At 66.4% G+C, this 56,365-nt stretch carries 53 protein-coding genes and 1 tRNA gene (2 of these 54 running past the window's edge); 18 read left to right on the top strand and 36 right to left on the bottom strand.

Features of this window, described 5'->3' with window-relative positions:
• The 23 genes from K4G53_RS16975 to argS form a co-directional block, all read right to left on the bottom strand.
• A protein-coding gene (locus K4G53_RS16975; protein ID WP_018760117.1) for a F0F1 ATP synthase subunit epsilon crosses the window boundary here: on the bottom strand, positions 1-216 show its 5' portion. The gene continues 69 nt to the left of window position 1, outside the view; 216 of the gene's 285 nt are visible here — the first part of the coding sequence; the start codon lies at positions 214-216; its stop codon lies off the left edge, out of view.
• Between the two features lies 1 nt (position 217).
• The gene (gene atpD / locus K4G53_RS16970; RefSeq protein ID WP_221386788.1) at positions 218-1,672 is read right to left on the bottom strand and encodes a F0F1 ATP synthase subunit beta; all 1,455 of its coding nucleotides are present in this window, start codon (positions 1,670-1,672) and stop codon (positions 218-220) included.
• A gap of 83 nt (positions 1,673-1,755) precedes the next feature.
• Entirely contained in the window at positions 1,756-2,643 is an 888-nt protein-coding gene (locus K4G53_RS16965; protein WP_221386787.1) for a F0F1 ATP synthase subunit gamma, read from the bottom strand.
• A gap of 73 nt (positions 2,644-2,716) precedes the next feature.
• Positions 2,717-4,354, bottom strand: coding sequence for a F0F1 ATP synthase subunit alpha (atpA, locus tag K4G53_RS16960; protein WP_221386786.1), 1,638 nt, complete (start codon positions 4,352-4,354; stop codon positions 2,717-2,719).
• A 78-nt stretch (positions 4,355-4,432) separates the two neighbouring features.
• Positions 4,433-5,260, bottom strand: a complete 828-nt coding sequence (locus K4G53_RS16955) for a F0F1 ATP synthase subunit delta (RefSeq protein WP_221386785.1) — start codon at positions 5,258-5,260, stop codon at positions 4,433-4,435.
• Positions 5,260-5,811 carry a F0F1 ATP synthase subunit B gene (locus K4G53_RS16950; RefSeq protein WP_221386784.1) on the bottom strand — a complete coding sequence of 184 codons (552 nt, stop codon included), beginning with the start codon at positions 5,809-5,811 and terminating at the stop codon, positions 5,260-5,262. The genes K4G53_RS16955 and K4G53_RS16950 overlap by 1 nt, the downstream gene beginning before the upstream one ends.
• A gap of 51 nt (positions 5,812-5,862) precedes the next feature.
• Complete coding sequence (gene atpE, locus K4G53_RS16945) at positions 5,863-6,066, bottom strand: ATP synthase F0 subunit C (protein ID WP_009356484.1); 204 nt, start codon at positions 6,064-6,066, stop codon at positions 5,863-5,865.
• Positions 6,067-6,175: 109 nt separating this feature from the next.
• Positions 6,176-6,976 carry a F0F1 ATP synthase subunit A gene (atpB, locus tag K4G53_RS16940; protein WP_221386783.1) on the bottom strand — a complete coding sequence of 267 codons (801 nt, stop codon included), beginning with the start codon at positions 6,974-6,976 and terminating at the stop codon, positions 6,176-6,178.
• 81 nt (positions 6,977-7,057) lie between these two features.
• On the bottom strand, positions 7,058-7,396 hold the full coding sequence (locus tag K4G53_RS16935) for an AtpZ/AtpI family protein (RefSeq protein ID WP_221386782.1): 339 nt from the start codon (positions 7,394-7,396) through the stop codon (positions 7,058-7,060).
• Positions 7,389-7,871 carry a hypothetical protein gene (locus K4G53_RS16930; protein WP_221386781.1) on the bottom strand — a complete coding sequence of 161 codons (483 nt, stop codon included), beginning with the start codon at positions 7,869-7,871 and terminating at the stop codon, positions 7,389-7,391. The genes K4G53_RS16935 and K4G53_RS16930 overlap by 8 nt, the downstream gene beginning before the upstream one ends.
• Positions 7,872-7,970: 99 nt before the next feature.
• Complete coding sequence (locus K4G53_RS16925) at positions 7,971-8,996, bottom strand: glycosyltransferase family 4 protein (protein ID WP_221386780.1); 1,026 nt, start codon at positions 8,994-8,996, stop codon at positions 7,971-7,973.
• Positions 8,993-10,858, bottom strand: a complete 1,866-nt coding sequence (locus K4G53_RS16920) for a nucleoside-diphosphate sugar epimerase/dehydratase (RefSeq protein ID WP_221386779.1) — start codon at positions 10,856-10,858, stop codon at positions 8,993-8,995. The genes K4G53_RS16925 and K4G53_RS16920 overlap by 4 nt, the downstream gene beginning before the upstream one ends.
• A gap of 99 nt (positions 10,859-10,957) precedes the next feature.
• Positions 10,958-11,920, bottom strand: coding sequence for a glycosyltransferase (locus tag K4G53_RS16915; protein WP_221386778.1), 963 nt, complete (start codon positions 11,918-11,920; stop codon positions 10,958-10,960).
• 6 nt (positions 11,921-11,926) lie between these two features.
• Complete coding sequence (locus tag K4G53_RS16910; RefSeq protein WP_221386777.1) at positions 11,927-12,838, bottom strand: glycosyltransferase; 912 nt, start codon at positions 12,836-12,838, stop codon at positions 11,927-11,929.
• Position 12,839: 1 nt separating this feature from the next.
• Positions 12,840-13,595, bottom strand: coding sequence for an L-threonylcarbamoyladenylate synthase (locus K4G53_RS16905; RefSeq protein ID WP_308287908.1), 756 nt, complete (start codon positions 13,593-13,595; stop codon positions 12,840-12,842).
• A 12-nt stretch (positions 13,596-13,607) separates the two neighbouring features.
• Positions 13,608-14,477: a peptide chain release factor N(5)-glutamine methyltransferase gene (gene prmC / locus K4G53_RS16900; protein ID WP_221386776.1), complete on the bottom strand. Its 870-nt coding sequence runs from the start codon at positions 14,475-14,477 to the stop codon at positions 13,608-13,610.
• A gap of 10 nt (positions 14,478-14,487) precedes the next feature.
• Entirely contained in the window at positions 14,488-15,561 is a 1,074-nt protein-coding gene (gene prfA, locus K4G53_RS16895; RefSeq protein ID WP_221386775.1) for a peptide chain release factor 1, read from the bottom strand.
• 138 nt (positions 15,562-15,699) lie between these two features.
• On the bottom strand, positions 15,700-17,835 hold the full coding sequence (gene rho / locus K4G53_RS16890; RefSeq protein WP_221386774.1) for a transcription termination factor Rho: 2,136 nt from the start codon (positions 17,833-17,835) through the stop codon (positions 15,700-15,702).
• A gap of 293 nt (positions 17,836-18,128) precedes the next feature.
• Complete coding sequence (gene thrB / locus K4G53_RS16885) at positions 18,129-19,103, bottom strand: homoserine kinase (RefSeq protein WP_221386773.1); 975 nt, start codon at positions 19,101-19,103, stop codon at positions 18,129-18,131.
• A gap of 2 nt (positions 19,104-19,105) precedes the next feature.
• Entirely contained in the window at positions 19,106-20,212 is a 1,107-nt protein-coding gene (thrC, locus tag K4G53_RS16880; RefSeq protein ID WP_221386772.1) for a threonine synthase, read from the bottom strand.
• A complete protein-coding gene (locus K4G53_RS16875) occupies positions 20,213-21,529 on the bottom strand; it encodes a homoserine dehydrogenase (protein WP_221386771.1) in 1,317 nt (438 codons plus the stop codon). It lies immediately after the preceding gene.
• Positions 21,530-23,005 (bottom strand): diaminopimelate decarboxylase, encoded by a 1,476-nt coding sequence (gene lysA / locus K4G53_RS16870; RefSeq protein WP_221386770.1) that lies wholly within the window; start codon positions 23,003-23,005, stop codon positions 21,530-21,532. It lies immediately after the preceding gene.
• A 4-nt stretch (positions 23,006-23,009) separates the two neighbouring features.
• A complete protein-coding gene (gene argS, locus K4G53_RS16865) occupies positions 23,010-24,674 on the bottom strand; it encodes an arginine--tRNA ligase (RefSeq protein WP_221386769.1) in 1,665 nt (554 codons plus the stop codon).
• 185 nt (positions 24,675-24,859) lie between these two features.
• Here argS and K4G53_RS16860 point away from each other — a divergent pair, with 185 nt between their 5' ends.
• From K4G53_RS16860 to K4G53_RS16845, 4 genes are all read left to right on the top strand, one after another.
• A complete protein-coding gene (locus K4G53_RS16860) occupies positions 24,860-25,336 on the top strand; it encodes an FMN-binding protein (RefSeq protein ID WP_221386768.1) in 477 nt (158 codons plus the stop codon).
• A 3-nt stretch (positions 25,337-25,339) separates the two neighbouring features.
• Positions 25,340-26,209, top strand: a complete 870-nt coding sequence (locus K4G53_RS16855; RefSeq protein ID WP_221386767.1) for an FAD:protein FMN transferase — start codon at positions 25,340-25,342, stop codon at positions 26,207-26,209.
• Positions 26,206-27,756 (top strand): oxidoreductase, encoded by a 1,551-nt coding sequence (locus tag K4G53_RS16850; protein WP_221386766.1) that lies wholly within the window; start codon positions 26,206-26,208, stop codon positions 27,754-27,756. The genes K4G53_RS16855 and K4G53_RS16850 overlap by 4 nt, the downstream gene beginning before the upstream one ends.
• A 49-nt stretch (positions 27,757-27,805) precedes the next feature.
• Positions 27,806-27,881: transfer RNA gene (locus tag K4G53_RS16845), tRNA-Arg, on the top strand.
• Positions 27,882-27,967: 86 nt separating this feature from the next.
• On the opposite strand, the gene K4G53_RS16840 is transcribed toward K4G53_RS16845, so the two are convergent.
• The gene (locus K4G53_RS16840; RefSeq protein WP_221386765.1) at positions 27,968-28,918 is read right to left on the bottom strand and encodes a cation diffusion facilitator family transporter; all 951 of its coding nucleotides are present in this window, start codon (positions 28,916-28,918) and stop codon (positions 27,968-27,970) included.
• A gap of 127 nt (positions 28,919-29,045) precedes the next feature.
• Here K4G53_RS16840 and K4G53_RS16835 point away from each other — a divergent pair, with 127 nt between their 5' ends.
• A complete protein-coding gene (locus K4G53_RS16835; RefSeq protein WP_221386764.1) occupies positions 29,046-30,098 on the top strand; it encodes a M4 family metallopeptidase in 1,053 nt (350 codons plus the stop codon).
• 59 nt (positions 30,099-30,157) lie between these two features.
• Positions 30,158-30,490: a protealysin inhibitor emfourin gene (locus K4G53_RS16830; protein ID WP_221386763.1), complete on the top strand. Its 333-nt coding sequence runs from the start codon at positions 30,158-30,160 to the stop codon at positions 30,488-30,490.
• Between the two features lies 1 nt (position 30,491).
• Here the strand turns inward: K4G53_RS16830 and K4G53_RS16825 are convergent, their stop codons facing one another.
• Positions 30,492-31,460 (bottom strand): GlxA family transcriptional regulator, encoded by a 969-nt coding sequence (locus K4G53_RS16825; RefSeq protein WP_221386762.1) that lies wholly within the window; start codon positions 31,458-31,460, stop codon positions 30,492-30,494.
• A gap of 82 nt (positions 31,461-31,542) precedes the next feature.
• Here K4G53_RS16825 and K4G53_RS16820 point away from each other — a divergent pair, with 82 nt between their 5' ends.
• From K4G53_RS16820 to K4G53_RS16810, 3 genes are all read left to right on the top strand, one after another.
• Complete coding sequence (locus K4G53_RS16820) at positions 31,543-31,707, top strand: hypothetical protein (RefSeq protein WP_221386761.1); 165 nt, start codon at positions 31,543-31,545, stop codon at positions 31,705-31,707.
• Positions 31,708-31,776: 69 nt separating this feature from the next.
• Complete coding sequence (hrpA, locus tag K4G53_RS16815) at positions 31,777-35,736, top strand: ATP-dependent RNA helicase HrpA (protein WP_221386760.1); 3,960 nt, start codon at positions 31,777-31,779, stop codon at positions 35,734-35,736.
• 29 nt (positions 35,737-35,765) lie between these two features.
• Complete coding sequence (locus K4G53_RS16810; protein ID WP_221386759.1) at positions 35,766-36,749, top strand: beta-ketoacyl-ACP synthase III; 984 nt, start codon at positions 35,766-35,768, stop codon at positions 36,747-36,749.
• A gap of 56 nt (positions 36,750-36,805) precedes the next feature.
• Here the strand turns inward: K4G53_RS16810 and K4G53_RS16805 are convergent, their stop codons facing one another.
• Genes K4G53_RS16805 through K4G53_RS16795 form a run of 3 tightly spaced genes read right to left on the bottom strand, consistent with a single transcriptional unit; the run spans position 36,806 to position 39,305 of the window.
• Entirely contained in the window at positions 36,806-37,234 is a 429-nt protein-coding gene (locus K4G53_RS16805) for an HIT family protein (RefSeq protein ID WP_221386758.1), read from the bottom strand.
• Positions 37,231-38,397 carry an NAD(P)-dependent alcohol dehydrogenase gene (locus tag K4G53_RS16800; RefSeq protein ID WP_260323642.1) on the bottom strand — a complete coding sequence of 389 codons (1,167 nt, stop codon included), beginning with the start codon at positions 38,395-38,397 and terminating at the stop codon, positions 37,231-37,233. The genes K4G53_RS16805 and K4G53_RS16800 overlap by 4 nt, the downstream gene beginning before the upstream one ends.
• Positions 38,394-39,305 carry a sulfurtransferase gene (locus K4G53_RS16795; protein WP_221386757.1) on the bottom strand — a complete coding sequence of 304 codons (912 nt, stop codon included), beginning with the start codon at positions 39,303-39,305 and terminating at the stop codon, positions 38,394-38,396. Before K4G53_RS16795 ends, K4G53_RS16800 begins: the two co-directional genes overlap by 4 nt.
• A 112-nt stretch (positions 39,306-39,417) precedes the next feature.
• Between K4G53_RS16795 and K4G53_RS16790 the strand changes: the two genes are divergently transcribed.
• Complete coding sequence (locus tag K4G53_RS16790; RefSeq protein WP_221386966.1) at positions 39,418-40,551, top strand: PLP-dependent cysteine synthase family protein; 1,134 nt, start codon at positions 39,418-39,420, stop codon at positions 40,549-40,551.
• Between the two features lie 22 nt (positions 40,552-40,573).
• Here the strand turns inward: K4G53_RS16790 and K4G53_RS16785 are convergent, their stop codons facing one another.
• Complete coding sequence (locus K4G53_RS16785; RefSeq protein WP_221386756.1) at positions 40,574-41,230, bottom strand: MBL fold metallo-hydrolase; 657 nt, start codon at positions 41,228-41,230, stop codon at positions 40,574-40,576.
• 96 nt (positions 41,231-41,326) lie between these two features.
• Between K4G53_RS16785 and K4G53_RS16780 the strand changes: the two genes are divergently transcribed.
• Entirely contained in the window at positions 41,327-41,788 is a 462-nt protein-coding gene (locus K4G53_RS16780) for a Fur family transcriptional regulator (RefSeq protein ID WP_221386965.1), read from the top strand.
• Here the strand turns inward: K4G53_RS16780 and K4G53_RS16775 are convergent.
• The 5 genes from K4G53_RS16775 to K4G53_RS16755 form a co-directional block, all read right to left on the bottom strand.
• Positions 41,766-42,650: a metal ABC transporter permease gene (locus K4G53_RS16775; protein WP_221386755.1), complete on the bottom strand. Its 885-nt coding sequence runs from the start codon at positions 42,648-42,650 to the stop codon at positions 41,766-41,768. The two genes, K4G53_RS16780 and K4G53_RS16775, sit on opposite strands and share 23 nt — an antisense overlap.
• Entirely contained in the window at positions 42,650-43,465 is an 816-nt protein-coding gene (locus K4G53_RS16770; RefSeq protein WP_221386754.1) for a metal ABC transporter ATP-binding protein, read from the bottom strand. The genes K4G53_RS16775 and K4G53_RS16770 overlap by 1 nt, the downstream gene beginning before the upstream one ends.
• Entirely contained in the window at positions 43,462-44,427 is a 966-nt protein-coding gene (locus tag K4G53_RS16765) for a metal ABC transporter solute-binding protein, Zn/Mn family (protein ID WP_221386753.1), read from the bottom strand. Before K4G53_RS16765 ends, K4G53_RS16770 begins: the two co-directional genes overlap by 4 nt.
• Before the next feature lie 115 nt (positions 44,428-44,542).
• Positions 44,543-45,613 (bottom strand): hemolysin family protein, encoded by a 1,071-nt coding sequence (locus tag K4G53_RS16760; RefSeq protein WP_221386752.1) that lies wholly within the window; start codon positions 45,611-45,613, stop codon positions 44,543-44,545.
• Complete coding sequence (locus tag K4G53_RS16755) at positions 45,610-46,944, bottom strand: hemolysin family protein (protein WP_221386751.1); 1,335 nt, start codon at positions 46,942-46,944, stop codon at positions 45,610-45,612. Before K4G53_RS16755 ends, K4G53_RS16760 begins: the two co-directional genes overlap by 4 nt.
• Before the next feature lie 546 nt (positions 46,945-47,490).
• Between K4G53_RS16755 and K4G53_RS16750 the strand changes: the two genes are divergently transcribed.
• The 5 genes from K4G53_RS16750 (at position 47,491) to K4G53_RS21565 (ending at position 53,771) form a co-directional block, all read left to right on the top strand.
• Positions 47,491-51,303 (top strand): multifunctional oxoglutarate decarboxylase/oxoglutarate dehydrogenase thiamine pyrophosphate-binding subunit/dihydrolipoyllysine-residue succinyltransferase subunit, encoded by a 3,813-nt coding sequence (locus tag K4G53_RS16750; protein ID WP_221386750.1) that lies wholly within the window; start codon positions 47,491-47,493, stop codon positions 51,301-51,303.
• 153 nt (positions 51,304-51,456) lie between these two features.
• Positions 51,457-52,056 (top strand): GDSL-type esterase/lipase family protein, encoded by a 600-nt coding sequence (locus K4G53_RS16745; RefSeq protein WP_221386749.1) that lies wholly within the window; start codon positions 51,457-51,459, stop codon positions 52,054-52,056.
• An 81-nt stretch (positions 52,057-52,137) separates the two neighbouring features.
• On the top strand, positions 52,138-52,965 hold the full coding sequence (locus K4G53_RS16740) for a DUF4097 family beta strand repeat-containing protein (RefSeq protein WP_221386748.1): 828 nt from the start codon (positions 52,138-52,140) through the stop codon (positions 52,963-52,965).
• Entirely contained in the window at positions 52,965-53,576 is a 612-nt protein-coding gene (locus K4G53_RS16735) for a PadR family transcriptional regulator (RefSeq protein ID WP_221386747.1), read from the top strand. The genes K4G53_RS16740 and K4G53_RS16735 overlap by 1 nt, the downstream gene beginning before the upstream one ends.
• Before the next feature lie 120 nt (positions 53,577-53,696).
• Positions 53,697-53,771 carry a 50S ribosomal protein bL37 gene (locus K4G53_RS21565; RefSeq protein ID WP_369299106.1) on the top strand — a complete coding sequence of 25 codons (75 nt, stop codon included), beginning with the start codon at positions 53,697-53,699 and terminating at the stop codon, positions 53,769-53,771.
• A gap of 113 nt (positions 53,772-53,884) precedes the next feature.
• Here the strand turns inward: K4G53_RS21565 and rsrA are convergent, their stop codons facing one another.
• Positions 53,885-54,145: a mycothiol system anti-sigma-R factor gene (gene rsrA / locus K4G53_RS16730; protein ID WP_221386746.1), complete on the bottom strand. Its 261-nt coding sequence runs from the start codon at positions 54,143-54,145 to the stop codon at positions 53,885-53,887.
• A complete protein-coding gene (locus K4G53_RS16725) occupies positions 54,142-54,912 on the bottom strand; it encodes a sigma-70 family RNA polymerase sigma factor (protein WP_221386745.1) in 771 nt (256 codons plus the stop codon). Before K4G53_RS16725 ends, rsrA begins: the two co-directional genes overlap by 4 nt.
• A gap of 302 nt (positions 54,913-55,214) precedes the next feature.
• On the opposite strand from K4G53_RS16725, the gene K4G53_RS16720 reads away from it, so the two are divergent.
• Both K4G53_RS16720 and aroA read left to right on the top strand, forming a co-directional pair.
• Positions 55,215-55,763, top strand: a complete 549-nt coding sequence (locus K4G53_RS16720) for a DoxX family protein (protein ID WP_221386744.1) — start codon at positions 55,215-55,217, stop codon at positions 55,761-55,763.
• A gap of 6 nt (positions 55,764-55,769) precedes the next feature.
• On the top strand, positions 55,770-56,365 hold the 5' portion of the coding sequence (aroA, locus tag K4G53_RS16715; RefSeq protein ID WP_221386743.1) for a 3-phosphoshikimate 1-carboxyvinyltransferase. Its footprint extends 784 nt past the window's final position; 596 of the gene's 1,380 nt are visible here — the first part of the coding sequence; the start codon lies at positions 55,770-55,772; its stop codon lies off the right edge, out of view.

The raw sequence follows: 56,365 nt of genomic DNA, 5'->3' as shown, positions 1-56,365 counted from the left end.
GTCGACGGAGAAGAATCCGCCGTCGACATCTACCGCAATACGGTCCCCGGAAACCGGCTGGATTGCCAGCTCACCTTCGGCCAGGATCGCCAGCAGGGGCGAGTGGCCGGGCAGGATTCCGATTTCACCATCGCTGGTGCGGGCCTTGACCATCTTGGCCGCTCCGGACCACACGAAGTGGTCCGCTGCGACAATCTCAACCTCAAGCTCAGCCATATTACTTGGTCTGTTCCTGGATCTTGGCCCACTGGCGCTCAACGTCATCGAGGCCACCGACGTTGAAGAACGCCTGCTCCGCGATGTGGTCGAGGTCGCCGTCGCAGATCGCGGCGAAGCCTTCGACGGTGTCCTTGATGGAGACCGTGGAGCCTTCGACACCGGTGAACTGCTTCGCGGTGTAGGTGTTCTGCGACAGGAACTGCTGGATGCGGCGTGCACGCGACACGACGATCTTGTCCTCTTCGGAGAGTTCATCGACACCGAGGATGGCGATGATGTCCTGGAGTTCCTTGTTCTTCTGCAGGATCTGCTTCACACGGACGGCCGTGTTGTAGTGGTCCTTGCCGATGTACTGGGGGTCCAGGATGCGCGAGGTGGACGTCAGCGGGTCAACGGCCGGGTACAGACCACGGGAGGCGATTTCACGGGACAGTTCCGTGGTCGCGTCCAGGTGTGCGAAGGTCGTGGCCGGAGCCGGGTCGGTGTAGTCGTCAGCGGGGACGTAGATGGCCTGCATCGAGGTGATGGAGTGGCCCTTGGTCGACGTGATGCGCTCCTGCAGGAGGCCCATCTCGTCAGCCAGGTTGGGCTGGTAGCCCACGGCGGACGGCATGCGGCCCAGCAGGGTGGAAACCTCGGAACCTGCCTGGGTGAAGCGGAAGATGTTGTCGATGAAGAGCAGCACGTCCTGGTTCTGGACATCGCGGAAGTATTCCGCCATGGTCAGCGCGGACAGGGCCACCCGCAGACGCGTTCCCGGCGGCTCATCCATCTGGCCGAAGACAAGGGCGGTGTCCTTGAGGACGCCTGCCTCTTCCATTTCAACCCAGAGGTCGTTGCCCTCACGGGTACGCTCGCCGACACCGGCGAAGACGGAAGTACCACCGAAGTTGCGGGCAACACGGGTGATCATTTCCTGGATCAGAACGGTCTTGCCCACGCCGGCGCCGCCGAACAGGCCGATCTTTCCACCCTTGATGTAGGGGGTGAGGAGGTCGATGACCTTGATGCCCGTCTCGAGCATTTCGGTGGAGCCTTCGAGCGAAGCGAAGCTCGGTGCCTTGCGGTGGATGGGCCAGCGTTCGCTGATCTCCAGTTCCGACTCGGCAACGTCGAGGGGCTGGCCCAGGACGTTGAAGATGTGGCCCTTGACGCCGTCGCCGACAGGCACGGAGATCGGGGCACCGCTGTCCACTACGGACGTGCCGCGGACGAGTCCGTCGGTGGCCTGCAGGGAGATGGCGCGGACGAGGTTGTCACCCAGGTGCTGGGAGGTCTCGAACGTGATGGTCTTGGTCTCACCGTTGAGAGTGATCTCGGTGGTGAGTGCGTTGTAGATGGACGGGATTGCGTCAGCCGGGAATTCGACGTCGACAACCGGGCCGATTACGCGCGCAATGCGGCCGGTAGCACCGGACGTTGCGGCTACGTGTTCGGTAGCAGTGGCAGTCATCTCTCTCACTTCACTCAGTAGATGGCGTGGGGTTAAGTTTATCTGTGGTGGTGCAGGTCCAGCGGAACCGAGGGCGGCAGACGTTACGACGCGAGGGCGTCGGCGCCGGCAACAATCTCGGAGAGTTCCTGCGTGATTTCGGCCTGGCGGGCCGTGTTGCGCAGACGCGTGTACTTCTTGATCAGGTCCGTTGCGTTGTCGCCTGCCGACTTCATCGCCCGCTGGCGGGCAGCCAGCTCGGATGCGGCGGCCTGCAGCATTGCTGCAAACAGGCGTGCCTCGATGTAGCGCGGCAGCAGCGCGTCAAGGACCTGCTCGGTTTCCGGCTCGAACTCGTAGAGCGGCAGCAGATCCGATTCGGAAGCCTGCTCTTCCACTACTTCCAGCGGCAGGAGGCGGATGACCGTGGGCTCCTGGGTAACCATCGACTTGAAGCGGGTGTAGACAACGTGGATTTCGTCCACGCCGCCGTCTTCGAAGTCAGCCGCAAAGTCGTTCAGCAGCGCTTCGCCGATTTCGCGGGCGGTGCCGAACTCGGGGGCATCGGTTCCTCCGGTCCAGACCCGCGCATACTCGCGGCTCCGGAAATCGAAGTAGGCCTGGGCCTTGCGGCCCACGAGGTAGGTCTTGACTTCCTTGCCTTCGGCGTGGAGCAGCTCGTTGAGACCTTCCGCCTGCTTGAGGACGCTGGCCGAGTAGGAACCGGCCAGGCCGCGGTCCGAGGTGATTACCAGGACGGCGGCGCGGCGGATCTGCGCGGGCTCAGTGGTCAGCGGGTGGTCGATTTCGCTTTGGCTGGCGACAGCAGAAACGGCGCGCGTGATCGCGTTCGCGTAAGGCAGTGAAGCTGCTACGCGCGCACGGGCCTTCCCGATGCGCGAGGTAGCGATCAGTTCCATCGCCTTGAAGATCTTGCGCATCGACGTGGTCGAGCTGATCTTCTGGCGGTAGACCCGGATCTGGGCTCCCATACTTATCCTTTCCTAACATTCCGTCGCCGGGTGTGCCGGGCCTTGCGGCCCGGCACACCCGGACGATGCGGAACTAGCGCTTCTGCTTGACGATCTTTTCCTGGTCAACGTCGCCCTCGGAGATAGCTTCATGCTCCTCGTGGCCGGCGCCTACCAGCTGGTTGTCGCCCTCGCCGAAGAAGCCCTTCTTGAAGTCGACGATCGAGGACTTCAGAGCGGCAACGGTGTCGTCGTCCAGCACGTTGGTCTGGGCCAGCGTGGTGAGGATCGAGGACTTGTGGCGCAGGTGCTCCAGGAACTCAGCCTCGAAGCGGCTGATGTCCTCGACAGGAACGTCGTCCAGGTAGCCGTTGGTGCCGGCCCAGATGGACACAACCTGGTCCTCGACCGGGAACGGCGAGTACTGGCCCTGCTTGAGCAGTTCCATCAGGCGGGCGCCACGGGTCAGCTGCTGGCGGGATGCGGCGTCCAGGTCGGACGCGAACATGGCGAACGCCTGCATGTCGCGGTACTGGGCCAGGTCCAGCTTCAAGGTACCGGAGACCTTCTTCATGGACTTCACCTGGGCGGCACCACCCACGCGGGACACGGACACACCCACGTCAACAGCGGGACGCTGGTTGGCGTTGAAGAGGTCCGACTGCAGGAAGATCTGGCCGTCGGTGATGGAGATGACGTTGGTCGGGATGTAGGCGGACACGTCGTTCGCCTTGGTCTCGATCAGCGGCAGGCCCGTCATGGAACCGGCACCGAGGTCATCGGAAAGCTTGGCGCAACGCTCCAGCAGGCGGGAGTGCAGGTAGAAGACGTCGCCCGGGTAGGCTTCGCGTCCCGGCGGGCGGCGGAGCAGCAGCGACACTGCGCGGTAGGCCTCTGCCTGCTTGGACAGGTCATCGAACACGATCAGGACGTGCTTGCCGCCGTACATCCAGTGCTGGCCGATGGCCGAACCGGCGTACGGTGCCAGGTACTTGAAGCCTGCGGGGTCGGAAGCGGGAGACGCCACGATGGTGGTGTATTCCAGCGCGCCGTTGTCCTCGAGGGTCTGGCGGATGGCGGCAATCGTGGACGCCTTCTGGCCGATGGCGACGTAGATGCAGCGGACCTGCTTGGTCACGTCACCGGAAGCCCAGTTGGCCTTCTGGTTGATGATGGTGTCGATCGCGATGGCGGACTTGCCGGTCTGGCGGTCGCCAATGATCAGCTGGCGCTGGCCGCGGCCGATCGGGATCATCGCGTCGATGGCCTTCAGGCCGGTCTGCATCGGCTCGTGAACCGACTTGCGCTGGGTCACGCCGGGAGCCTGGAGCTCCAGCGCGCGGGTGGTTTCAGCCTTGATCTCGCCGAGGTCGTCGATGGGCACGCCCAGCGGGTCGACCACGCGGCCGAGGAAGGCGTCACCGACGGGGACGGACAGAACCTGTCCCGTGCGGTGGACTTCCTGGCCTTCTTCAATGCCGGTGAAGTCACCGAGGACGATGACGCCGATTTCGCGGACGTCAAGGTTCTGGGCCAGGCCCAGGGTGCCGTCCTCGAAGCGCAGCAGCTCGTTCGCCATGACCGAGGGAAGGCCCTCAACACGGGCGATGCCGTCACTAGCGGTGGTTACGCGGCCGACCTCTACGCGCTCTGCGTTTCCGGGTTCGTAGGACGCCGCGAACTCGTTCAGCGCATTACGGACGTCGTCGGCGTTGATGGTCAATTCGGCCATCTGCAGTCCCTGCTCTCCTGTTTTTGTGATCACCGTTAGATGACCGGGGTTTCTATCAGTTTGGTTGTGCTTGTCCGGCTAGCCGGCCAGCTGGCGTTGCAGCTCGTTCAGCCGGGCAATCACCGAAGCGTCGAGCACTTCGTCACCGACCTGGACGCGGATGCCGCCAATGAGTGCCGGGTCAACGTTGACGTTGACCTTCAGTTCCCGCCCGTACAGCGCGTTCAGGCCCGCCTGGAGGCGGGTCAGCTGCGTTGACGTCAGGGGGCGGGTCACGCTGACCGTTGCAATCCAGCGCTGCTGCCGCTTGGCCGCCAGCTCGGCGAACCGTTCCACAAGGCGCGTGGCCTTGATGCCGCGGGGCTGGGTGACCGCCTGGGTGATGAGGACTTTGGCTTCCTCACTGGCCCCGGGCACCAGCTTTTCGGCAAGCGCAGCCTTGGCGGCGGCACTGGCCTGCGGTTCGGACAGAGCACGTTGTACCTCGTGGCTGGAAGCCACAGCCTGGTTGAAGGAGAACAGTTCGTTCTCCAGCTCTTCCAGGCCAGTGATGCCGGAGGCAGAAACGGCCGACTTGTTTTCAGCAACGGAAATGACCACCGTTGCGGCAAGAGTCTCGAGTGCATCGCCGATGTCCCGCGCCGATGCCCAGCGTGAACTGGCCAATCCGCCTGCGATCTCTGCGGCATCAGCGGAGACTTTTCCGCCAACCAGCTTCCTGACCAGCGCCGACTTCTCGTCACCGTTCCGGGACGGATCAGTCAGGGCACGACGCAAGCCAGCCGAGCTGTCCACCATTTCCAGGATTCCGAAGAGTTCCTTTGCCAGCTGCAGCGACGCGGTAGGAAGCTTGGCCTCCAGCGCGGTCAGCGCTGTTGCCAGCGATTCGCTCGATACGCCTGCCATTACTTAGCTGCACCTGCGTTCTGGGTCTCCAGATCTGCCAGGAAGCGGTCAACAACCCGTGCTGCACGCTCGTCGTCGTTGAGCGCTTCGCCCACGATGCGGCCGGCAAGGGTGGTGGCCAGGGTGCCTACCTCGGCGCGCAGGGACACAACGGCCGCCTGGCGCTCGGACTCGATCTGTGCGTGGGCCTGCGCAGTGATGCGGGCAGACTCGGCAGCAGCCTTCTCCTTGAGGTCCGCAAGGATCTGTGCACCTTCGGCGCGGGCTTCCTCACGGATGCGGTTTGCTTCGGTGCGGGCGTCGGTCAGCTGCTGCTTGTACTCTTCGAGTGCAGCAGACGCCTCAGCCTGGGCCTTTTCAGCCTTTGCGATGCCGCCTTCAATGGCCTCGGCACGCTCGGCGAAGGTCTTTTCGAACATCGGGACAACGAACTTGACCACGATGAACAAGAGGATGAGGAAGCCCACGAGGACAACGCCCATTTCCCAGAGATTGGGCATCAGGGGGTTGACTTCGCCCTCAGTGGCGGCTGAGATGATCAGCTGATTCATGTTTCACCCGTCCTTTTCTACTCGGTTCTGAAAGTTCGCTTCGCTCTAGGACTAGAGAACGAAGGCGAAGACCAGGCCGAGGATGGCGAGGGCTTCGGTCAGCGCAAGGCCAAGGAACGCGATCGGCTGCAGCACGCGCTGCGCCTCAGGCTGGCGTGCAACGCCGTTGATGTAGGCAGCGAAGACGAGGCCAACACCGATACCACCGCCGATTGCGGACAGACCGTAACCTACGAGGTTGAGATTGCCTTCCATTTTTCTTCCTTTCAAGATGCCACCCATGTGGCAGGTTGTTTGGGTTGCTTCATCCCCGCGAGGGGAATTCTGTAAGTGCCGCCGGAGCCGGGCTCCCGGTGGCGTTGGCCTAGTGGCTGTCGGCGTGCAGGGCACCTTCGATGTAGATCGCGGTGAGCAGCGTGAACACGTAGGCCTGCAGGACCATGATCAGGGCTTCAAGCATGTACATGGCGATGGCCCCGGCCAGCACCAGCACGGAGGTGCCCTTGAGCAGGACGTTCTCCTGCATGACCAGGAACTCGATGCCGGATCCGGCGATCATCACGATGAGGTGGCCTGCGAGCATCGTGGCGAACAGACGGAGGCTGTGCGTCACGGGACGGACCAGGAAGTTGGAGATGATCTCGATGGGGATCACGATTGGCAGGATGAACCACGGAACACCGGAGGGAACGGTGGCCAGCTTGAAGTAGCGCAGGCCGTTCTTCTTGACGCCGATGGCGATCCAGGTGAAGTAGACGAGCCCGGCCAGCACGTAGGCACCGCCAACGTGGGAGAACGTGGGGAGCTGGATGAGCGGGATCGCTCCGTAGATGTTGTTCACCAGGATGAAGAAGAACAGGCTGAACAGCAGGGGGACATACTTGATGAAGTCCCTGCCGCCGATGATGTCCTTGGCGATGCCGTTGCGGACGAAGCCGTAGGCGGCCTCGCCGGCGAACTGGAGCTTGCCGGGCACCAGCTGCTGCTTGCGTGCGGCAAGCACGAAGAAGGTGGCGATAATAGCGACAGAGAGGAGGACCAGCAGCATCTGCTTGGAGAATCCCTCTGCGGCACCCCACGGCAGGATTGCCGGCAAATGCATTTCGTTAATACCAGGAGGAGTGAACTCTCCTGAATCTTGGGCCGGGAGCGCAAGCGCGATCAACGCGTTTCCTCTCTGCAGTGTCCATCATTGGGCGTTGGGCGGGGACCAACGGCCTGGCGGCCTGCTGTTCCCCCTGTGAAATTATTTGGCATTCGTGTCGCCGTCCTTGGACGGCCCGCTGGCAGCAGGACGCTCACCAGTTTTTTTGCGGGAACTGGTGAGGCCATGCATGTGGGAAAGGTAAAAACCTCCGACGGCTCCAAGCAGAGCGCCTGCGAGCACAATCCAGCGCGTTCCCCACAGATAATCCAGTCCCCACCCTATCAAACTCCAGACGATGATTCCGCCAATGATGTAGCTGAAGACGGCCATGCCGGCGTTGTATCCGCCGTCGGAGTTGTCCCCGGAAACGCCGGGAGCGGATGGACCGGAACCCGTGTTGGCGTTTCCGGCGGCCCCACCTTTCCGTGCGTTACGCATTGGGGGCCTCCTTCTCCTCTGGATCGTTGTAGATCTGCAGGCGGGCTTTGCTGAAACCATGGATCTCGGCAGCCTGCCACAGGACGACGGCGACGACTGCCCCGATGACGAACCAGCGGCCATCAAGCCAGTCAGGGGTACCGACGACGAACAGGACGGCGGCGAAGCCGACGACCTTGATGAAGTAGGTAGCCACGAACATCCCGATCGCACCGGACGGGTTGTGCCGTCCCACGAAATGGCCCACCAGCAGGCTGATGCCGAAGAACAGCATCACCAGCAGGCCTCCGAGGAGACTGGACAGGGCGCCGCTGCCTCCGTTGAGGAGGCCCGCAGGGACCGCGCACAGCACGAGTCCGGCCACGGCGGCGATGGAGCTGCGCCTCAGCAGGTTCAGCCAGAGCGAACGGGTGGGACCGGAAGCGCCAACGGGGCGATGGCCGGATGCAGGTCCGGACTCGGCGTTGGAGGTCATTCGATCCCAATCGTCGGCACCACATGGCACATCGCCAGGAGGCTGGGGGTGGATTGGCAGCTTGGGCTGCCCTCAAATTCTACACGAGATAGAACACGGCTAGGTCACCGGCAGGCGGGTCACCTTGGACCGGCGCCGGTACCGGCGGATCAGGTCGGGGCTGGCCAGGTAGAGGACGAGCACCAGCAGGCTTGCGCCCACGCACAGGGCCACGATGGGAAGCGGCGCCGTGGCGGATATGAACCCGAGCAGGATGACGGCAGCGGTGCAGGCCGTCACGGTGGCAGCCGACTGGAGGTGCGTGAAGCCGACGTCCGTGAGGCGCTGGTAGACGTGTTCGCGGTGCGACGCGTACCACCGCTCCCCCGCCTTGATCCGGCGCAGCAGGGTGTAGCCGGTGTCCGCGGCATAGACCAGGATCGGTGAGAGGACGTATTCGACGTAGACGCCGCCCAGGAAGCCGGCCACTGCAAGGGCCGCCACGGACGCGCCCAGCAGGTAGCTGCCGACGTCGCCCAGGAAGACCGAACCCCGGCCCAGGTTCCACGGCAGGAACCCGAGGAAGGACATAGCCAGTACCGCTCCGCCTGCAGTCAGCCAAGGCTGCTCTGACAGCATCCCTGCCGCCGCGTAAGCGCCGCCGGCCGTGACGCCGTGCAACCCGGAGATGCCATTGACGCCGTCCATGAAATTGGCGATATTGACGTACGCAGCGATGGCGACCGCAGCCAGCGGCAGCCACCAGAAAGACTGCCCGGTGAGCAGGATCAGCAGCGCCGAACCCACAGCGCCGATGCCCAGCTGCGCAGCTGCCCGGCCCCGGATGGACATGCCGCGCAGGTCCTCGATCCAGCCCACCACGGCACACGCGGCAATGATCCCCAGCATGACGGCGGACAGCGAGCGGTCCACCGTGACAACACCCAGCAGCACTGCGGCCCCGTAGCCGATGGCCGTGGCGAGCGCCGCGGCGACACCCATGCCGCGAATGGTCACTTTGACGTGCGACGAGCGGGCCGACGGGACGTCCACGACCCCCATCCGCACCAGCCATGGTTTCACCGCAAAGGGAAGCAGCAGGCTGGCCAGCAGGGTGATCAGGGCGACGAGGACCAAGGGCGTCATGACGCCACCCGGATCTCGCCCGCTTCGTCGGACTCGTCGTCGGGAATAACCACGTTGCTGCCTTGCTCAGCCTCGCAGCGGGCCAGCCAGACCTGGAGGTCCAGCTTGTCCGGATCCTGCTCGGTGGCGCGGGTGTGGGAAATCTTCGGATGCAGCGGCCGTTCGTCCAGTTCGCCCGTGCCCACCAGTTCCTCGTGGAGTTTCTCGCCGGGGCGCAGGCCGGTGTAGATGATCTCCACGTCCCGGCCCGACATCGCAATCATGCGTTGCGCAACGTCCAGGATCCGCACCGGCTCGCCCATGTCCAGGATCATCACATCTCCGCCGGCGCCGATCGCACCGGCCTGGATCACCAGCTGGCACGCCTCGGGGATCGTCATGAAGAAGCGGGTGACGTCGGGATCGGTGACAGTGACGGGACCGCCAACCCGGATCTGCTCGGTGAACAGGGGCAGCATCGAGCCCCGGCTGCCCATGACATTGCCGAAGCGCACGGAGACGAACGTCCTGCCGGTCTGGCCGGCCATCCACGCTGTCAGCTTTTCGGCCACCCGCTTGGAGTGGCCCAGGGCTGTGGTGGGGTTCGCGGCCTTGTCGGTGGAGATGTTCACGAAGTGCGAGACACCGGCCTGCTGGGCGGCGCGCAGTACGTTCAGGGTGCCGCAGACATTGGTCTTCCAGGCTTCGACCGGATACTGCTGGAGCAACGGGGCATGCTTCAGGGCTGCGGCATGGAACACCACTTCCGGCCGGCGGTCCTCGAAGATGTCCCGGAGGGCCTCACCGTCACGGATGTTGGCCAGTACGGTGTCGCGGCCGGCCAGCAGGCCGCGGCCGGTGATGGAGATCTGGGTCTGCTGCAGGCCCGTTTCGTCGTGGTCCAGCATGATCAGTTCCGCAGGACTGAACTGCACGATCTGGCGGCAGAGCTCGGAGCCGATCGAGCCACCGGCGCCGGTGACCAGCACGCGCTTGTCCTTGATGTAGCCGGCGATCTCATCCACTTTGATGTCGACGGGGCGGCGGCCGATCAGGTCCTCGACGGCCACGTCGCGGAAGTCGGAGAAACCCGCAGGGGCACCGCTGCCGAGCATGTCCCGCAGGGGCGGCAGCACGAGCACACGGACGTTCAGCCCAGCCACGGCGTCGGAGATGCGGCGGACCACCGAGGCTTCGACGTTGGCGAAGGCCACGACCAGGACGGTGGCGCGGGTGCGGCGGATGATGGCGGGGAGGTCGTCGCCGCGGCCCTGCACCTGGACACCGGAGAGGCGGAGGTGCTTCTTGGCAGGATCGTCGTCGACCAGGCCCACAGGAAAGTACGGCGAGTCGGGGTCCTGCAGCATCCGGGTCACCAGCGAGTTCCCCAGGAAGCCGGCGCCGTAGATCAGGGTGTTCTGCGCCCCGTCGCCGGGACGGGCCTTGCCCTCCACATAGAGCCGTTTGGCATAGCGTGCCGCGCACATGAACAGGCAGGCAAAGGGGAAAGCGATCAGGCCCACGCTGCGGCCGATGTTGATGGCTTCGTACAGGACCAGCAGGCTGGCGGTAATCGAGGCGGCGGCGATCACGGTGACGAAGACCAGGGCCCTGGCCTCCTGGAAGCTGCCGAACGGGTACCTGCCCCGGTACAGGGCCAGGGAGTAGCCTGCTCCCACCTGCGCGACAATGGCGATGGCGGAGATGACCAGCGCGCCGGCGAACTGTTCGACGCGGATGCCCATTTCGTAGCGCAGCAGCAGCGCCAGGACGATGGCCACGACCCAGGACATGGAGTCCAGGAACAGCTGGATCCAGATCCAGAGGGCGGGCTTTTCGTCCCGTACTGCGGCAGGTGCGCGCGTTTCAGATTTCGTACTCAACGGAAATTGCAACCGACTTCCACTACCACGGCGGCCAGGCGCCTGTTTCAAAATACCCCGCCGCAACACTGTCGGACGGCGCCGGGGCCTAGAACGATACTAATCTCTTCCGGTGCCGCGCCCCGGATATGCGGGCAAGGCAGGCATCGGCGCCCAGCCGGCGTCGGCGAGGATGCTGCGGGATTCGCGCCACCCCTGCCACAGCGCCCCGGCCCCCTTGAGGGTCCGTTCGACGAGGACCAGCCGGACGAGTTCCTTCAGGAAGGTCAGGGCGGTTCCGGCCGCAAAACCGGCACGGTTGTACTTTCCGTGGGCGCGCAGGTACTGCGCCACGAGCCCCCGGTTGCGCATGACGTAGCGGCGGCTCAGGTCCGAGGAATCGTTGAGGTGCCGCAGGCCCAGGTCCACCTGCCGCTGTGCGCGGACTTTCCTGATGACGAAAGCGTTGACGTACACCACCGGGGCCTTTTGCGCTGCGAGCCAGCCGTAGATCAGGTCGTCCCAGGTGATGAAGAACCGGGGGTCGGGCAGGCCGATGGACCGGGCCACGGAGGCACGGATCAGCATTCCCTCGAAATTGCCCACGTTGGTGCGGAACACGTCGGAATGCTTGAACACATCGCGCGATACGGGCAGGAAGATGCCCAGGGCCTCGACGAAGTGGTGCTGCCAGAAGAACGGTTTGCCGTTGGCGTCGTACCGTCGCCCGATCATGCACGAGTAGTCCGGGGTGAACCTGTCCAGGGCCTCCACGGCGCCGGGGAGTACCTCGACGTCGTCGTCCATGAGCCACAGCCATTCGGCGCCGGCCTCCAGCGCCAGTTCCACGCCGCGGGAAAACCCTCCCGCGCCGCCGGCGTTCCGCTCCAGCCGTTCGTACTGGATCGGGGGTCCGCCGGCATCCGCCGCACGCGCGACGACTTGGGCCGTATGGTCGGTGCTGGCGTTGTCCACCACGAGGATCCGCGCCGGGGCGGTGCCGAGCCGGGCAAAGGAATCGAGCAGGTTCTGCAGGAAGTCGGCCCGGTTGTAGGTCACGACGACGGCGAACAGGTTCTCCACGGCGGCCTAGCTGTTGGCCGACATCAGTTCCGCGGGCGAGCCGAAGCCCTTGCCGCGGAAACCGGTGGAGTAGGCCCGGAACCATTTCGCCAGGCCTTTGAGGTCCCCGGTCTTGAGGAAGTAGTAGGGGAAACCGACGATGTCGGCGCTGAACCAGCGCAGGTTCCGGTACTTCCGGGTGAGGTATCCCCGGTTCCGGAAGTAGCAGTAACGCTTGAAGTCGCCCTCCGGAATGACGGGGGTGATGAACCCGCCGAACACAGGCTTCATCTCGGTCCAGGTGGCGGGATGCTGCACAGCCACGGTGGCCAGGGTGCCGTACTTCAGCCCGGCTTTTTTCACGCGTGACAGGAAGTCCACTTCATCACCGCGGATGAAGAACTTCACGTCCGGGATCCCGATCTTGTAGAAGACGTCGGTCCGGATCAGCGCCCCGTTGAAAAAGTGCACCATGTCGGGCAGGTAGCCCATGGGCGCCAGGCGGGACCGGTCGTTGGTGAGCAGCCCGTTGATGCGGAAGTTGAAGGAGAGCCGGTTGGGATCGGCCGTGGCGGCGACCAGCGGGCTGACGATGTCCAACTGGTGCTCGGCGGCCGTCCGGAGCAGCTCGGCAAGGCAACTGGCGTCTTCCGGGTGGCCGTCGTCGTCCATCAGCCAGACCCACTCCGCGCCGCTGGCCATGGCGGCCAGGATGGCGTAGGCGAAGCCGCCAGCACCACCGAGGTTCGCCTCGGACCGGAGGTAGTTGATGTTCTTCGCTCCCCCGGCCTTGATGACGTCCGTGGCCGGAACGGTGCCGGAGTCCACGAGGGCGATCGAGTGGATCGGCGCGGTCTGGGCGGCCAGGCCCTTCAGGAGCAGGCCGAGTTCTTCGTGGCGGTCGAACGTTACGGCCGCGACGGCCACTTTGGGCTGCATATCAGTTCCCCGGAAGGTTGTCGGTGTTGACGGCGCTGCTGCCGGCGGCGGTGGTTGCCTCCGCCTCCGGAGCATCGGGGTCTTCCGCCATGGGGATCTCCCCCAGGCCAAGGACACCGGGCACATGTTCGCGGAGCTGGTCCAGGCTGACCGCCCCGTTGCGGACCACGCGCAGGCGCGGGCCGGTGGCGTCCACGATGGTTGACGGCACGCCGGCCTCGCCCTCGACGGGGCGGGGGCCCCCTTCCAGGTACACCTCGACGGAATCCGCAAGCTGCTCACGTGCGGCGGCGGCGGTTTGGGCCGGCGCCTGGCCGGTGCGGTTGGCGGAGGAGACGGCGAGCGGCCCCGTGAGCGTCAGCAGTTCCAGGGCGACATCGTCCGCCGGCATCCGCAGCGCCACCGTTCCCTTGGTTTCACCGAGGTCCCAGTCCAGCGACGGCTGGGCGTGCAGGATCAGGGTCAGGCCGCCGGGCCAAAAGGCTTCGGCTAGCTTGCGGGCATCAGCGGAGACCTCAGTGGCAAGGCCGTCCAGGGCGTTGATCCGGGGGATCAGCACGGGCGGGGGCATGGTGCGGCTGCGTCCCTTCGAAACCAGCAGCATCGTGACGGCCTGCGGCGAGAAGGCATCCGCCCCGATCCCGTACACCGTGTCCGTGGGGAGAACCACGCACTTCTTTTCGCTGATGGCACGCTGTGCATGCTCAAGTCCCTGGGCACGCTGGTCGTCGGTGCTGCAGTCGTAGGTTGTTGTCACAGGCCTATTCTTTCATTCCGTGTGGTCCGGACCGGCAAGGACGGCGCTGGTGGCGCGCTCCTTGCCGTTGAGGTCCAGATGCGTGCTGATACTGGTCCAGGGTCCCCTGCCGAGCATTGCGGCGATCCAGGCGGCCTGGACTTCGGCGTGCTCCATCACGAAGTAGCCCCCGGGACGCAGGAGCCTGGCAGCGGAGGCCGCTGCCGCCGTCGGAAGTTCCATGCCGTCCGCTCCCCCGCCGTACAGAGCTTCCGGCGGGTCATGCAGGGCTACTTCGGGTTCGTTGGGGACGGCTTCGGCCGGGATGTACGGCGGGTTTGACACCACGACGTCGACTGTTCCGTTGAGCTCCGGCAGCGCGTTGCGCAGGTCCCCCAGGACGAGGTTGACGCCCAGGGGCGCGAGGTTCTTTGACGCCCAGGCGTGCGCGAGGGCGCTGTATTCCACGGCGTGCACCTCCGCACCCGGCACTTCCGAGGCGATGGAACCGGCGATGGCTCCAGAGCCCGTTCCGAGGTCGACGATCCGCGGACGGGCCATGCCGCGCACGTGGTCGATGACCAGTTGCACGACGGACTCCGTTTCGGGGCGCGGAATGAAGACACCGGGGCCCACCGCAAGTTCGAGGTAGCGGAAGTGGGCCACGCCGGTGATGTGCTGCAGCGGCACCCGCCCAGCCCGTTCGGCGACGAGTTCGGCGTAGCCGTCGGGCGCGGGCGTGTCGCCCAGAATCAGCGCGCGGAGCCGGCCGAGCCCCACCTTCAGCAGGTGGTCGGCGAGCAGTTCGGCGTCCACGCGGGGACTGGGAACCCCCGCATCCCGCAGGACTGCGGTTGCCTCGGTGATGGCGTCCGCGAGGGACTGGCCTTGCCCTGTCGTCATGCCGCGGGTGCTAGTCGCCGATGGCGTCCAGCCGCGCCTGTTCGTCCATCTCGATGGCGGACTGGATGACCGGTTCCAGGTCGCCATTCATGACCTGGTCAAGGTTGTAGGCCTTGTAGCCGGTGCGGTGGTCCGCAATCCGGTTTTCGGGGTAGTTGTAGGTGCGGATGCGCTCGGACCGGTCCATAGTGCGGATCTGGGACTTCCGCTGTTCGGAGTTGGCGGCGTCAATCTGCTCCTGCTGGTGCGCCAGGATGCGTGCACGGAGGACGCGCATGCCGGCTTCGCGGTTCTGCAGCTGCGATTTCTCGTTCTGCATGGCCACCACGATGCCGGTGGGCAGGTGGGTGATCCGGACGGCGGAGTCGGTGGTGTTCACGGACTGGCCACCCGGGCCGGAGGACCGGTAGACGTCGATCTTGAGGTCGTTCGGGCTGATCTCGAGCTCTTCGGGCTCATCCACTTCGGGGAGCACCAGCACGCCTGCGGCGGAGGTGTGGATGCGGCCCTGGGATTCCGTAACCGGGACGCGCTGGACCCGGTGCACGCCGCCTTCGAACTTCAGCCGGGCGTAGACGCCTTCGGCGGGGTCGTTGGAGCTGCCCTTGACGGCCACCTGAACGTCCTTGTAGCCACCCAGGTCCGACTCCGTGGCGGAGATGATCTCGGTCTTCCAGCCGCGGGATTCCGCGTACCGGGTGTACATCCGCAGCAGGTCGCCGGCGAAGAGGGCAGCCTCGTCGCCGCCTTCGCCGCCCTTGACCTCCAGGATCACGTTGCGGGCGTCGTCAGGATCGCGCGGAATGAGCAGCCGGCGCAGCTTGGCCGCAGCCACCTCCAGCGAAGCTTCCAGTTCAGGCACTTCGGCGGCGAATTCGGGATCCTCTGCAGCCATCTCCTTGGCGGCAGCAAGATCGTCCCGGAGGCCCTCCCACTTGTGGTAGGCATCAACAATGCCATTGAGCTGAGCCGACCGCCGCCCCAGCTTCCGGGCAAGCCGCTGGTCGGCATAAACAGCAGGATCCCCCAGCTGCGCCTGGATGGCATCATGCTCATCAAGCAGGCCCTGTACGGACTCAAACATTTTTGAAAACCTCTTTCGACTTGTACAAGTCTAGTGACGCACACAGCGGCAGGTGACGTGCGGCCGTCGGCGCATTTTTTGCCGGCCAGGGAGTGGCATCGGGCCTGTCGGAGCGNNNCGACCCCACCCCGGGCAAAGCTATTTGTCGTTGTCCGACTTCGCACCAAGCGTCGTCTTCTGGACCTGCATGAGGAACTCGACGTTGCTCTGGGTTTCCCGGATCTTGTTGGTGAGCAGTTCAAGGCTCTGCTGGGTCTCGAGTCCGGAGAGGACGCGGCGCAGCTTCCACATGATCTTGACTTCCTCGGGCGAGAGCAGGTTCTCTTCGCGGCGGGTGCCGGAGGCGTTGACGTCCACGGCCGGGAAGATGCGCTTGTCAGCCAGCTGGCGGGACAGGCGGAGCTCCATGTTGCCGGTGCCCTTGAACTCTTCGAAGATGACCTCGTCCATCTTGGAGCCGGTCTCCACGAGGGCGGTGGCCAGGATGGTGAGCGAGCCGCCGTTTTCGATGTTGCGGGCGGCGCCGAAGAAGCGCTTGGGCGGGTAGAGGGCTGCGGAGTCCACACCACCGGACAGGATGCGGCCGGAGGCCGGTGCTGCCAGGTTGTAGGCGCGGCCCAGGCGGGTCATGGAGTCCAGCAGGACCACCACGTCCATGCCCATTTCCACGAGGCGCTTGGCGCGTTCGATGGAGAGTTCGGCCACGGTGGTGTGGTCGTCGGCGGGGCGGTCGAAGGTGGAGGCAATGACCTCGCCCTTGACCGTCCGCTGCATGTCCGTGACTTCTTCGGGGCGTTCGTCGACCAGCACCATCATGAGGTGGACCTCAGGGTTGTTGGTGGTGATCGCGTTCGCGATGGACTGCAGGATCAGCGTCTTGCCGGCCTTGGGCGGGGACACGATCAGGCCACGCTGGCCCTTGCCGATCGGGGCCACGAGGTCGATGACGCGGGGACCGATCTTCTTGGGGTCGGTCTCGAGGCGCAGGCGCTCGGACGGGTAGAGCGGAACCAGCTTGGCGAATTCGACGCGGTCCTTGAGTTCTTCGGCGGTCTTGCCGTTCACCGAGGTGACGCGGACCAGGGCGTTGAACTTCTGGCGGTTGGACTGCTGGCTGCGGTCCTCGCCTTCGCGGGGTGCGCGGATGGCGCCGACGACGGCGTCGCCCTTGCGCAGGTTGTACTTCTTGACCTGGGCCAGGGAGACGTAGACGTCGTTGGGGCCGGGCAGGTAGCCGGAGGTGCGGATGAACGCGTAGTTTTCCAGGACATCCAGGATGCCGGCCACCGGCAGCAGGACGTCGTCCTCGGTGATTTCGACGTCGTCGACGTCCGGTCCCTGCGAACGTCCACGGCGGCGGTCGTTGCGGTCGCGGAAGCGGTCGTTGCGGGAGTTGTCCCGGTCCTGGCCGCCGGAACGGTCATTCCGGTCGCGGCGGTTGCGGCGGTTTCGGCGGCTGCCGCCATCAGAATCCTCGTTGTCGCGGTTGTCGCGGCCCTCGCGGCCGCCTTCACGCTGGCCGGCTTCGCGGCTGCCGGCGTTGTCGCGGCCTCCATCGGAGTCGCGGGAGGCGTTGTCGCGGCCACGGGTGCGGCCGCCTTCGCGGCGCTCGGTGCGCTGTCCGGCGTCGCCGGCTTCAGCGGGTGCGGCTTCAGTGCGCTGCTCGGCGCCGCGCTGGTCAGCTGCGGGCTGCTCGGCGGGCGCTTCTGCCGGTGCTTCCTGCACGGAAGCTGCGGCTGATTCGCTGCGGCGGCGGTTGCGGGTGCGCGGCTGGCGGCGCTCGGCGGCACCTTCGGCGGCCTCGGGGGCTTCCACGGGAGCAGCCGACGGCGCTTCGGCACCGGCGGCAGGTGCAGCGGCGATTTCGACGGCGGGAGCTTCGGTTGCGGGAGCAACGACGCCGTCGCTGACGGCCCGGCGGCTGCGGCCGCGACCGCGTGCACGGGTGCCTTCCGCGGCGGGGGCCTCAGCTGCTGCAGCCTCCGGAGCGGACGCCGGCGCGGCCGCGGGAGCCACGGGGCTTTCGGCGGCCTTCTCCGCTGCCTTGGCAGGGGCCTTGGTGGTCAGGGTGCCTGCACGGTGCGCGGAGATGGCCGAGACCAGGTCCCCCTTGCGCATGCGGGATCCGCCGGAGATGCCGAGCTGGCTGGCGAGGGCCTGCAGCTGGGCGAGCTTGAGGCCGGCGAGGCCGCTGCTCTTGGCGGTCGCAGCCGGCGCACCGGCTGCAGAAGATGATAGTTCCACAGCTGGCGACAGCTCAGTGGTTTCGGTCACGAAGGATCCTTCCCCCTCGACGGCGTCCAGACTGGGAGCTGGACGCGATGATTTGATCTGGGCTGCAGTTCAGATCTGCAGCCGGGATTTCGGCCTTGCCGGTTGGATTTCGGCCAGCAGGGCCGGATACTGATTCACCTTGCGCTGCGCCCGTGGCGCAACACCGGGCTGACGGTTCAGGGGCAGTTGGATGCTGCAGGTTCCTGCGACAGACCAAGCAGGCGGCACCGGAATACATTCACAGTCGTAGATCAAAAAGCAACTGAATGCAGGAGCAGATCAGATAGGCGGAATTACCGCCGGTGCAAGTCCACCTTAGCACCTTCAACGTCCACTGCGAGCTTCAGAACACGCCAGCCGATGTCGGGCGTGTTCGCTGCGGTGAAGGTTTCAATGAAGGCCAGGGCATCGGCGGCCTGGCCGGCGCCGTTTGCGAGCACCAGCACGGTGGGCCCGGCCCCGGAAACCACCGCCGCGTAGCCTGCCTTGCGGAGGGCCCCGATCAGCGCTGCGCTGGGGCGCATTGCCTCGGCGCGGTAGCTCTGGTGCAGATAGTCCTCGGTGCCCGCCAGCAGGAACTCAGGTTTGGCGGTGAGCGCATGGATCAGCAGCGCGGCGCGCCCGGAGTTCATGGCGGCGGCGTGGTGGCCTACCGACGCGGGCAGCAGCGCACGGGCCGCCTCGGTGGACAGCTCGTAGTTCGGGACGGCAACGATGGGAATGACCGATTCAACGACGTTCGCACTGGTGCTGCTGTACTGCTCACTGTCCTGCCATGACAGCGCCAGTCCGCCGAAAATGGCGGGTGCGACGTTGTCCGGATGGCCTTCCAGTTCGCTGGTGAGCTGGAGGATCCAGTCCTTCCCGCGCCTGCTTTCGGCCGGAACCATCGCGTTGGCAGCCGAAACGGCGGCAACCACCGCGGAGGCGGAGGAGCCCAGCCCCCGGCCGTGCGGGTTGACGTTCTCGGCAGTCACCTTCAGGCCGCCGTGGCGGTACCCCAGCCGTTCGAGCGCTGTATCCATGGCCCGGACCACCAGGTGGCTGGCGTCGCGCGGCAGGGTTTCGGCACCTTCCCCACGCAGGTCGAACACCAGTTCGTCGGTGTCCAGGCTCTCGACGGTCAGGGTGTCATGCAGTGCCAGGGCCAGCCCGAGGCTGTCGTAGCCGGGGCCCAGGTTGGCCGTGGTGGCGGGGACGCGCACGGTGACGCGCTGGCCCGGCTCAATGAGTTGCAGTCCGACGGCGGCCTGCGAGGTGGTGTCCAAGGCTATTTTTCTTCCAGTCCCAGTTCGGCTGCCACGGTGACGACGTCGTTGGGGACCTTGACCGGCTGGACGTCGCTGCCGTCTTCGGTGCGCAGGGCCCACTGGGGGTCCTTGAGTCCGTGCCCGGTGACGGTGATGACGATCGTCCTTCCGCTGGGGACCTCGCCTGCGGCGTGCTTCTTGAGCAGGCCGGCCACACCTGCCGCGGATCCGGGTTCCACGAAGACGCCTTCCTTGGCGGACAGCCAGCGGTGGGCGTTCAGGATTTCCTCGTCCGTGACGGCGTCGATGAGTCCGCCGGACTCGTCACGCGCGCCCACGGCGCCGTCCCAGGAGGCAGGGTTGCCGATGCGGATGGCGGTGGCGATGGTGTCCGGTTCCGTGATCGGGTGGCCGGCGACGAAAGGCGCAGCCCCGGCGGCCTGGAAACCCCACATGGCGGGGGTCTTGGTGGACACGGCGGCGAGGGTGCCTGCGGTTTCCGATTCGAAGGGTGCGGAGTACTCCTTGTAACCCTTCCAGTACGCCGTGATGTTGCCGGCATTACCCACGGGCAGGACGTGGATGTCCGGGGCGTCGCCCAGGGCGTCAACCACTTCGAAGGCACCGGTCTTTTGGCCCTGGATGCGCGCGGGGTTGACCGAGTTGACCAGGAACACCGGGTAGGACTCACCCAGCTTGCGGGCGATGTCCAGGCAGTTGTCGAAGTTGCCGTCAACCTGCAGCAGGGTGGCACCGTGGGCGATGGCCTGGCTGAGCTTGCCCATGGAGATTTTGCCTTCGGGTACCAGGACGGCGCACTTGAGGCCGGCAGCGGTTGCGTAGGCGGCGGCGGAGGCGGAAGTGTTTCCGGTGGAGGCGCAAACCACGGCCTTCGCCCCGGAGGCCACCGCGGCCGTCATGGCCATGGTCATGCCCCGGTCCTTGAAGGACCCGGTGGGGTTCATGCCCTCGACCTTGAGGTAGACCTCCGAGCCGGTGAGCGCGGAAAGCTTCTGTGCGTGCACCAGCGGGGTGCCGCCCTCCCCCAGGGTGATGACCCTGGTGGATTCCGTCACGGGCAAACGGTCAGCGTATTCGCGGATGACGCCGCGCCATTGGTGAGCCACTTAGACTCCTTCTACCCGCAGAACGGATGTAACTGAATTGATGACGTCCAGGCCCTTCACGGCCTCGACGGTGGCTGCGAGGGCAGCCTCTGACGCACGGTGGGTGACGATCCGCAGCTCGGCGCTCTCCACGTTGGATTCCGCGTCGCGGTGGATGGTCTGCCGCATAATCTCGATGGAGACGCCGTGTTCGGCGAAGAGCTGGGCGATCTTCGCGAGCACGCCGGGCTGGTCTGCGACGTCAAGGCCGATGTAGTAGCTGGTGGTGGCCGCGTCAATGGGCAGGGCGGGGACGTGGCCGGTGGTGGTCTCGGTGCGTCCGGGGCCGCCCAGGACCAGGCGGCGGGCAGCGGAGACGAGGTCGCCCAGGACGGCGGAAGCCGTGGGGGTTCCGCCGGCGCCCTGGCCGTAGAACATGAGTTCGCCGGCGTTTTCGGCCTCGATGAAGACGGCGTTGAAGGCGCCGTGGACGGCGGCCAGCGGGTGCTCCCTCGGCAGGAGGGTGGGGTGGACGCGGACGGACACGCCTTCCCTGCCCTCCTCATCAACCAGTTTTTCGGCGATGGCCAGCAGCTTGATGACGAAGCCTGCGTCCTTTGCTGCCGCGATGTCCGAGGCGGTGACGGACGTGATGCCTTCGCAGTGGACATTCTCCAGCCCGAACCGGGTGTGGAAGGACAGCGAGGCGAGGATGGCGGCCTTCGCGGCGGCGTCGTGGCCTTCAACGTCTGCCGTGGGGTCCGCTTCCGCGTAGCCAAGGCGCTGGGCTTCGGCGAGGGCATCGGCGAACTGGGCGCCGGTGGTGTCCATCTGGTCCAGGATGAAGTTGGTGGTGCCGTTGACAATGCCCAGCACCCGGGTGATCCGGTCGCCGGAGAGGCTGTCCCGGATGGGGCGCAGGATCGGGATGGCACCGGCCACGGCGGCCTCATAGGAGAGCTGGACGCCGGCTTTGTCTGCCTCTTCGTACAGGGTGGGGCCGTCCTGGGCCAGCAGGGCCTTGTTGCCGGTGACCACGCAGGCGCCGTTGCGCAGCGCGGAAAGGATCAGGGTGCGGGCGGGCTCGATGCCGCCCATCAGCTCGATCACCAGGTCGGCGTCCTTGACCAGGGTTTCGGCGTCGGTGGTGAAGAGTTCCTGGGGAAGTTCCACCTCCCGGTCTGCGTTGACGTTGCGCACCGCAATCCCGCTCAGCTGCAGGCGGGCACCGGTGCGGGCGGCAAGGGCGTCGGCATCCTCAATGAGAATCCGCGCAACCTGGGCCCCAACGTTGCCACAGCCCAGCAGGGCTACTTTCAGGGTTCGCATTTCCGTCATTCAGGCTCCCATGTCGCGGTTCAGCAGATCTTCTTCGGTTTCCCCGCGGACAATCAGCCGGGCAGATCCGTCGCGCACCGCGACAACGCCCGGCCGGGCCAGATAGTTGTAGTTGCTCGAGAGGGCCCAGCAGTAGGCGCCGGTTCCCGGTACAGCAAGCAGATCACCGGCTGCCACGTCCTCGGGCAGATATACATCTCTAACAACTATGTCGCCGCTCTCGCAATGTTTGCCCACCACGCGGGACAGCTGCGGGGCCGCCGCCGACGTGCGGGACGCAAGAATCGCGGAGTAATCCGCGTCGTACAGCACCGGCCGGGCGTTGTCGCTCATGCCGCCGTCCACCGAAACATAGCGGCGCGGATACGTAACGTTGTTGCCCCCGTCACGGTCGCCGGAAGCTGCCGGGGCGTCGACGCGGACGGTCTTGAGCGTGCCCACCTCATACAGGGTGAAGGTGGTGCTGCCCACGATCGCGCGTCCGGGCTCGATGGAGATGCGGGGCGCGGCAATGCCCAGCTCGGCGCAGGTGGAACGCACGACGGCGGCCATCGCCGTCGCGATTTCAGCCGCGGGGCGGGGGGTGTCCACCGGGGTGTAGGCAATCCCGTACCCGCCGCCGAGGTCCAGCTCGGGCATGGTGATGGAGTACTTGTCCTGCATGGCTGCCAGGAACCGCAGCAGCTTTTCGGCGGCCAGCGCGAAGCCGTCCGGCTCGAAGATCTGCGACCCGATGTGGCAGTGCAGGCCGAGCAGCTCGATGCCGGAGTGGACCGAGGCGGCGGCCACTGCTTCCTCGGCAGCAGAGACGCCGGCGACGTCGGTGGTGTCGGCTGCCATGGAGAGGCCGAACTTCTGGTCCTCGTGGGCGGTGGCGATGAACTCATGGGTGTGCGCGTGCACACCGGGGGTGAGCCGCAGCATGACCTTCGCCCGTTCCCCGCGGCCCTCAGCGATTGCACCGACGCGTTCCAGCTCCGCCAGGCTGTCCACCACGATGCGGCCAAGCTTCATGTCCAGCGCACGGTTGATTTCGGCGTCGGATTTGTTGTTGCCGTGCAGCGCCACCCGCTCCCCCGGGATCCCGGCGCGGGCCGCGACAGCCAGTTCGCCGCCGGAGGCAGTGTCCAGGCGCAGCCCTTCCTCCTCCACCCACTTCACCACGGCAGTGCACAGGAAGGATTTGCCGGCGTAGTAGACGTCCACGCCGCCGCAGATGTCGGCGAAGGCGGCATCGAAAGAGTCCTTGAAGGCGCGGGCCCGGGCGCGGAAGTCGGACTCGTCCATGACGAACAGGGGCGTGCCGAACTGCGCCCTGAGTTCCTGGACGTCCACTCCCCCCACGGTGAGGACGCCGGCGTCGTTACGGACCACGCTGCCGGCCCACAGGGGTTCATGCAGTGCATTGAGGTCGGCCGGGACCTGCAGCCATTCCGGGGCAAGCGGGGACGCAGCAGTGTTCGAAGCTACTGACATGTGCTTACATCCGTTCCGGCGCGGAAACGCCCAGCAGGTCCAGGCCGTTGGCCAGCACCTGGCTGGTGGCATCGTTGAGCCATAGCCGGGTGCGGTTGAGGTCTGTCACGGCTTCGTCGCCCATGGGAGCAATCCGGCAGGCGTCGTACCAGCGGTGGTACGCACCGGCGATGGTTTCGAGGTGGCGGGCCACGCGGTGCGGTTCGCGCAGTTCCGCGGCCTTGGCAATGACCGACGGGTAGCTGCCGAGGTAGGACAGAAGCTCGTTCTCCGTGGCGTGGTCCAGCAGCGAGGCGTCGAAGCTCTCCTGGCCGTCCACATGGCGCTCGACACCTGCAGCTACAGCGTTGCGTGCTGCTCCCCGGGAGCGGGCATGGGCGTACTGCACGTAGAACACGGGGTTCTCGTTGCTGTGCTTCTTGAGCAGCTCCGGGTCCAGCGTCAACGGCGAGTCCGCGGGGAAGCGCGCCAGCGAGTAGCGCACTGCGTCCTTGCCGAGCCAGTCGATCAGGTCCTTGAGCTCGATGATATTGCCGGCCCGCTTGGACAGCTTGGCACCGTTGACGGACACCAGCTGGCCGATAAGGACTTCGATGTTGACCTCGGGGTCGTCGCCGGCGGCGGCCGCGATGGCCTTGAGCCGGTTGATGTACCCGTGGTGGTCGGCGCCCAGGAGGTAGATCTTTTCGGTGAAGCCGCGGTCCTTCTTGGACAGGTAGTAGGCGGCATCTGCGGCGAAGTAGGTCGGCTCGCCGTTGGCGCGGATCAGCACGCGGTCCTTGTCGTCGCCGAAGTCCGTGGTCCGCAGCCAGACTGCGCCGCCGTCGTCGAACACGTGGCCCTGCTCGCGAAGGCGCGCTACGGCACTTTCGATCGCGCCGGCGTCGTGCAGTTCCTGCTCGGAGAAGAAAACGTCGAATTCGACGCCGAAGTCCGCCAGGGTGGCCTTGATGTCCTTCATCTGCGCCTCGTAGGCGGCGGTGCGAATTACCGGCAGCGCGGCAACTTCGGTGAGTTCGCGGATGTCCGGGTGGGCGGTGAGGACCTCGTGGCCAAGGTCGGAAATGTACTGCCCCGGGTAGCCGCCGTCGGGCACGGGAAGGCCGTGGAGGCGGGAGTAGACGGACGTGGCGAAGGTGTTCATCTGCGAGCCGGCGTCATTGATGTAGTACTCGGCTGTCACGTCCGCGCCGGAGGCGCGCAGCACCCGGGCAATGGAATCGCCCAGGGCGGCCCACCGGGTATGCCCGATGTGGAGCGGCCCCGTGGGGTTGGCGGACACGAACTCCATGTTGACGGTTCGTCCGGCGAGCGCGGCGTTGGTCCCGTACTCCTTGCCGGCCTCCACAATGGTCTTGGCCAGGGCACCGGCCACGGCGGCGTCCACGGTGATGTTCAGGAAGCCGGGGCCGGCAATGTCCACTGCGGAGACGCCGTTGATCGACTTCAGCCGGGCGCTGAGCACGTTCGCGAATTCGCGCGGGTTGGTGCCGGCCTGCTTCGCCAGCTGCAGGGCAATGTTGGTGGCCCAGTCGCCGTGGTCCCGGTTCTTGGGTCGCTCCACGCGCACGTCCTCGGGAACTGCTGATGCCGCAAGGGCAATCTCGCCGGCGGCGACGGCGTCCTTGAGGCAGGCGGATATGGCGAGGGAAAGTTCTTCGGGAGTCACCCCTCTAGACTACCGGGGGCCGGTGACAGCAAAGAATTTTGGGCCCGGCCGCTGCCTGCCGGTGCTTTAGCCTGTGAAGCGTGGCACCGGGTGAACCAATCGCGCCCCTCCGGCGTTGACAAGACCGTAGCCACAGGCGCGGGACGTAACCGATGAACGAAACGGGAGCCTTGATGAGACCCTCCATGCCGAAAAGCACAGCCAACAAGGGCGCAACAGCAGCTGCAAGCGCAGTGGGCAAAAGCGTCTTTGTTGGGATTGCCGGCCTGTCCCTGGCAGGAACCGTGGCCGGCTGCGCACCCACCGCCGCCGAAACCACTCCTGCCGCCCCCTCGGGCGGGACGTCCGCGCTGGCGGGCAGCGGGGCCCAGTACAGGGACGGGACCTACAGCGCGGACGGAAACTACGTTTCGCCCAACGGCACGGAGACCGTGGGCGTGCAGCTGACGCTCGCGGCAGGCAAGGTCACGGACGTCCGGATCACCCAGCATCCGTCCAACCCGAACACCCGCAAGTTCCAGGGCGAATTTGCGGGCGGCATCGCAGCGCAGGTGGTGGGCAGGAACATCGACGAACTCAAGGTGTCCAAGGTAGCCGGCTCGTCGCTGACCAGCGGCGGGTTCAACCAGGCGCTGGAGAAGATCAAGGCGGAGGCGCAGTAAGGCGTGTCCGCCGGCCAGGAGGACTTTGCGTTTACGGGGATCGGGACCCACTGGGTCATCTCCACTGCCCTGCCTCTGCCGCCGTCCCTGCGGGCGCGGCTGCTGGACAGGGTTGAAAGGTTCGACGCCGCGTGGTCCCGCTTCCGGCCCGACTCCCTGGTGGCGTCAATGGCGCGGGAACCCGGCAGCTACAGTTTCCCGGCGGAGGCCGCCGCCCTCGGCGACCTGTACTCAACGCTGTACCGCGTTAGCGCCGGCGCCATGACGCCCCTCATCGGCGGCAGCCTGGAACGCCTGGGATACGGTGCCGACTATGCCCTGGAACCCGCCGGGCCTCCGCTTCCGGCCCCTGCCTGGGAATCGGTCCTGGCGTGGGAGGGAACCACCGTTACCGCGGTCGCCCCGGTGGTGCTGGACATCGGCGCCGCGGGCAAGGGCCTGCTGGTTGACCTGCTGGCCGCCGAACTCGCCGCCGCCGGGGTGGAGAACTTCGTGGTTGACGGCAGCGGAGACCTTTTGGCGCGGGGAACGGAGGGCGTCCGGATCGGCCTCGAGCATCCGTACAACCCTGCCCAGGCCATCGGAATCGTTGACCTGGCGGACCGGTCCCTTTGCGCTTCTGCCGCCAACCGGCGCGCCTGGGGGGACGGACTGCACCACGTCCTCGACGGGACTACCGGGCAGCCGGTCCGGACCGCCGTCGCCACCTGGACGCTTGCGGACTCCGCCATGGTGGCCGATGCCCTCGCCACCGCACTGTTCTTCGTCCCCGGCGCAGTGCTTGACGAAGTGTTCGATTTCTCCTGGCTGACCGTATTCTCAGACGGCAGCGCCGCCTATTCGCCCGGATTTGAAGGGACACTGTTCTCATGACCCCCGTGGAAACCCCGGCTGCCGCTGCGTCCCTGGCCGGGCGCATGGCCGGCGCCGTTAACCGGTACACGATGTACCGGCTCATCCTGCTGGTCCTCGCTGCCCTCGCCGCGTACAGCCTGCTGCTCAACGTGCTGGGCTGGCTGACCTTTGGCGTTCCGGAAATGCTGGCGCACCTGGTGCTGTGCCTGGGCCTGACCTACGCCTCCAACCGTGCGCTGGCGGCGCTCTTCCGGGTGAACCCGCATTCGGAGTCCTCCCTGATCACCGGGCTGCTGCTGTATTTCCTGTTCTGGCCGTCCCTGCAGCCAATGGATCTGGCCGGCGTGGCGCTGGCCTGCGTGCTGGCATCGGCGTCGAAATACGCCCTGGCCTGGCGCGGGCGGCACATCTTCAACCCGGCTGCCGCCGGAGCCTTCGTCACCGGACTCACCGGGCTCAACATCGCAACGTGGTGGGCCGCAACGCCTGCCATGCTGTGGGTGCTGGTTCCGGGCGTTGCACTGGTGCTCTACCGGACGCGCAAGTTCCCCATGGGCCTGGTGTTCATCCTGGTTGCCACGTCCATCATCACCGCGGAGCTGATGCGCTCCGGCATGTCAGCCGGGACGGGTCTGTGGCAGGCACTGGCCCAGCGCCCCGTGCTGTTCTTCGTGGGGTTCATGCTCACCGAGCCCCTGACCCTGCCTCCCCGCCGCTGGCAGCAGCTGGCACTGGCCGCCGCGGTCGGGGTGGTCTTCGCCGTCCCCTACAACCTGGGCTTCCTTGCCAATTCGCCGGAGGCTGCCCTGCTGCTCGGCAACCTCCTCGCCTTCATTGCGGGCCAACGGGGCAGCGTAAAGCTGCAGTTCACGGGCGTCCGTCCGCTGACGCCAAGCACCGCAGAGTTCTCCTTCAGGCCCTCGCGTCCGGTGCGCTTCCTGCCGGGCCAGTACATGGAGCTGGACCTTCCGCACACCGGATCCGACGGAAAAGGCCGACGCCGGGTGTTCAGCCTTGCAGGTTCCCCGCAGGAACGTGCGGTGAAGTTTGGCGTGCGGACAGCCGGGCCGTTGTCCCACGCCAAGAAGGCCCTCCTGGCATTGCAGCCCGGCGATGAGGTGATGGCCACCTCGGTGGGCGGGGACTTTGTCCTCCCCCGCGACCCGCAGCAGCCCGTGCTGCTCATCGCCGCCGGAATCGGCATTACTCCCTTTGTCTCACACTTGTCATCGGGGGGCCTGCAGCAGCGGGACGCCGTACTGCTGTACCTCGCCAGGAGCGCGGATGAAATTGCCTACGCTGAGGAGCTCCGCGGGTCCGGCATCCGGGTGCTGGTGCAGCTGGCCGACGGTTCGGAGCCTCCTGCCGGCCTGGCTGCTGCGGGCGGCCGCAGCGGGAACGCGGGCAGCAGGCTGGACGGGGATGCGCTGCTGGCCCTTGTCCCCGATATCGCCGGTCGCGAGGTCTACGTTTCGGGGTCGCCGGCCAGCGCCGCCTCGCTCCGCCGGGCCGCCAAAAGCGCCGGTGCGCGGCGGGTGCATGTCGATTCGTTCTCTGGTTACTGAGGTGCTAAGCTCTAGGACGTCCCGCCGGCAACGGCAGGATATCCGGATTGCCCTCGTAGCTCAGGGGATAGAGCGTCTGCCTCCGGAGCAGAAGGCCGTAGGTTCGAATCCTACCGAGGGCACCACCTGAAACCCCCGCCGTTCAAACGGCGGGGGTTTTCGTTTGCTGCCGCGGCAGCACCGCCGTCGAACGCCGCCGGAAACGGCGCAACTAAAAGCGCAGCGTGGCCTCATCCATCGTCGCCAGGGTCAACACGGCTTCCTCCACGGTGGCGTGGTCCTCCAGGTCCCGCTCGATCCGGCGCAGGGTCCGGGCCACTTCGTGCTCCGGGTGGTCCCCCTCCAGGTCGACCGCGGCAACGAGGTACAGCCGGCGCGGACCCACGAACTCCAGGTGCAGGTAGGTGAGCCGGGCGATCTCCCGGTGCTCCAGCAGCCGCTGCGCCATGGAGCGCTCGATGTCGGGGGTGACGCCCTGACCCACCAGGAAGCGCCGGTTGCGGTCGATGAGGACGACGGCGACGACGGCCAGGAGCACGCCCACGACGATCGAGCCCACGGCATCCGGCAGCGGCGAACCGGTGACCTGGTGCAGGAAGACCCCAACGAAGGCCACCACCAGTCCAATCAGCGCGGCCGAGTCCTCTGCGAACACGGCACGCAACGTGGGGTCCGAACTGATCAGTACCTGTTCCAAAGTGTGCCGTTCCAGCTCGCGCGCCGCCTTCCGGGTCTGCCGGAAGGCCTGGACGAAAGAGATGCCCTCGAAGACGAACGCTACGCCGAGCACCACGTACGCCACCGTGAAGTCGGCGGCCGCCTCCGGCGAAATGATCTCCTGGATGCCGTGCATGATGGACACCACCGCGCCCGCCGTGAAGAGCCCGAAGGCGGCGAACATCGACCATACATAGGCCTCGCGGCCGTACCCCATGGGGTGTGCCTCGTCCCGCGGACGGGCCGACCGCCGCTCGGCGAGGAACAGGAACACCTGGTTTCCGGTGTCCGCCCAGGAGTGCGCTGCCTCCGCGGCCATGGAAGCCGACCCGGAAAGGACCGCGGCCACCGACTTAGCTGCTGCAACGAGGAAATTCGCCAGGAAGGCGATGATGACGGTCAGCAGGGTGGAACCGGCTTTGTTCCGCTTCTGGGTCTGTGCCATGGGCCTACCGTACCCACGTGGGCCGCCGGCAGGCGGGCGGAAGGCTGCTGAGTTTATGCAGGCGGCCTGCCGTTGATTGTCGGTGCCCCCTCATAGGCTGGCACCACCTAGCTGAGGGGGTTACGCCATGCACGCTCCATTTTGTTCCATCGTTCCGCCGTACCTGCTGCGGCGCCTGGCACGGCAGGACTCACCGGGGTTCTCGTCCGCCGCTGCCGCCGCCCGAAAGGCCCTGGGCCACGTCGAATCCTTCCACGTGGCCCGCGCCCGGCCGGTTCCCGCCATCCCGCCCGGCATGCTTCCGAGGAAGCCGGGGCCGGTGAACCGCACCATCTACGACGCCCGCAGCACTGAAACGCTCCCGGGTGAGCTGGCCCGGGAGGAGGGTGGCCCGGCAACGCAGGATGAAGCCACCGATGAAGCGTACGACGGGCTCGGCCACACGCACCGGCTCTATGCCGATGCCTTCGGCCGTGACTCCATCGACGGGCTCGGGCTGCACCTCAACGCCACGGTGCATTTCGGCAGGTCTTACGACAATGCTTTTTGGAACGGCAGCCAGATGGTGTTCGGCGATGGAGACGGCGAAGTGTTCGAACGCTTCACCAAGTCCGTGAGCGTGATCGGGCACGAACTTGCCCACGGCGTCACGCAGTTTTCCGCGGGTCTGGCCTACCGGAACCAGGCCGGCGCCCTGAACGAATCCATGTCCGATGTCTTCGGCGCACTCGTGGAGCAGTACGTGAAGAACCAGGCCACGTCCGAGGCCAGCTGGCTGATCGGCGAAGGCCTCTTCACCCCTCAGGTGCAGGGGCGCGCCCTGCGCTCCATGAAGGAACCGGGAACCGCGTACGACGACGACGTGCTGGGCAAGGACCCGCAGCCGGACTCCATGGACTCCTATGTGCGAACCGGCGCGGACAACGGCGGGGTCCACATCAACTCCGGCATCCCCAACCGGGCCTTCTACCTGGTGGCCGAAGCCCTGGGCGGCTACGCCTGGGACTGTCCCGGCCGCATCTGGTACGAGGCCCTGACCGGCGGTTCGCTGCCACCGGCGGCAACGTTCACCGTCTTTGCACGGGCCACGGCGCGGGCAGCCACAGAGCTTTATGGTGCAGGATCGGCAGAGCATGACGCCGTGCGGCAGGCGTGGGAGACTGTGAAGGTCAAGGTTTAGCCACAGCCAGGCTGCCGGAAACCGGCAGCCTGGCTCCACGGAAGCCCGGGGACCAGGCCATGAAAATCAAGGTGGAGCGTACCGGGGGGATCGCGGCGGCCACACGGATATGGACCGTGGAGGCCCGGACGGACACGGACCTCAACCAGTGGCAGCCCATCGTCGAGGCTTGCCCCTGGGATGCGGTTCCGAGGACCCAACGGGCGGCCGCCGCGGCCTTCGAGTCCCCACAGCCGGACCGTTTCTTCTACTCCATCAGTGCCGGGCAGCGCCGGGCAGCCTTGCCGGAGCAGGCTCTCACCGGCCCCTGGCGGATCCTGGTGGACACCGCACGGGCAGCGGCAGAGCAGGACGGGGCGGTGTCACAGGGCGACGGATCAGCGGACCAGTAGCCTAGCCAACGCCGGCCAACTGCCCGCGAAAGGCCCGCCGGTAGGACTGCGGGCTGGTGCCCAGAACCTTGGCGAAGTGATGCCGCAGCAGGACGGGGTTCCCGAAACCCGATTCCCTGGCTACTTCGTCGATACCCAGGTCGGTTGATTCCAACAGTTCCTGAGCGCGCAGCACGCGCTGGGAGTTGAGCCAGGCAGCCGGCGTCGCCCCGGTTTCCGACCTGAACTTCCGCGCGAACGTCCTGGCGGACATGTGCACGCGCCCGGCGAGGTCGTCGACGGTGTGCTCACGGTCCAGGTTCCCGACCATCCACCGCAACAGCGCTTCGATGGGCGCGGAGCCGCACGCGGGGATGGGCCGCTCAATGAACTGGGCCTGGCCACCGTCCCGGTGCGGAGGAACCACCATGTCCCGTGCAATGGCCGTTGCCGCCCGGGCGCCAAGTTCGACCCGGACGAGGTGCAGGCAGGCGTCGATACCCGCAGCGGTCCCGGCCGAGGAGATGATATTGCCATCCTGGACGTACAGCACGTTCTCATCGACGCGGGCTGACGGGTACCTTGCCGCAAGTTCCGCGCAGGAGCGCCAGTGGGTGGTGCACCGGCGGCCATCAAGCAGGCCGGCGCGGGCCAGGCCGAAAGCTCCAGAGCAAATCGACATGACCCACGCGCCCCTGGCGTCCGCGGCCCGCAGGGCCTCAAGGACGGAGTCGGGCAACTCCTGGTCCGAACCATACGGACCCATGATGACCAGGTCGGCGTCTTCGGTGGCTTCAAGGCCCAGGCCAACATTCATCGACAACCCTGACTCGAGCCGGACGTCGCCGGGCGAGGGGGTGCACACGCGGAAATCGAAAGCCGGCACTCCCGTGCCCCGCCCGGACCGGTCGATCCCGAACACCTCGAACGCCGTGCCGAACTCGAACATCGAAAAGTTTGGAACCACGATCACAGCCACGGTCTTAAGCATGCTTAAAGTATGGCAGGAATTAATGCTTTTTGGTCATTCCTGCCACTGTTGGGGCGCCGCTTCCAGGAGAAGCATTAAGGGCATGGAGATCCTCGCAACCATCATTGTCATCGTCCTCTTCCTCGCCGCAGCCACCGCAGCGGCCCTCCTCCGTGACAGCCGGGGACACAGGCCCCCTGCCGCCCCCTACGAGGGCTGGTCCGCGCTGGATCCGCCGAGTTCCAGCTACACCCTCCGCATTTTCTAGGCAACCCACAGCGCCGCAGGCAGTCGAAACGGAAAGGCCTTCCCTTGCCGCAGTAGACTGTCTGCAGCCATGACTTTTCATATTTCCTATCCCGCCGAGCTGCCGGTATCCGAGCGCCGCGACGATCTGATGGCAGCGATCGCCGCCAACCAGGTGACCATCATCGCCGGCGAGACCGGCTCCGGAAAGACCACGCAGATCCCCAAGATGTGCCTGGAACTGGGCCTTGGGGACAACGGACTGATCGGCCACACCCAGCCGCGGCGCCTGGCGGCACGAACCGTGGCCGAGCGCATCGCCGAGGAACTCGGGGTGGAAATCGGCCAGGAAGTGGGCTTCCAGGTCCGCTTCACCGGTGAGGTCAGCAAGGCGACCAAGGTCAAGCTCATGACCGACGGTATCCTGCTGGCCGAGATCCAGCGCGACAAGCTGCTGCGCAAGTACAACGCGATCATCATCGACGAAGCCCATGAACGCAGCCTCAACATCGACTTCATCCTGGGCTACCTCAAGCGCATCCTCCCCCAGCGGCCGGACCTGAAGGTCATCATCACCTCGGCCACCATCGATCCCGAGCGTTTTGCCAACCACTTCGGCACTCCGGAGAATCCCGCCCCCATCATCGAAGTCTCGGGCCGGACCTACCCCGTGGAAATCCGCTACCGGCCCCTCTCCCAGCCGAAATCGGACGAGGACGAATCCTCGGACGACGAACTCGAAGAGGACCGGGACCCGCTGGATGCCGTCTGCGACGCCGTCGACGAACTGGCCACGGAGGCGCCCGGCGACATCCTGGTGTTCTTCTCCGGCGAGCGCGAAATCCGTGACGCCGCGGAGGCGCTGCAGGCACGCATCCAGGCCAACCGCCGCCTGGCCAATACCGAGGTGCTCCCCCTCTTCGCACGCCTGAGCCTGCAGGAACAGCACAAGGTGTTCCACCCGGGCAACAAACGCCGGATCGTGCTGGCCACCAACGTGGCGGAAACGTCACTGACAGTGCCGGGCATCAAATACGTCATCGACACCGGCACCGCCCGCATTTCCCGGTACTCGCACCGCACCAAGGTCCAGCGCCTTCCCATCGAACGGGTATCGCAGGCCTCGGCGAACCAACGGTCGGGACGCTGCGGCCGCGTGTCGGACGGCATCGCCATCCGGCTGTACTCCGAGGAAGATTTCGACTCCCGCCCCCAGTTCACGGATCCCGAGATCCTGCGGACCAACCTGGCCGCCGTCATCCTCCAGATGACCGCCATGGGCGTTGCCCGCGGGCCGAAGGACGTGGAGGACTTCCCGTTCGTCGAGCCGCCGGAGACACGGGCAATTAACGACGGCGTGACGCTGCTGCGCGAACTCGGCGCCTTGGCCGCGCCGAAGCAGGGCAAGGGCGAAGGTGACGGACGAAAAGGCGGCGGGCTCACCGCCGTCGGGCAGAAACTCGCCCAACTGCCGGTGGACCCCCGGCTTGGCCGGATGATCGTCGAGGCCGGAAAACGCGGCTGCGTGCGGGAGGTCATGATCCTCGCCGCGGCGCTCACCATCCAGGATCCCCGCGAGCGCCCCACGGACAAGCAGCAGCTGGCCGCGGAAAAGCACAACCGCTTCCGCGACGAAAACTCCGACTTCACGGGCTACCTGAACCTGTGGAACTACCTGCAGGAAAAGCAGCAGGAGCTCTCGTCCTCGGCCTTCCGCCGCTTGTGCCACGCCGAGTTCATCAACTACCTGCGGGTCCGGGAATGGCAGGACCTCTTTGCCCAGCTCCGCCAGCTGGCCCGGCCGCTGGGCATCAGCCTGGACAACAAGCGGCTGGCGGACCCCGTGGGCAACCACGACGGTATCCACATCAGCCTGCTCTCCGGGCTCCTAAGCCATATCGGCATCCTCGATGAGCGCAAGCGCGAATATGCCGGCGCCCGCGGCAGCCGCTTCGCGATCTTCCCCGGATCGGCGCTGTTCAAGAAGTCCCCCGCGTTCGTGATGGCAGCCGAACTGGTGGAAACCAGCAGGCTCTGGGCCAGGGTGGCGGCCAGGTTCGATCCGCTGTGGGCCGAGCAGGTGGCACCGGACCTGGTCAAGCGCAGCTACAGTGAGCCACACTGGTCCACCCGGCAGGGCGCCGTCATGGCCTACGAGAAAGTGACCCTTTACGGCGTCCCGATCATCGCCCAGCGCCGGATCAACTACGGCCGGGTCGACCCGGTGGTTGCACGCGAGCTGTTCATCAGGCACGCCCTGGTGGAAGGCGACTGGCGCACCCACCACAAGTTCTTCCACCGCAACAGGGCGCTCCTGAACGAAGTCGAGGAACTCGAAGCGCGCATGCGCCGCCGCGACCTTCTGGTGGACGACGAGACATTGTTCGAGTTCTACGATGCCCGTATCGGCCCGGACGTGGTCTCTGAACGCCACTTCGACAAATGGTGGAAGGACGCCCGCCGGGAGCAGCCGGACCTGCTGGACTTCGACAAATCGCTGCTCCTGAGCGATGACGCCGACGACCTGGACGAGTCCGCCTACCCCAAAACGTGGCTGCACAAGGGTTTCGAACTGCCCCTCACCTACGAATTCCACCCGGTGGCGCCGGGCGCGGCGCCGGATCCGTCCGACGGCGTCACTGCCGAAGTGCCGGTGCTGTTCCTTAACCAGCTGGAGGATGCGCCGTTCCGCTGGCTGATTCCCGGTCAGCGGGTTGAGCTGGTGACCGCCCTGATCAAGTCGCTGCCGAAGCAGGTACGGAAGAACTTCGTCCCGGCCCCCGATGTCGCCCGGCAAGCGGTCGCCGTCCTGGAATCGGACTTCGATCCGGCCACGGACGCGCTGGAGCCTTCGCTGGAGCTCGCGCTGCGGCGGCTTCGCGGCGCAATCATTCCCCCCGGTTCCTGGAACTGGGACGCGGTGCCCCCGCACCTGCGCGTGAGTTTCAAGGTGGTGGACAGCAAGGGCAAGGTCCTTGGCGAGGGCAAGGACCTTGCGGAACTGCAGGAACAGCTCGCACCCGCCACCCGCCGCGCCATCGCCGAGTCGCTCGGCGCCACCCCGGCATCCACCGCGGCGCGCAACGGCAAGGTACAGCGGGAAGCCGGCGGGACGCACCTTGCCGCGTCCCCGGCAGCGGCGCGGGCCGGCAGCAACCAGGCGGCCGCCGCCACCGGGTTCGTGGAGCGGGACGGCCTGACGGAGTGGACGTTCGGCACCATCGAGCGGCAGGTCAGCAGCCTGGTCAACGGGCACACGGTCACCGGCTATCCGGCGCTGGTGGACCAGGGGACGTCCGTGTCCCTCCATGTCTTCCAGTCGCAGGAGGAACAGCTCGACGCCATGCGCGGCGGCGTCATCCGGCTGCTGGCGCTGCGCGTCCCGGCACCGGACCGTTACGTCCTGGAACACCTGAGCAACACGGAGAAGCTCACCTTCAGCCAGAATCCGCACGGCTCGGTGGCGGCGCTGATTGCCGACTGCGCGCTTGCCGCCATCGACAAACTCACCCCCGTGGACCTGCCCTGGGACCGCAAGGCTTTCGACGCGCTCTATGAGCTGGTGCGGGCCGAACTGATCGACACCGTCTTCACCGTGACCGCCGTGGTGGAGCGCATCCTGGCGAGCACCCGGCGAATCGAAAAGCAGTTGAAGGGCACCACCAGCCTCGCCCTGATCAGTGCGCTGAACGACATCAAGAGCCAGCTCGAACAGCTGGTCTATCCGGGTTTTGTGGCACGCACGGGTCACGGCCAGCTCAGCCAGCTGCCCCGCTACCTGGCGGCGATCGAAAAGCGGCTCGAACGCCTGCCGGGCAACGTCCAGCGCGACGCTCTGAGCATGGCGGTGGTGCAGCGGCTCGAGGACGACTACGACGATGCCGTCTCCGCCCTGTCGCCGGGACGCCGTGCCGGACGCGAATTAACCCAGGTGCGCTGGATGATCGAGGAACTCCGGGTGAGCCTGTTCGCCGTCGAGCTCGGCACTGCCTACTCCGTATCAGAGAAACGTATCCGCACCGTGCTCAACAAGGCACTGGCCCCCGCCTGACAGCGGTCCGCCCCGACGAGAGGAATTCCATGAAACTCACGCTTGCCCAAGGCCCGGCAGGGACAGAGATCGCCGGGCTCGGCCATGCCCAGCCCGCCCGGGTCATGGACAACCATGAACTCGAAGGCATGATGGACACCAGCGATGAGTGGATCCGCCAGCGGACGGGCATCATCACCCGGAATATCGTCGCCGGGGGCGAGACGGTGGTGGACCTGGCGATCCCTGCGGCCCGGATGGCGCTGGCCGATTCGCGCGTGCCGGCCTCTGACATCGATCTCGTGGTGGTGGCGACGACGACAGCCGCCGAGCGTTCCCCCAACACCGCCGGACGCGTGGCCGAGGCGCTTGGGCTTGGAAGGGAGGGCCGTGGCCCGGGCATCATGGATGTCAATACAGCGTGCTCGGGTTTCGAGTACGCGCTCGGCGTCGCCGACCAGGCCATCCGCACCGGCAGCGCCACCCACGCCATCGTCGTCGGGGCGGAGACGCTGTCGACCGTCACCGACTGGACGGACCGCGCGACGGCGGTACTCACCGCGGACGGTGCAGGCGCCGCCGTCGTGCGCCCGTCCGAGGCGCCGCGGATTGGACCGGTGGTGTGGGGGTCCGAAGGCGGCATGGCCGACGCGGTCAGGATCTCACCGCCGTCCGGAAGGTTTTCCCAGAACGGCCGTGAAGTGCTCAGGTGGGCCCTTACCAAGGCACCGGACCGCGCCCGCGAGGTAGTGGCCCGCGCCGGCCTGGCGCTGGACGACATCCAGGTCCTGGCCGCCCACCAGGCCAACCTCCGCATCATCGAACCCTTGGCGGACGCCCTGGGCATGTCGGACCGTGTGGTCATTACCGACGTCACGGAGTCGGGGAACACGTCCGCGGCGAGCGTTCCGCTCGGGCTCTCCAAGTGGTGGCACGCCGGGAGGATCCCGGCGGACGTCCCGGCGCTGTTGTTCGGCTTCGGGGGCGGGTTCACCTATGCCGGCATGGTGGCGATGACCCCGCGGAGGGACTGATCCTGCCTGCGCCCGCCACAGGGCAGCGACACAGGGCAGTGGCGGGCGCAGCCCTGTTACGAAGCCGGAACGAATTCTCCGTACCCTGCTGCGCGAAGACCAACCCGCAGCTTCTCGGCGTTGGCGTCCAGGACGTCCGGGTCCGGGTTCTGGTCAGCGGAGCCGAAATCGAAGTCGGCCATGCTTTGCGACGGCCACACGTGCACGTGCAGGTGGTTGATTTCGTAGCCGGCCACGATGAGGCCGGCGCGCCGGGCACCGAAAACGTCCACCTGGACCGCACCGATGCGGCGCGCCACTTCCATGACCCGGGCGAGGGTCTCCGGCGAGGCGTCAGTCCAGCGGTCCACTTCTTCGGTGGGAACCACCAGCGTGTGGCCATCGGCGAGCGGGCCGGTGGTGAGGAACGCGGAGACGTCGTCCTCGCGCCACACGAACCGGCCGGGAATCTCGCCGTTCAGGATCCTGGTGAAAAGCGTGCTCATGCGTCTGCCTCCTCGGCGGGTGCCTGCAGGGTGCTGGTGTCCAGCACGAACCGGTATTTTACATCGCCTGCAACCATCCGGTCGTAGGCCTCATTCAGCTGGCCGGCGCCCACCACCTCGATGTCGGCCACCACGCCATGCTCGGCGCAGAAGTCCAGCATCTCCTGGGTTTCGGCGATCCCGCCGATCAGCGACCCGGCGTAGGCGATCCTGCGCCGGATCAGTGCACCGGGGTTGACCGGAGGCATTGCCTCGGACGGGAGCCCGAGCTGGAACAGCGCCCCATCGACGCGCAGGGTGCGGAAGAAGGGGTTCAGGTCGTGCGGGGCGGCCACGGTGTCGATGATCAGGTCGATGGTGCGGTCAGCGGCGGCCATGGCAGCTTCGTCGCGGGAGAGCACCACTTCGTCGGCTCCCAGTTCCAGCGCAGCAGCGACTTTCGGGCCGGACGTGGTGAAGACCACCACCTTCGCCCCCATGGCCTTGGCGAGCTTGACTGCCATGTGGCCCAGTCCGCCAAGGCCCACCACGCCCACCACGTCGCCTTCCGCCACATCAAAGTGCCGCAAGGGCGAAAAAGTGGTGATGCCGGCGCACAGGAGGGGGGCGACGGCGGCCGGGTCCAGCGATTCGGGGACCCGGAGGACGTACCGGCGGTCCACCACTATGGAGGACGAATAGCCGCCCTGGGTGGTGCCGCCGTGGCGCCGGTCCTTCGCACCGTAAGTGCCGGTCATCCCGTTTTCGCAGTACTGTTCCAGGCCGTCGAGGCAGCTGTCGCACTCGCGGCAGGAGTCCACCATGCAGCCCACGCCCACCCGCTCGCCCACGGCGAAGTCAGTGACGGCCGAACCCACCCGGCTGACGGTTCCGACAATCTCGTGTCCGGGAACCAGTGGGTACACCTTGCCGCCCCACTCCCCGCGGGTGGCGTGCACGTCCGAGTGGCACAGCCCGCAGAATTCGATGGCGATCTCGACGTCGTCCGCTGCGGGTGCCCGGCGTGCAACGGTCAGGGGCACCAGGCCGCTGTCACTGGACACCGCACCGCGGGCTGCGGCCAACACGCCGGCAGCGTCCGTCCCTGCTCCTGCGGACGGGCCGTCGGGGGCGGGGTATACGGGTTTGGCGAGGGGTGGCGGTACGGGTCGTCCTGGAGTCATAGTGCGACGCTACCCTTGCCTCCAGCGAAGTTGCCAGCCGGGGCGGCGCCGTCCCCGGGTTCCGGCCCATCCCCTGGTTCCGGGCCGGTGGCCACCGGCAGCCCCGGGCGGTTGGACCACTCGGAGAACGATCCCGGATAGAGCGCTGCGGCGAACCCGGCAATCTCCAGTGCTGCCACCTCATGGGCTGCCGTGACCCCGGAGCCGCAGTAGACGGCGACCTTGCCGCCATCCTGCACGCCGAGGGCCTCGAACCTCCGGCGCAATTCCGCGGGCGGAAGGAACCTGCCGGCGTCGTCCACGTTTCCTGTTGTCGGCGCGCTGATGGCCCCCGGAATGTGTCCCGCGCGCGGGTCGACGGGCTCAACCTCGCCCCGGTACCTCTCCCCCGCCCTCGCGTCGAGCAAGGTGCCGTGCTGCGGCCAGGCGGCGGCAGCACCGGCGTCGGCCACGGGCATGTGCCCGCTGCCCAGCTGCACGTCACCCGCGCCAGGGTGGACTGGACCCGACTCGAGCGCGAGTCCCGCTGCCCGCAAGGCGGCCACGCCGCCGTCGAGCAGGTAGACCTCGGCGAGGCCAGCGTCACGCAGCATCCACCACAGCCGGGCCGCCGCCATGTTGCCGGTGTCATCGTAGGCGACCACCACGTCGCCGTTCCGGATGCCCCAGCGGCGGGCCGACTCCTGGAACTTCTCCCGCGACGGCAACGGATGCCGCCCCCGGTCCGGAACTGCCGGATCCGAAAGCTCGGTGGCCAGGTCAACGAAGACCGCGCCCGGAAGGTGTCCTGCAAGGTAATGTTCGTGCCCGTGCGGGTCACCGAGCGCCCACCGCACGTCCAGGAGCACGGTGCGGCGGCCTGCGGCCAGCCGGGCCTGGAGGGTGGAAACGTCCATCAGCGTATTCATCGGACTCCTTATGCAGCGGGCCAGGCGACCGCGCAGCCTCTCCTGGATGCGCGGCCAACGCCTTCCACTCTAGAGGGCCGGCGCCCGCCACCGCCGGTAGGCTGGTCCGGTGATGATCGAGGGCAGCGGAAATGGCGGCACAAGCCGGAGCGGCGCGGACCGGACGTGGGCGGACAATGCCATCCGCACCATCAGGGCGGAGAACAACCGCTCGGCTGACACCCACCTCTACGCTGTGCCGCTGCCGGAGCACTGGGGAATCCAGCTCTACCTCAAGGACGAGTCGACCCACCGTTCCGGCAGCCTCAAGCACCGGCTGGCCCGCTCTCTGTTCCTGTTCGGCCTCGTCAACGGCTGGATCCGGCCGGACACGACCATCGTGGAGGCCTCCAGCGGCAGCACCGCCGTCTCCGAGGCATACTTCGCCCAGCTGCTGGGGCTGCCCTTCGTGGCCGTGATGGCCCGCACCACCAGCCAGGAAAAGATCGCCCTGATCGAACAGTTCGGTGGGTCCTGCCTGCTGGTGGACAATGCATCGGACGTGTATGCAACAGCCGAAGAAGTTGCCGCCACCTGCAACGGCCACTACATGGACCAGTTCACCTACGCCGAACGGGCCACCGACTGGCGCGGCAACAACAACATTGCCGAGTCGATCTTCGGCCAGCTGGCCATGGAACAGCACCCGGTACCGGACTGGATCGTGGTGGGCGCAGGCACCGGTGGGACCAGCGCCACGATCGGCCGGTACCTGCGCTATCACAGCCACCCCACGCGGCTGCTGGTGGTGGACCCGGAGGACTCCGCGTTCTACCCGGGCTGGCTCGCGGCCACGGACAGGGGCGGCGGAACCGTCCAGCCGCGGCCAGGCCGGCCCTCCAGGATCGAAGGGATTGGCCGTGCCCGCATGGAGCCGAGCTTCATCCCGTCGGTGATCGACCACATGGTCCAGGTTCCGGACGCGGCATCTGTTGCCGCCATGCGCCACCTCCGCGCCTACGCCGGCCTGCATGCCGGGCCGTCAACCGGCACCAGCCTCTGGGGCGTGTGGCAGACAGTGGCACAGATGCTGTCCGAAGGCCGGCAGGGCAGCATCGTTTCACTGATGTGCGACGGCGGCGAACGCTATGCGGGCAACTACTGGAACCCGGAGTGGCTGGCGTCCCAGGGGCTGCACCCGGAGCCTTACGAAACAGTGATCAGCCGCTTCCTCGACACAGGCCAGTGGTCCGTTCCCCCGGCCTAGCTGTACTGCCAGCGCCGGTGGACTAAACCTCCACGGACTCCCGCGGGGCCAGGTGCTTGTACTCCGTACCGTACTTTGCGCCGATCCGCTGGACATGGCCCTCGACGATCCCCAGGCCGTTGTCGTTGAGCAGACCGTCATGGATCTGGAAAGCCCGCGGTGCCCGCACCCCAATGACGAAGTCCACCACTTCGGCCGACTTGCTCCACGGCGCGTGCAGCGGAACCAGCAGGGTCTGGACCTTGATGCCGTCCGGGATGATGAAGGAGTCTCCCGGGTGGTACACGTTTGAGTCCACGAGATAGCCGATGTTGGCCACCACGGGGATCTGGGGGTGGATCAGGGCGTGCTGGCCGCCAAAGCTGCGGATGTCGAAGCCTGACACCTGGAAGGTTGAACCCGGCTCCACCGCATGGATGCGGGCTGCCGTGCCCGGCGCTTCCTCGCGCAGCTTGCCGGCCACGCTTTCCGGCGCATAAAGGGCCAGGCCCGGATCGCCTTCGAGCGCTTCCACCACGGCCGCCGTGTCGAGGTGGTCCGGGTGTTCATGGGTCACCAGCACGGCCTGGGCCCCCTCCATGGCCTCAGCAGCCTCCGAGAACGTGCCGGGGTCGAGGACAATGACGACGCCATCCTTTTCGAGCCGGACGCAGGCGTGGGTGTATTTGGTCAGCTTCATGGCGCCAGCCTAGGGTGCGCCGGCGAAGACTGTCCACGAGGTCCCGGCTGGTAATCTTGATGTTTGCCACCCACCCCCACGGAAGCGAGTTCGTCCATGCCGATCGGCGCCAAGGCTGGTTCCCCTCCGCCGTCTCCGGCGGGCGGCGGCAAGGAACAGCGCGTCACCAAGCAACGCCGGGCGGTCAGTGCAGCACTGGATGACCTGGACGACTTCGTCAGCACCCAGGAGCTCTACCGGATCCTGCAGAACCAGGGCGTGTCCGTGTCGCTCGCCACCGCCTACCGGATCCTGCAGTCGCTGGCCGACGAGGGCCTGGTGGATGTGCTGCGCAATGGTGACGGCGAGGCGGTCTACCGGCGCTGCGCGGTGACCGGCCACCACCACCACCTGCTGTGCCGGAACTGCGGGAAAGCAGTGGAGGTGGAAGCCCCCGCGGTGGAGACCTGGGCGGCCCGGACAGCCGCCGACCACGGGTTCACCGAAGTGGCACACACCGTGGAAATCTTTGGCCTGTGCCCGGACTGCAGTTCGCTTAAGGCTGCGGGGAAGCTGTAAGGACCCGGCCGTTGGCTCCCTGCCGGAGCCGCAGGGAGCCAATGGCGCGGCACACCACGTAGATCAGGAACGACAACGTGGTGACATAGGGGCTGATGGGGATCCGTCCGCCCAGCGCCAGCAGGATGCCACCGACCGTGGCCGTGACGGCAAAGACCACGCTCAGCACCACGGTGGCCACCGGCGAGGACGTAACGCGCATGGCCGCGGCCGCGGGCGTGATCAGCAGGGCGAGCACCAGCAGGGCGCCCACCACCTGGATGGACAATGCCACGCTGACGCCCAGCAGGACCATGAAAACGAGCGCAAGGGTACGCACGGGAACCCCGCGCGCCTCGGCGACCTCGGGATCGAGGCTGGCGAAGTTGAGCGGGCGCCAGATGGCCAGCAGGACGGCGATAACGGCGACGGCGGTGCCGGCAAGGGCCTGGAGCTGAACGGTGTCGACAGACACGATCTGCCCGGTCAGCAGGCCGAACTTGTTTGCGGCGCGGCCTTGGTAGAGCGACAGGAACAGGATCCCGAGTCCCAGCCCGAACGGCATGATGACGCCAATGATCGAATTCTTGTCCCGGGCCCGGACACCCATCAGGCCCAGCAGCAGCGCGGCCGCCACCGAGCCGACGAGCGAGCCGAACACCACGTCCGTGCCCACCAGCAGGGCAAAGGCCGCACCCGCGAAGGACAGCTCGGAAATTCCGTGGACGGCAAAGGCGAGGTCACGCTTCATCACGAAGGTACCCACCAGCCCGCCGAGGAGGCCCAGTATGGCGCCGGCCCAGATCGAGTTCTGGACCAGGACCAGCAGCTCCCCGTAATTGTCAAAGCTGAAGATCGCCCCCAGGATGCTGTCGATGTCCATCACGCCACCTCCCGCGCCAACTCGTGGTCGTGGGTGTGGTGGTGCGTAGTGGCGTCCGGCAGGCCAACCACCACGATCCGGCCGTTCGCGCGGATGACCTCGACGTTGCTTTCGTACAAGTCGGAGAGGACCTCGGTGGTCATCACATCCTCCGGCGTACCTACTTTGAACCGGCCGCCGGCCAGGTAGAGGACCCTGTCCACGTAGTCGATAATTGGGTTGATTTCGTGGGTCACGAAGACCACTGCGCTGTCGTACTCGCGGCACTGCCTGTTGATCAGGGCGCTCACGGCCTGCTGGTGGTGCAGGTCAAGGGAGAGCAATGGTTCATCGCACAGCAGGACCTGAGGGTCCGTGGCCAGCGCCTGGGCCACGCGGAGCCGCTGCTGTTCACCGCCGGAGAGCTGGCCCACCGGCACCTTCGCGTATTCCGTGGCGCCCACCACCTCCAGGAGTTCATCGATCCTGTGGTTCGCCTTCGCGGGGGACAGCCGCAACCCCCAGCGGTGGCCGTCCACGCCGAGCCCCACGATGTCGCGGGCGCGCATCGGCGTGTCAGCGGCAAAGGACTTCTGCTGCGGAATGTAGCCGATCAGGCGGCTGCCGCGTTCCACTGCCCGGCCGCCCAGGGTGGCCTGCCCCGACTGGAGTTTCTGCAGCCCGAGCAGGACTTTCAGGAAACTCGTCTTGCCGCTTCCGTTCGGGCCCAGCACGGCGAAGAACTCGCCCGGCCTGATGTCCAGGTCCAGGTCCTCCCAGAGCGTCCGCTGGCCGAACTTAAGGGACGCCCCGCTGAGGCTGACCACGGAATTCACCTGTTTGTCTCCAGAACCTTGCCGATGTTGTTCACATTGTCCGTCATCCACTGCATGTAGGTCTTGCCCTCGGGGAGGGTTTCGTTGAAGTCCACCACCGGAACGCCGGCAGCTTCGGCCGCCTTCTTCAGCGATTCGGTCTGCGGACCCTCCGTCTGCTCGTTGTAGGCCAGCAGGCGCACGGACCGCGAGGCCACCAGGTCCGTCGCCTGCTTCAGCACGGCGGGCGGGACGTCGGCGCCTTCCTCAATCGCAGCAGTGTATTCCTCAGGGGTGGCGTTCACCAGCCCGGCATCCTGGAGGAGGTAGAGCGGAACCGGCTCGGTGACCGCCACCGGGGCATTGGCAGCGCGGGCCTTCAGTCCGTCCAGCTGGCCGTGGAGGCCGTCCAGGGTGGACTTGAAGGCGTCGGCGTTGGAGGTGAACGTCGCGGCCGACGCGGGATCGAGCGCTCCAAGCCTGCCTGCGATGCTGTCCGCCAGCCGTTCCATGGCGGGCAGGCTGTACCAGACGTGCTCGTTGAACTCACCGTGGTCGTGTTCTTCGGCCGGGGCCGTAGCTTCAGCCGTGGCCTCCCCGGGATGGGCAAGGCCGGAAATTTCGACGGCGCTCAGCACCGCCCCTGCGTCAAGCTTGCTGCTTTCCACCAGGGTATTGAGGAAGTCGTCGTAGCCGCCGCCGTTCGCAATGACGAGTTTGGCCTTGGAGACGGCAAGGCGGTCCTGCGCGGTTGCCTCGTAGGAGTGCGGGTCCTGGCTCGTCTTGTTGATGATGGCGGTGACCTCCACCTTGTCCCCGCCGATGGTCCTCGCGATGTCCCCGTAGACATTCGTGGACGCCACCACGGTGATCCGCCCCGCGCCTTCCGGGGCCTGCGCCGGCTGCGGGCTGCATCCGGCGAGCAGGAGGCCGAGCCCGGCGAGGGCGGCGAGCAAGGACGGGGCAGCGGTTCGACGGCGCACGGAAGGACCTCAGATCTGGGGAGCGGAAGCAGTATCTCCAGCCTATACCTAAATAGGAATGATTCCTATTTAGAAAAACGGGCAGCTGCCTGCCCTCCAGGGGAGGGCAGGTCAGTCAGCTTCCGTTGGGCTGGCCGAGCCTCCTGATCCCGGTGGCCTGGGTGGCATCGCGGATCTCGCCGACCAATTGTTCGATGACATCCTCCAGGAAGAGCACGCCACGGGTTTTGCCGTCGGGACCGATCACGCGGGCCAGGTGCGAGCCCGTGCGCTGCATCACCGACATCGCCTTTTCGATCTCGTCGCCCAGCGCGAGGTTGGCCAGCGACCTGATCCGGCTCTCCGCGATCGGAAGTTCGTAGGCCGCCTCCGGGATCTGCAGGACGTCCTTGACGTGGAGGTAGCCGTAGAGCATGTCCTCATCGTCCAGCATGGGGAACCGGGAGAACCCGGTACGGCTTACCGCCTTTTCGAACTCCACGGGAGTGGTGGAGGCCCGCAGCATCACCAAGTCTTCCAGCGGGACCATGATGTCGCCCGCTGTGTGCTCGGAAAACTCCAGCGCACCGGTGATCAGGCCTGCGTCGTCGTCCACGAGTCCATGGCGCGTGGACTCCTGCACGATCGACTGGACCTCCTCCAGCGTGAAGGAAGACGTCACCTCGTCCTTGGGCTCGATCCGCATGAGCTTGAGGATGTGGTTGGCCGACCAGTTCAGGACGGAAATCACCGGGTGGACCAGCTTGGCAATGAACAGCAGCGGCGGGGCCAGGAGCAGGGCGGCCTTGTCCGCCACGGACACCGAGATGTTCTTGGGCACCATCTCGCCGAAGGTGACATGCAGGAAGGTCACCAGCATCAGTGCCACAGCAAAGGCTGCCACACCGGCCGCCTCGGCAGGCAGGCCCACCGACTCGATCGGAACGGCCAGCAGATGGTGGATGGCAGGCTCGGCGACGAGCAGGATCAGCAGCGAGCACACCGTGATGCCCAGCTGCGCGCAGGCGAGCATGAGCGACACGTTTTCCATGGCACGCAGGGTAGTCTGGGCGCGTTTCGATCCGGCATCAGCCAGCGGCTCCACCTGGCTGCGCCGGGCAGACATGATGGCGAACTCCGCTGCCACGAAAAAGGCGTTGCCGAGCAGCAGGAGGCCCAGCCACAAAATTCCGGCCCAGTCGCTCATTTCTTGCTCCCGTCGCCGGGTTCGTGCAGCCCCGGTTCAGGCGCGGGCCGGAAACAGATCCGGTCAATCCGGCGTCCGTCCATCCTGGTGACGCTAAGGCTGCCGCCGCCAACGGGCACAGTGTCGCCGACCACCGCGATCCGGCCGAGCTGGCTCATGACATAGCCGCCCACGGTCTCGTACGCCGCTTCGTCCGGCACGCTGAGCCCCGAGATCTGTTCCGACAACTCATCCGGGCGGAGCAGTCCTGGAAAGTACCAGTCGCCGGAGGCGCTTTGCAGGAGTCCGGGGCGAACCTTGTCATGCTCATCGGCTACCTCGCCGACAATCTCTTCCACCAGGTCCTCAAGGGTGGCGATCCCCGCGGTGCCGCCATATTCGTCAAGCACCACAGCCAGCTGCAGGTTTCCTTCCCGGAGTTCGGCCAGGAGAGCATCGAGGTGGATGGTCTCCGGCACCCGGAGCACGTCAGTCATGATGGCTCCGGCTTCAAGGTTTTGCCGGCGTTCCCAGGGAACGGCGACGGCCTTCTTGACGTGCACCAGCCCCCGGATGTCGTCGGCGGAGTCACCGATGACCGGGAACCGGGAGTACCCGGTCCTGCGTGCGGCGTCAACGACGTCGGAGACGGGCTGGTCGGCATCGATAGTCTCAAGCCGGATCCGCGGCGTCATGACGTCGGCCGCCGTGCGGGTGGAGAAGTTCAGCGTCCGCGCGATGAAGTTCGCGGTACCGGCGTCGAGCGTTCCCATCGCCGCCGACCGGCGGACCAGCGACGCGAGTTCGGCCGGGGTGCGCGCACCTGAGATCTCTTCTTTGGCCTCGAGCCCAAAGACGTGCAGCACCTTGTTCGAGAATCCATTGAGCAGCACGATGGCGGGCTTGAAGATCGTGGTGAACACCAGCTGGGGCCCGGCCAGGGCCCGGCCCACCGGGAATGCGAGGGCAATCGCCATGTTTTTCGGCACCAGCTCCCCCAGGAGCATCGACAGCAGCGTCGCAACCACCATCGCGAGGACCAGGGAGATGGAATCGACGGCCACACCGGGAAGCCCGACGGCGGAGAGCGGCGCCTGGAGGAGATGGCCCAGCGACGGCTCCATCACGTAGCCCGTGAGAAGCGTCGTCAAAGTGATGCCGAGCTGGCAGCTGGACAGCTGGGTGGACAGGGATTTAAGGCAGGTAAGCAAAGGCACCGCGCCCGTATCGCCGTCGTCAATGGCCCGCTGGACGGTGGGCTGGTCCAGGGCAATGAGGGAGAATTCGACGGCAACGAAGAAGCCTGTACCGGCGATGAGCAGCAGTCCCGCCGCAAGAAGAAGCCATTCCATTCAGCATCCCGCCTTGGCGGCGGCGGTCGCGGGAGAAGGACCCAATGCCGGGGACGGGAAGCTGCTTCGTTCCGGCGGAGGATGGTCGGCTGATACCGATGCCTGGCCCCTGCGGGTGGCGGCAGGCTGGGCCGGGGTCTGGTGATGGGCGCGTTGTCGGGGTTTGCCGGCTCTGGGGGCGGACTGCGCGGCGGCTCTCTTCAAGCTCCGCTGACAGCGCCCAGGCCGGCACCTAGATTTACTGTCCATAAGAATTCCAGTCTACAGGAGCAGCCCCTGCCGGGCGGAGCGCGAACGGCCCCGCCCGGCCGGAATGAAGGGCCACGGGCACGCCCCCACGGACTGCCCGCGCAATCGGCGGTGCCGCCACAAACAGGCCTGCCTTCGTCACTTCATGATTTGAGTCACCCTTATTGGCAGTTAACGCAAAATGCTCACTAGACTTGCAAAGGTCTGGGTTCAGGGGACGCAGAGACTGGTTCGAACGTAGTGCTGAAGCACCGGGGGGCCAAAGAGAAATCAAACTCATGGAAGAGGCGTATTTCATTGCCAGAGCAGCCAAGCCACCGTCTACCAGAGGAATTTGGCGGAAACGAGTGGCTCGTTGACGAACTGTACGAGCAGTACCAGCAGGACAAGAACGCCGTGGATGCCAAGTGGTGGCCTTTGTTTGAATCCTTCGACTCGGGTAACGGTTCTTCTTCCAACGGAAATACCGCGCACCCGCCCACCCGCGAACTTCCTGTTGTGAAAGCTGCACCCGCTGCTCCGGCACCGTCGCCGGCCGCAGCCCCTGCCACTCCCCCGGCGCCTCCTGCCGCCCAGGCGCCCGCTCCTGCAGCAGCACCGGCGCCTGCACCCGTCAAGAAGGCCCCCGCAACCGTGGCCCGCGACGGCGGCAAGAAGACCGAAGCCGGCACCGGCTCGCAGCCCATCCCGGCGCAGCTGCCCAAGAACGTCAAGGCCCCCACGGCGCCCGAAGAGGATGTTGTCTCAGTCCTGCGCGGGCCGGCCAAAGCCATTGCCACCAACATGGTCACCAGCCTCGAGGTGCCTACCGCCACAAGCGTGCGGGCCATCCCGGCGAAGCTGCTCATCGACAACCGCGTGGTCATCAATTCCAACCTGGCCCGCGCCCGCGGCGGCAAGGTTTCCTTCACGCACCTCATCGGTTACGCCGTCATCCGCGCCCTCTCCCAGTTCCCCTCCATGAACGTCTACTACGACGAAGTGGATGGCAAGCCGGTCGCTGTCCAGCCGGCGCACGTCAACTTCGGCATTGCCATCGACATGCCGAAGCCCGACGGCACCCGCCTGCTGATGGTCCCGAACATCAAGAAGGCCGAGACCCTCAATTTCGCCGAGTTCTGGCACACCTACGAGGACCTCATCAAGCGCGCCCGCAACGGCAAGCTCACGGCCGAGGACCACCAGGGCACCACCGTGTCGCTGACCAACCCCGGCGGCATCGGCACCGTCCACTCCGTGCCGCGCCTCTCCAAGGGCCAGGCCGCCATCATCGGCGTCGGTGCCCTCGACTACCCTGCCGAGTTCCAGGGCGCCAGCGAGAAGATCATCGCCCAGAACGCCATCAGCAAGGTCCTCACCCTGACCTCGACGTATGACCACCGCGTCATCCAGGGAGCCGGCAGCGGCGAGTTCCTGAAGCTCGTCCACTCGCTCCTGCTGGGTGCGCAGAACTTCTACGACGAGATCTTCGAAGCCCTGCGCATCCCCTACGAGCCCGTGCGCTGGAGCGCCGACAAGCAGGTGGATCCGGCCGACGAGATCAACAAGGTGGCCCGGATCCAGCAGCTGATCCACTCCTACCGGGTCCGCGGACACCTGATGGCGGACACCGATCCGCTCGAATACGTCCAGCGCAAGCACCCGGACCTCGACGTCCTGACCTACGGGCTGACCCTGTGGGACCTGGACCGCGAATGGCCCACCGGCGGCTTCGGCGGCAAGCCGATGCTGAAGTTCCGCGACATCCTCGGCGTCCTGCGCGATGCGTACTGCCGGACCACCGGCATCGAATACATGCACATCCAGGAGCCGGCCGAGCGCAAGTGGTTCCAGGACCAGCTCGAGCACCCCTACTCGAAGCCCAGCCGTGAAGAGCAGCTCCGGATCGTCTCCAAGCTGAACGCCGCGGAGGCTTTCGAGACCTTCCTGCAGACCAAGTTCGTGGGCCAGAAGCGCTTCTCGCTTGAGGGCGGCGAATCGCTGATTCCGCTGCTGGACGCCATCATGTCCGACGCAGCCGACGACGGGCTGGACGAAGTTGCCATCGGCATGGCCCACCGCGGCCGCCTCAACGTCCTGACCAACATCGCCGGCAAGACCTACGCCCAGGTGTTCCGCGAGTTCGAGGGCACCCAGGACCCGCGGTCCGTGCAGGGCTCCGGCGACGTCAAGTACCATCTGGGCACCGAAGGCACCTTCACCTCGGACAACGGCAAGGAAACCAAGGTCTACCTTGCCGCCAACCCGTCCCACCTCGAAGCCGTGGACTCCGTCCTCGAGGGCATCGTGCGGGCCAAGCAGGACCGCCTGGACCAGGGCGAAACCTTCCCCGTGCTGCCCATCATGGTGCACGGTGACGCCGCGTTCGCCGGCCAGGGCGTGGTGGCCGAAACCCTCAACCTGTCCCAGCTGCGCGGCTACCGCACCGGTGGCACCATCCACGTTGTGGTCAACAACCAGGTGGGCTTCACCACCGCTCCGTCGTCCTCGCGTTCCTCCACGTACTCCACCGACGTCGCCAAGATGATCCAGGCACCGGTGTTCCACGTGAACGGCGACGACCCCGAAGCCGTCGTCCGCATCGGCCAGCTCGCCTACGAGTTCCGCCAGCGGTTCCACAAGGACGTCGTGATCGACATGGTGTGCTACCGCCGCCGCGGCCACAACGAAGGCGACGACCCGTCGATGACGCAGCCGCTGATGTACAACCTGATCGAAGCCAAGCGCTCCGTCCGCAAGCTGTACACCGAATCCCTCATCGGCCGTGGCGACATCACCGAGGAAGAAGCCGAGCAGCTGCTGCGCGACTACCAGGAGCGGCTGGAGCGCGTCTTCGCCGAGACCCACGCAGCACAGACCTCGCCCATTCCGATCGTCACCGCGGATTCCGCTGCGGTGTCCGACATCGAGCGGCCCATGGCCCAGCAGTCCGACTCCAGCGTCAACGCCCCCGTCTCCACGGCCATCAGCGCCGAGACGCTGGCCCGGATCGGCAAGGCCCACGTTGAAGTCCCCGAGGGCTTCACGGTCCACGCAAAGCTCAGGCAGCTGTTGGAAAAGCGCGAGCAGATGTCCCGCGAGGGCGGCATCGACTGGGGCTTCGGCGAGATCGCGGCCTTCGGCTCCCTCATCATGGAGGGCGTCCCCGTGCGCCTGGCCGGCCAGGACTCCCGGCGCGGCACGTTCGTCCAGCGCCACGCCGTCTTCCACGACCGCGCCAACGGCAAGGAATGGCTGCCGCTGGGCAACCTCTCCGACGACCAGGCCAAACTCTGGATCTACGACTCCCTGCTGTCCGAATACGCTGCGATGGGCTTCGAATACGGCTACTCGGTGGAGCGCCCGGACGCCCTGGTCCTGTGGGAGGCCCAGTTCGGCGACTTCGTCAACGGCGCGCAGACCATCATCGATGAGTTCATCTCCTCCGCCGAGCAGAAGTGGGGACAGCGCTCCTCGCTGGTCCTGATGCTTCCGCACGGCTACGAGGGCCAGGGACCGGACCACTCGTCCGCGAGGATCGAGCGCTTCCTGCAGCTGTGCGCGGAAGACAACATGATCGTGGCCAACCCCACCACGGCGGCCTCGCACTTCCACCTGCTGCGCCGCCAGGCGTACAGCCGCCCGCGCAAGCCGCTGATCATCTTCACCCCCAAGCAGTTGCTGCGCCTGAAGGCTGCTGCCTCGGCGGTGGAGGACTTCACCAACGGCGCCTTCCGCCCGGTCATCGGTGAGCATGAGCAGCTGGCCGCCAACGACGTCGAGCGCGTACTGCTGGTGTCCGGCCGCCTGTACTACGATCTCCTGTCCACCCGGCAGAAGACCGGCGACAAGACCACTGCCATCATCCGCGTGGAGCAGCTCTACCCGCTGCCGCACGCCGAGATTGCCGCGGAACTCGCCAAGTACCCGAACGCAGAGGTCGTGTGGGCCCAGGACGAGCCCGCCAACCAGGGCCCCTGGCCGTTCATCGGCCTGCACCTGCCGGAAATCCTTGACCGCCGGGTACGGCTGGTCTCGCGTCCGGCGTCGGCCTCGACCGCTGCCGGTTCCATGAAGCGGCACGCCGCGGAGCAGGATGTCCTGCTGACGCAGGCATTTGCACGGAAGTAACCAGTAAGGCTGCCCGGCCGGACGTCGAAATACCAGACTCCGGCCGGGCAGTTCTGTTTAATGGATGGACAGCGCCGCCCCGGACCCCGCACCAGCGGCGGCGGTGGCAGCCGCCAGTACCGAAGCAACCCGGACCGAAGTAAAGAGGAACGCGTGGAAGACAGGAAGCTGCGGATCGCAGCTGTGGGAGACGAACTGCTGGCCGGACTGGGTGATCCCCGTGCACTGGGCTGGCTGGGCCGCGTCCTGGCCCGCACTCCCCAGGACGGCATGGTGCTGGAGAGCTACTCCCTTCCCTGCCCGCAGGAAGGCACAGAGGGGCTGGCCGCGCGCTGGCTGGACGAAGCCGGACGGCGTTTCAGCGACCAGGCCGAAAACCGGCTGGTGATCGGCCTCTCGGGCCGCGACATCGAATTCGGCCTGTCAACCGCAAGGAGCAGGCTGAACCTGGCCAACATCCTCGACTCAGCCTCGCAGAACAGGGTCGAGGTCTTCGTCGTTGGCCCGCCGCCCGCCCTGGATCCTGCCCAGAACCGCCGGCTGGACGAGCTGAACACGGCGTTTGCGGATGTCACCACGCGGCGCAAGCATCTGTACGTGGATACCTTCTCGCCCCTGCTGAACCACGAGCAGTGGCGGCAGGACCTTGCAGCGAACGGCGGTACGCCCGGCCAGGCGGGTTACGGGTTGATGGCATGGCTGGTGCTCCACCGCGGCTGGTTCCAATGGCTGGGGATGGACGCCCCCCAGTAAAGCCCACACGCGATATATCTTGACCATCCGCCAGGGCGGCGGTACCTTGGACTTCACGATATATCGTCTTTCGGAGGTGCCATGCCTGACGCAACCTGGAGTGTCAACAGCCCCCAGACCCTCGACCTGGACGGCGTCACGTCATTGAAGCTGGGCATGGTCCGAGGCAGGTTCGATGTGGTGAGGCATGCCGAGCCGGTGGCCCGGGTGGAAATATCGGACGTACACGGGGATCCGGTAGCAGTGTCCCTCAACGGCGGCAGGCTCGAAATCAGGCACCAGCTGCACGGCGCCCACGGCTGGTTCAAGAACCTGATGGAATCCGTGAACCACAACAGCGACAACTCCGCCACCATCAGCATCGCCCTCCCGGAGGGTGTCGAGGTGGAGGCCGGAACGGTCAGCGGTGACGGCCTCGTCTCCGGCATCTCTAGCCACGTCCGCCTGAATACCGTCTCCGGCTCTGTCATGGCTGACGGCACTTCGGGGGAACTGCAGGTCAACACGGTCAGCGGGGAGGTCAATGTCCGGAACCACACCGGCGTCCTCACAGCGAAAAGTGTCTCCGGCGAGGTGACCGCCTCAGGCTACTTCACCAACGTCCGCACGAACACGGTCAGCGGCAACCTCAGCTTCGACCTGCTCGGCTTCACCCATGACTTCGGATCGAACTCGGTGTCGGGAGACCTCACCATCAGGGTGCCGCACGACGTGGGCGTGGACATCGTTGCCAAGTCGGCCAGCGGGGCCGTGGTCATCGACGACCAGCAATGCTTCCTGACGAACGGGAAGGTGGAGACCATCGCCGGTCCCGACGGCCAGCTGATGCTCGTACGGACCAACTCGGTGTCCGGCCGGACCGCCATCTTCCATTCCCCTTCCTCCGATGGCGGGAACGCGGGGCACTGATGCCGCCGGTCTTTGCGCACGGGGCGTTGCGCCTTTATCTCCTTGCGCTGCTCGAAAGCGGCCCCAAGCACGGCTACGAACTCATCAGGGCACTCAAGGACCGGTTTGGCGGGACCTATTCGCCCAGCGCCGGCACGATCTACCCGCGCCTGGGCAAGCTTGAAGAAGAGGGCCTGGTGGCTACCGAATCGGCAGGACGCCGAACGAACTACCGCATTACTCCCGCCGGCCTGGCGGAGCTGAACCGGCGGCGGGACGAACTCGCCGGCGTGGAAAAGGACATTTCCGCCTCCGTCCAGCGCCTGGCGGACACCCTCCGGGAAGACATCCGCAGCAGCATGCGCGGCCTGCGCGCCGACCTCGCAGCGACCGCTGAAGCGGCCCGCACCGCTGCGGCTTCCGGCGACCTGCGCATCACGGGCGGCCGCCCTTTGGCAGGCCACAGGCAGCTCAAGGAGGCGGAGATGATGCTGCAGACTTTCCGCGACGACGTCCGCTCCGATCTGCGCCAGGGGTCCCGGCTTCAGCCCATCAGCGATGTCACCCTGGAGACCCTGCGGACAGTGCTGGAACAGGCGCGGGCGGCTGTCCGCGGCACGCTCCAACCTTGAGTGGCCGGGCCAGGAAAGAGCAGGCGCAGGTCACAGGCGTTTCCCGGTTCGCGGGGCGTGGCGATCATGTGGGAGACTGGAGGGTAGCTCTTTTGAGTACCAACAGTAAGGAGGCCAGCTATGAGCAAGCGTGCACGCAAGCGTCGTGACCGTAAGCGTGGCGGCGCGAACCACGGGAAGCGCCCCAACACCTAGGCACATGCCAGGAACTACGGTTCAAGCAAAGGACCCCGGAAGCTATTCGGCTTCCGGGGTCCTTTGCTGTGTGCCGCCCTCGATCACTGTGGCGGCAGGGCACGACGCATTCGCTAGGCCTCCACCGGACGGATGGTGTGGATCCGGTCAAGGATGGCGTTCTTAAGGTTGTCCGGGGCCGATTCGGTGCAGGAGCGCTTGACCATGTTGCGGATGACGCATTCAAGGTCGTACTGCTGCGTGCACTCGGGGCAGTCGTCGAGGTGGCTCTTGATTTCCGAGAGGTCCTCCCGGGTCAGCGCGCCGTCGAGGTACTCGTAGATGCGTTGCATCCGGGTGTCGTCGCAATCGCCCAATCCCTGGCAGTCGCTCATTTCCTGTTCTCCTGTGGTTTGCTTGCTGCCGCATCCGGTGCATCTGCGGCCGTTTTGAATCCCCGCTCGGCGGCATACTCCGCCAGCATGTCCCGCAACATCCTCCGGCCGCGGTGAAGCCGTGACATGACCGTGCCGATCGGCGTGTTCATGATGTCCGAGATTTCCTTGTAGGCAAAGCCCTCGACGTCGGCGAAGTAAACGGCCAGGCGGAACTCTTCCGGAATGTCCTGCAGGGCGCGCTTGACGTCGGAATCCGGCAGGTGGTCCAGAGCCTCGGCTTCGGCTGAACGAAGGCCGCTCGACGTGTGGGACTCGGCCCGCGCCAACTGCCAGTCCTCGATGGTGTCCGAGTTCGACTGAAGTGGTTCGCGCTGCCGCTTGCGGTACAAGTTGATGTACGTGTTGGTCAGGATCCGGTAGAGCCATGCCTTCAGGTTGGTTCCCGGCTTGTACTGGTGGAAGGCCGAGAAAGCCTTGGTGTAGGCCTCCTGCACCAGGTCCTCGGCGTCCGAAGGGTTCCGCGCCATGCGCATGGCGGCCGAATACAGCTGGTCGACGTACTGCATGGCGTCCCGTTCAAAGCGCAGCCGGCGCTGCTCAACGGTTTCGGCCGATACATCCAGTGTGGCGTCTTCATTCTCCAGTCCGGCCTGGGAAGAGCCGGAACCAGCCTCCCCGGCATGCTCCGGCACGGCCTCCGTGCCCTTCACTTCGCTGGAGGAAGCCTCGTACATGGCCGCGACGGCCGGATCCAGGGTGCTCATTGCCTTCAAGTCTACTGTCAGGCTCCGTGCCGGGGGCATGCCATACTGCGGCGCACCGCCGGCGAGGGCCTCCACCGCCACCGGGCCTGGCCGCCTGGTTCCGTCAAACACGGTTCCGTCCAACACGTGCCCCAAGGCCCAACTCCGCTCTGTTTACGTGAATGATGTCGTCAATGATGTGTGGACCCGTCCCGTGGACCCAGTCTCCATAACCCCGTCCCGCAGGCAAATATTCCCCAAAAGTGCAAGACTAGGACGGACTCCGCCGCGTGACGCGGTCCGTCCATCCAGGAGGAAAAGCCATGTCCTTTGTCCGCACTCTCGCACGGCCCATGCTGGCCTCCAGTTTTGTCCTCGCCGGACTGGATAAACTCAAGAACTCCGACGACACCGCCCAGCAGCTTTCGCCCCTGCTGCGCAAAGCTGCAGCCACCCTGCCCTTCCAGGCGGACGAAAAGACCCTGGCCCGCGTCATCGGCGGAACCCAGGTGGGAGCCGGCGTCCTGTTTGGCCTTGGTAAGTTCTCCCGGCTGTCAGCCACCCTGCTGACCGTGGTGTCCCTCCTGAACACCTTCGTGGAATGGCGCAGCGCGGACATCAGCAGCAAGGAAGCGCGGGAGACCCGCCGGAACCAGCTGCTCAAGAATCTTTCGCTGAGCGGCGGCGCCCTGCTCGCCTCCGTTGACACCGCAGGCAGGCCCGGCCTGGCGTGGCGCGCCGAGCACCTCGCCGCCGACGCCCGCCGGAATGCCGCGCACCTGGCCGCAGACGCCCGCAAGACCACCAACAAGAAGCTGCACAAGGCGGACAAGGCTGTGCGCCGCGCCGTCGAGCACGCCACGGGAGCATAAGGACGCATGACCGCAGCAGCTGCCGCCACGGACGGACCCGCCGTGCCTGTTGAGCATTGGGCCGCCCCCTTCGCATCCCGGCCTATTGACGCCACCGTGACGGTGCCGGGGTCAAAGTCACTGACCAACAGGTACCTCGTGCTGGCTGCGTTGGCCGACGGTCCTTCGCGCCTGCGCGCGCCCCTGCACTCCAGGGACTCCGCCCTGATGATCGACGCACTCCGGCAGCTGGGCGCCACCATCACGGAGGTACCCGGCGACGGCGCCTTCGGCCCGGACCTGGAGGTAGTTCCGCTGCCCGCGGCGGCAGGGGCAGCCCGGACCAGGATCGACTGCGGGCTCGCGGGCACGGTCATGCGGTTTGTGCCGCCGCTCGCGGCGCTCCGCAACGGAGCCAGCGTGTTCGACGGCGACCCGCACGCCCGCAAGCGCCCCATGGGAACCATCATCGAAGCGCTCAAAGCCCTCGGCGTAGCCGTCTCAACCGAAGACGGGAGCGCTCCGGCATCGTTGCCGTTCGTCGTGGAAGGTACCGGCAGGGTGCGCGGCGGCCACCTGGTGATCGATGCCAGCGCCTCCTCACAGTTCGTCTCCGCCCTCCT

Origin of the sequence: Arthrobacter sp. MAHUQ-56, assembly GCF_019710585.1 — a bacterium.
GTDB lineage: Bacteria > Actinomycetota > Actinomycetes > Actinomycetales > Micrococcaceae > Arthrobacter.
Note: the sequence above shows the minus strand (reverse complement) of the source record. Positions and strands in the feature narration are given on the sequence as shown.

Bases quoted from the DNA above. Each gene is read 5' to 3' on its own strand.
- atpD (WP_221386788.1), bottom strand. From the start codon at position 1,672: ATGACTGCCACTGCTACCGAACACGTAGCCGCAACGTCCGGTGCTACC.
- K4G53_RS16965 (WP_221386787.1), bottom strand. From the start codon at position 2,643: ATGGGAGCCCAGATCCGGGTCTACCGCCAGAAGATCAGCTCGACCACG.
- atpA (WP_221386786.1), bottom strand. From the start codon at position 4,354: ATGGCCGAATTGACCATCAACGCCGACGACGTCCGTAATGCGCTGAAC.
- K4G53_RS16955 (WP_221386785.1), bottom strand. From the start codon at position 5,260: ATGGCAGGCGTATCGAGCGAATCGCTGGCAACAGCGCTGACCGCGCTG.
- K4G53_RS16950 (WP_221386784.1), bottom strand. From the start codon at position 5,811: ATGAATCAGCTGATCATCTCAGCCGCCACTGAGGGCGAAGTCAACCCC.
- atpE (WP_009356484.1), bottom strand. From the start codon at position 6,066: ATGGAAGGCAATCTCAACCTCGTAGGTTACGGTCTGTCCGCAATCGGC.
- K4G53_RS16935 (WP_221386782.1), bottom strand. From the start codon at position 7,396: ATGCGTAACGCACGGAAAGGTGGGGCCGCCGGAAACGCCAACACGGGT.
- K4G53_RS16930 (WP_221386781.1), bottom strand. From the start codon at position 7,871: ATGACCTCCAACGCCGAGTCCGGACCTGCATCCGGCCATCGCCCCGTT.
- K4G53_RS16925 (WP_221386780.1), bottom strand. From the start codon at position 8,996: ATGACGCCCTTGGTCCTCGTCGCCCTGATCACCCTGCTGGCCAGCCTG.
- K4G53_RS16910 (WP_221386777.1), bottom strand. From the start codon at position 12,838: ATGCAGCCCAAAGTGGCCGTCGCGGCCGTAACGTTCGACCGCCACGAA.
- prmC (WP_221386776.1), bottom strand. From the start codon at position 14,477: ATGACGACAGGGCAAGGCCAGTCCCTCGCGGACGCCATCACCGAGGCA.
- prfA (WP_221386775.1), bottom strand. From the start codon at position 15,561: ATGTTTGAGTCCGTACAGGGCCTGCTTGATGAGCATGATGCCATCCAG.
- K4G53_RS16875 (WP_221386771.1), bottom strand. From the start codon at position 21,529: ATGACGGAAATGCGAACCCTGAAAGTAGCCCTGCTGGGCTGTGGCAAC.
- lysA (WP_221386770.1), bottom strand. From the start codon at position 23,005: ATGTCAGTAGCTTCGAACACTGCTGCGTCCCCGCTTGCCCCGGAATGG.
- K4G53_RS16860 (WP_221386768.1), top strand. From the start codon at position 24,860: ATGCCGAAAAGCACAGCCAACAAGGGCGCAACAGCAGCTGCAAGCGCA.
- K4G53_RS16850 (WP_221386766.1), top strand. From the start codon at position 26,206: ATGACCCCCGTGGAAACCCCGGCTGCCGCTGCGTCCCTGGCCGGGCGC.
- K4G53_RS16840 (WP_221386765.1), bottom strand. From the start codon at position 28,918: ATGGCACAGACCCAGAAGCGGAACAAAGCCGGTTCCACCCTGCTGACC.
- K4G53_RS16835 (WP_221386764.1), top strand. From the start codon at position 29,046: ATGCACGCTCCATTTTGTTCCATCGTTCCGCCGTACCTGCTGCGGCGC.
- K4G53_RS16830 (WP_221386763.1), top strand. From the start codon at position 30,158: ATGAAAATCAAGGTGGAGCGTACCGGGGGGATCGCGGCGGCCACACGG.
- K4G53_RS16825 (WP_221386762.1), bottom strand. From the start codon at position 31,460: ATGCTTAAGACCGTGGCTGTGATCGTGGTTCCAAACTTTTCGATGTTC.
- K4G53_RS16820 (WP_221386761.1), top strand. From the start codon at position 31,543: ATGGAGATCCTCGCAACCATCATTGTCATCGTCCTCTTCCTCGCCGCA.
- hrpA (WP_221386760.1), top strand. From the start codon at position 31,777: ATGACTTTTCATATTTCCTATCCCGCCGAGCTGCCGGTATCCGAGCGC.
- K4G53_RS16810 (WP_221386759.1), top strand. From the start codon at position 35,766: ATGAAACTCACGCTTGCCCAAGGCCCGGCAGGGACAGAGATCGCCGGG.
- K4G53_RS16805 (WP_221386758.1), bottom strand. From the start codon at position 37,234: ATGAGCACGCTTTTCACCAGGATCCTGAACGGCGAGATTCCCGGCCGG.
- K4G53_RS16800 (WP_260323642.1), bottom strand. From the start codon at position 38,397: ATGACTCCAGGACGACCCGTACCGCCACCCCTCGCCAAACCCGTATAC.
- K4G53_RS16795 (WP_221386757.1), bottom strand. From the start codon at position 39,305: ATGAATACGCTGATGGACGTTTCCACCCTCCAGGCCCGGCTGGCCGCA.
- K4G53_RS16790 (WP_221386966.1), top strand. From the start codon at position 39,418: ATGATCGAGGGCAGCGGAAATGGCGGCACAAGCCGGAGCGGCGCGGAC.
- K4G53_RS16785 (WP_221386756.1), bottom strand. From the start codon at position 41,230: ATGAAGCTGACCAAATACACCCACGCCTGCGTCCGGCTCGAAAAGGAT.
- K4G53_RS16780 (WP_221386965.1), top strand. From the start codon at position 41,327: ATGCCGATCGGCGCCAAGGCTGGTTCCCCTCCGCCGTCTCCGGCGGGC.
- K4G53_RS16775 (WP_221386755.1), bottom strand. From the start codon at position 42,650: ATGGACATCGACAGCATCCTGGGGGCGATCTTCAGCTTTGACAATTAC.
- K4G53_RS16760 (WP_221386752.1), bottom strand. From the start codon at position 45,613: ATGAGCGACTGGGCCGGAATTTTGTGGCTGGGCCTCCTGCTGCTCGGC.
- K4G53_RS16755 (WP_221386751.1), bottom strand. From the start codon at position 46,944: ATGGAATGGCTTCTTCTTGCGGCGGGACTGCTGCTCATCGCCGGTACA.
- K4G53_RS16740 (WP_221386748.1), top strand. From the start codon at position 52,138: ATGCCTGACGCAACCTGGAGTGTCAACAGCCCCCAGACCCTCGACCTG.
- K4G53_RS16735 (WP_221386747.1), top strand. From the start codon at position 52,965: ATGCCGCCGGTCTTTGCGCACGGGGCGTTGCGCCTTTATCTCCTTGCG.
- rsrA (WP_221386746.1), bottom strand. From the start codon at position 54,145: ATGAGCGACTGCCAGGGATTGGGCGATTGCGACGACACCCGGATGCAA.
- K4G53_RS16725 (WP_221386745.1), bottom strand. From the start codon at position 54,912: ATGAGCACCCTGGATCCGGCCGTCGCGGCCATGTACGAGGCTTCCTCC.
- K4G53_RS16720 (WP_221386744.1), top strand. From the start codon at position 55,215: ATGTCCTTTGTCCGCACTCTCGCACGGCCCATGCTGGCCTCCAGTTTT.